Here is a 50612-nt window from a genome sequence, read left to right as displayed (position 1 = left end):
CGCCCTACCCCCTATGCCTGCTCCACCACCCCCACCACCCCCCCCCCCCCCCCCCCCCCCGGCGCGTGAACGCCACGACCGGCCGCGCCCGGCGCGTGAACGCCATGACCGGCCGCGCCCGGCGCGTGAACGCCACGATCAAAGCGACCTGGCAGCCGAGGAAGAGCAGCATGCCGACCAGGAAGGCGCCCGGCACCAGCAGCGCGATGTCGCCCGCGGTGGCGAAGCACAGCGCCACGATCACGGCGCCGCGGGTCGATCGGCCGAGCAGGAACCAGATCAGCAACGGCGCCAGCAGAGGCTTCGCGACCCATTGCAGGGGCGTCCAGCCGGCCGCGACCGCGATCAGCTCGACCGCCGCCGCGGCCGCGAACAGGATCAGCGGCCGGCGGGATCCGGTCACGCGGCCGGCTGCCAGCCCGGGCGGCCGAACAGGTAGCCGGCCCGGTGCCGCCAGCCGTGCGCCGTCCGCACATCGCGCCAGATCGCCGCGTACTCGTGGGTGGCGACCTTGATCGGATTGAAGGTTTCGATGTTCGTGGTGAGGCCGAACTTCACGCGCTCGCCCTCGGGCTCGAAGCTGCGGAACAGGCGGTCCCAGATGATGAGGATGCCGCCGTAGTTGCGGTCCAGGTAGGGGTCGTTCGAGCCGTGGTGCACGCGGTGGTGGGACGGCGTGTTGAACAACCACTCGATCGGCCGGGGCAGGCGGTCGACGCGCTCGGTGTGCAGGAAGAACTGGTACGCGAGGCTGATCGACTGCTGCAGGAAGATCATCCACGGCGGCATGCCGAGCAGCGCCAGCGGCAGCCAGAACGGCAGCGAGGTCATCGGCGTCCAGCTCTGGCGCAGCGCGGTCGAGAGGTTGAAGAACTGGCTCGAGTGGTGCACGACGTGCCCGGCCCAGAGCACGCGCACCTCGTGGTGCAGCCGGTGGAACCAGTAGTAGGCGAGGTCGTCGGCGAAGAACAGCAGCACCCAGACCCACCAGTCGCGCGGATCCAGGCGAATCGGGCTGAGCACGTAGAGGCCGGCGAACGCCACGGCGGTGAACAGCTTCCACGGCACGCCGATGACCTGACTCCCGAGGCCCATCGACAGGCTGGTGGCGGTGTCGCGGGCCTCGTACCCCCGCTCCTCGTCGTCGGGCAGGAAGCGATACGAGAACGCCTCCATGACGATCAGCAACAGGAACGCGGGCACGGCGTAGAGGACGGCGGGGATCATGAATCTCCTCCGGGGGCGACGGGAGCGGGCGGGACGGCGGTGACGAGCACGGCGAGCAGGTCACGGGCGGCGCGTTCGGCGCCGGGGGCGTCACCGGCGGCGATCAGGGCGGCGAGGTCGCGGTGGGCGGCGACATCGAGCAATTCGGCCGTACGCCGGGGAGCCGGCACACTGCCGACAGCGAGGGCGCCCGCCGTGAGGCTGTTGTAGGCCAGCAGGTACGCCACGTTGCCCGAGCCCTCGATGATCCGGCGCCACAGATCGCGGTCGGCGGCGCCCATCCGCTCGAGGTCCGGGGCCGCGGCCGCGTAGCCCTCGGCGGCGGCGACCACGGCATCGCGCCCCGGCCGGTCGGCCCGCAGCGCACAGAGGCGTGCGGCATCGGCCCCGATGCAGGCGCGCATCTCCAGCATGTCGCGAACCAGAGTGGTCACCGGCAGCACGTCACCGCCGGCCATGGCCAGATCGAGCCCCGCCGTGGCCCGCCAGTCGAGCACCCGGGTGGCGCCGCCCTGGCTGACCCGCACCAGCCCGAGCTGCTGAAGCCGCCGCAGCGCCTCGCGAACCGCATGCCGGTTGACCTCGAAGGCGCCGGCCAGGTCGCGCTCGCTGGGCAGGGGATCGCCGGCCGGGTATTGCCCGCTGACGATGGCGTCGCGAAGCCGCCCGAACACCTGATCCGAGACGGACTGCCGAGACAAGGGCTCGAAGGTCATGCCCGGCAGTGTGCCCCGGCCCACATCAACCCGTCAACTGGTTGGACCAGTGGGCTCGGGGTCGCACGCCGTTCGGCATCCTAGGAACCTAGGCCGAGTTCCTCAGCGGGACGCTCGGCTCTGCGGCGCGGAAAGCGCAGGGCGGACAGGGCGCGCGGTGCGCAAGCGAGCAAGGCGCGCGTATAGGTGAGCAGAGCAAGGCGCGCGTATAGGTGAGCAGAGCAAGGCGCGCGTATAGGTGAGCAGAGCAAGGCGCGCGTATAGGTGAGCAGAGCAAAGCGCACGTATAGGTGAGCAGAGCAAGGCGCGCGTATAGGTGAGCAGAGCAAAGCGCACGGAATGCGGGCGCCAGAGGGGGCGCCCAGCCAAGGGCGCCCCCAACGGGCTACTGCTTGCGGCCCGCTCCGAAGTCGATCGCCTCGATGATGCGGGGCCGCAGCTCCGCGGCCTTGATGACGGCGTCGACCGAGCCCATCTCCACCGCCCGCTGCACGCTGTGGACGCGGTCGAACTCGGCGGCCACCTCGCCCAGCTTTTCGGTTCGCACCGAGGTTCGCAGCTCGTCCAGCTCGGCCGCCAGCTCCCCCCGCTCGGCGCCGGTCGCGGCGGCCACGCGGGACTGCAGCTCCTTCACCCGCGGGTCGGCGGCGGTGCGGGCGTTGACGTCGGCGGTGAAGACCACGGCCGCGGCGGGAGCGCCGCCCAGCACCGAGGCGAAGGAGCCCTCGACGGCCAGGACCGTCATGTTCGGGTTCAGGCGCTTCGAGAAGACCACGAACGCGCCGCCGTGGTAGCGGGAGATCACGCAGAAGACGATCGGGCCGCGGAAGTTGACCACCGCACGGCCGATTTCCGCGCCGTACTCGAGCTGCAACTTTCGCATCGACTCCGGGGAACCGTCGAAGCCGGAGAGGTTCGCCAGGACCACCAGCGGGCGGTTGCCGCTGGCCGCGTTGATCGCCCGGGCCGCCTTCTTCGACGAGCGCGGGAACAGGGTGCCCGCCGTGTACGTGTCGGGGCCGTCGGTGGGCGGGAAGCCGCGCCGGGTCACCGACTTGGACTCGATGCCGAGCAGGCAGACCGGGATGCCGCCGAGGTGTACGTCCTGCACCACGGCGGTCTCGGCGTCGGCCATGCCGGCCCAGCGCTCCAGCACCGGGTGATCCTGGTCGGACAGGGCGCGCATCACCGTACGGATGTCGAAGGGCTTCTTGCGATCCGGATTGGCCGTCGCCGAGAAGATCTCCCCCACCGTGGTGAAGTCGCTCCCGGCGAAATCATGGGGAAAGTTCGAAATGTCCCGGTCGACCGGGTCCGCGGAAACAGCCCGGCGCGGCGCGGTCTCCCCCGGCGCGATGTACGTGTGGTCGTAGTGCGCCATGAGAACATCGCGCGCTCCGGTCAACGACGGCGCCCAATACTGCGCCTGCCCGTTCGGGCCCATCACCCGGTCGTACCCGCCGATGCCGAAGTTGTCCTCGGCCGAGACGCCGCCGGAGAAGTCGAGCGCCTGCTTACCGGTCAGGACCATGGCCGAGTCGGGGGTCATGACCAGGATGCCCTTGGTGTGCATGAGCATCGTGGCCTCGGCGTTCCAGTACGGCTGAGCGCCGACGTTGATGCCCGCGACCACGATGTTGATCTCGCCGCCGTCCTGGGTGAACTCGACGATCCGCTTGAGCGCCTCGGCGACCCAGTCCATGTTCTCGGTGCCGGACTCCATCGAGATCCGGGCGCCGGACGACAGCGCGTACCACTCCAGCGGCACCCGCATCTCGGCGGCGAGGTCGAGCGCGGCGATCACCCGGCGGCACTCGGGCTCCGACAGAGCACCCAGCGACTTGGTCGGGTCGCCGAGCAGCACGACCCGGGCGATGCCCTCGGGGTACCGCTCGGTCTTCGTCGTCACCACCCCGGCGACCATGGCCGCGGTGTTGCGTCCCTTGGGCCGGTCGACCGGCACCAATTGCCCCGAGTCAGCGAGGTCATACTCGGCAAATTCACCGAGCAGACCGGTCAGCTCGTACGGGTAGACGGCGCCCCGCCGCGAGGCCCGGAGCACCTTCTGCCGGTAGCCGTCGAGCGGCTCGATCGGCTCGTCCGACGGCGCCCCGATGATCAGCTCGGCGCCGCCGGTCACGTCGAACGCGATCCGCACCGCGACCTTGGTGAGCCGGCCGGTCGCGACGTCGCGCTGGCGGGCGATGAACAGGATCTCCTCGAGCCCGGCGCCGGTCACGGTCGGCGCGACCCGGCGGGCGATCATCTCCATCTCCTCGCGGGTGATGGAGACCGGCGGCCACACGTAGATGACGATGCGGTTGGTGCTGAACCGCTTGTCCGAGGGCCGCACCGACTCGTTGCGGCGGATCGAGTCGAGGCAGGTGGCGATCGTGTCCTCGGTCGTCGGCAGCGACACCAGCCGGCCGTCGTGCTCGCGCAACTCGGTCAGGTCGCGGACCTGGGCGAACGCGACGAGCCGGTCGTCGCCCGGGTTGTCCCGCGCGACGCAGCGGAACAGGTAGATCTCCTCGTCCGACGAGGGCAGCCGGGTGAGGTCGAACTTGCGCAGCCGCTCGAGCTGCATGCGCTGCGCGATGTGCGGGTGCAGGCCGCGGATCAGCCGCTCCTCGGTCATCCCGGTCGACGACGGGCGGAACGTGAAGTGGTGGTGCACGACGGCGCCGCTGCGGCCGGCGACGGCCAGCGTGAGCCGCTGCACCTGGCCGGGCAGCGGGTGGGCGCTGACCACCTCGTGCAGGGCGGCGGCCATCGCGTCGGAGGTGCCCGGCTGCCCCTCCCAGGAGAGGTAGATGTCGGCGTCGATCGCGGCGTCGCCGACGGCCAGCTCGGCCAGGCCGTCGAGGGCGGCCCCGAGCCGGGCGAACTTGACCGCGGCCGAGACGACCCGGGAGCCGGAGCGCTCGGCCACCACGAACGAGCAGCCGGCGGCCTCGGTGGTGCGTACGCCGGTGATGCCCTTGTTGCCGTAGTAGCGGCGGGTCAGCACCTCGAGCATGACCGCGTTGTCGAGGTTGGCGCGGACCAGGCGCTGGCCGAGCAGGCGCATCAGCGGCTCGGTGCTGCGGACCATCTCGGCGATGCGCTCGGCGCGGTCCGGCGCGTCCGGCTGCTCGTCGAGGTGGCGCAGGTGGGCGCGGATGCCGGCGTAGACGTGGGCTCGGTTGCGGCGCAGCAGCGGCTGGCCGAACCAGGAGAAGACGACGCCGCGGGCCAGGTCGGCGATCGCCGGGAAGCGGACCTGGGTGGCCGCGATCAGCCGCTCGAGCGCGAGACCGGCCGCCTCGTGCAGGGTCTCGTCCGGCGGCGGCTCGCCGAGCCAGGCCCGCAGCAGCGCCGCGACGGCGGTGGCGTCGGCGGCGGCCCGCTGCTGGGCCAGGAAGATGCGGAACACCGCGGCCTCGAGCTCGGGCGTGCGCTCGAGCTCGGTGACGCCGTAGTGGGCCAGGGCCTTGGCCAGCCGGGCCTGGAACCGCTCGGGCAGCCCGGCCCGCTCGACGTCGAGGCTCTGCAGGTAGGCGTGGAAGTACTCGCGCGGGCTGTGCACCCGGGTGTCGCTGCCGCCGTCCTCGCCGCCGGGCCGGTTGCGGCTCAGCTCGGCCAGGTCGGCGAAGACCTCGAGCAGCTGGATCTCGCCGGCCAGCGGGCGCTGGCCGGCCTCGGCCGCCGCCGTCCGGGCGGCGAGGTAGTCGTTGAGCACCCGGCGCTCGTCGTGCGGGTCGGCGTCGAAGCCGAGCACCAGGCTGCGCAGGTCTTCCTGGCCGCGGGCGGCGCGGGCCGCCGGCGGCAGCCCGCTGGGCTCGGCCGGCAGGTCGATCTCGACGTGCTCGGCGTCGGCCTCGGCCTCGGCCTCGTCGCCGCCGAGCGGCTCGAGCCGCAGCAGGGCCGCGCCGGCGTCGACCTTGGCGCCGACCGCGACCAGGCTCTCCTTGAGCCGGGCCCGGAACGGCGCGCGGAGCACGGCCTCCATCTTCATGGCCTCGAGCACGAGCACGGGCGCGCCCGACTCGACCTCGTCGCCGACCGCCAGCGGGGTGGCGACGACCAGCGCCGGCATCGGCGAGCGCAGGACGCCGCCCTCGTCGCGGGTGATCCGGTGGCTGACGCCGTCGATCTCGACCAGGTGGATGGCGCCGTGCGCGCCGGTGAGCAGCCGGTGCCGCTCGCCGTTCACCACGATCCAGCCGGTGTGCTCGTCGAAGCGCTGCAGCTCGACGTCGGCGGCCCGGAGCTCGCCGCCGGCCTCGACGCTGACCCGGAACCGGTGGGCGCCGACCTGGGCGACCCGCACCCGGTAGCTCGCGCCGCGCAGCTTGAGGTCGAGCGGGCGGCCGCTCTCGTGGCGCACCTGCGGGCGGCCGCCGAAGGCCGTCGACAGCAGCCGCTCCTCCTCGAGGCGCTCGTCGTCCTCGTACGCCTCGATGGCGGCGGCGGCCAGCGCGACCGCGGAGTGCCGGTGCGAGACCAGGCGGCCCTCGGCCCGGACCCGGTCGATCCAGCCGGTGTCGGCGCTGGCGTCGATGACCTCGGGCTGGGCCAGCAGGTCGAGGACGAAGCTCTTGTTGGTGGCGCCGCCCTCGATGATCACGGTGGTCTCGGCCATCGCCCGGCGGAGGCGGCCGAGCGCCTCGTCCCGGTCCCGGCCGTACGCGATGATCTTCGCGATCATCGAGTCGAAGTCGCCGGGGATGGTGTCGCCCTCGCCGACGCCGGTGTCGACCCGGATGCCGGGGCCGGCCGGGAAGACGAGCCGGGCGATGCGGCCGGGCGAGGGCGCGAAGTCGCGGTCGGGGTCCTCGGCGTTGAGCCGGGCCTCGATGGCGTGACCGCGCTCGGCCGGCGGCGCTCCCTCGAGCCGGCCGCCCGAGGCGACATGGAGCTGGGCGCGTACGAGATCGAAGCCCGTGGTCGACTCGGTGATCGGGTGCTCGACCTGCAACCGGGTGTTGACCTCGAGGAACGCAAGCAGGTCGTCGCCCGGGTGGTAGAGGAACTCGACGGTGGCGGCGCCGCGGTAGCCGACCGCGACGGCGAGCCGCTCGGCCGAGGCCTTGAGGTCGGCCGCCCGCTCGGGGCTGAGCACCGGCGACGCCGACTCCTCGATGACCTTCTGGTTGCGCCGCTGCACCGAGCAGTCGCGCACGCCGAGCGCCCACGCCGTGCCCTGGCCGTCGGCGATGACCTGCACCTCGACGTGCCGGGCGCCGGTGACCAGGCGCTCGAGGAAGACGATGCCGCTGCCGAAGGCGCGCGCGGCCTCCTGGCTGGTGCGCTCGTACGCGTCGGCGAGCTGCTCGGGGTCGCGGACCACCCGGATGCCCCGGCCGCCACCGCCGGCGGTCGCCTTGAGCATCAGCGGGTAGCCGATCCGCTCGGCCGCGGCGAGCGCCGCCTCCAGCGTCTCGACCGGGCCCCGGCTCCACGGCGCGATCGGGACGCCGACCTCCTCGGCGATCAGCTTGGAGCCGATCTTGTCGCCGAGCTTGCGCATCGCCTCGGGGCTCGGCCCGATGAAGGTGACCCCGATGCGCTCGCACAGCTCGGCGAAGGCCGGGTCCTCGGCGACGAAGCCCCAGCCGACCCACGCCGCGTCGGCGCCGGAGTCGAGCAGCGCGCGCTCCAGCGTCTTGAGGTCGAGGTAGGGCCGCGAGGCGGCCGGGCCCAGGTCGTACGCGATGTCGGCCTCGCGCACGAACATGGCCGTGCGGTCGACGTCGGTGTAGAGCGCGACGGTCTCGATCGGGGTGCCCGACTCGGCGACCAGGTCGCGGACCGCGTGGATGAGCCGCATCGCGGCCTCGCCGCGGTTGACGATGGCGATTCGTTTGAACACCGGACCCGACCCTGCCTTACCTCGAGAGAACTCTGAGGGGAGGCTACAGGCCGCGGTCCGGAGGGTGGGAACTGATCATGAGTAGGTCAGATCCATCGTGTCGGTATGACCCGACCACGTCAGGGTCAGCCGCCAGCAGCCCGCCCTGGGCAGATCGACGATCGAAGGACCCGGACCGCCGTTGACGTGCGCTTCGGCCTTTTCGCCCGTTCCGTCCAGGGTCGCGGCGATCTGCAGCGGGTCGCCGTCGATCGGCAGCTTCGACACCCAGAGGATCTTGTTGGCGCGTCCCTCGGCCGGCGCCGCCCGCAACGGCGCTCCGAAGATCACCCCAAGGATGGTGCCGTCGCGCCCGAAGACGTGCGGGTTCCCGCTGCCGTCGCCGCTGAACCCGGCCCGGGCCCATTCCGGCAACGCCTCCGTGCTGACCGGGGAACCGCAGGGCTTCGGCGGGGCTTGCGCGACCGGCGCGGTGGCGGCTTTCGGCGTGGAACAACCCGCCAGCACGAGTACGAGTACCAGAGCCGCCCGTCTCATCGAACCGTCCTCACCGTGACGAGTCCATCCACCTTCGCCCGCCCCCGCACGGCTCCCGTGCCCGCGTCGAGCCATCGCACCTCGTCCTTTCCTCCGCAGTACACCCTCTCCCCCTTCACCGCCAGGCCGCGCACGGCGGCCGGCATCTCCCAGCGGGCCGTCACCGTGCCGGTGTGGTCCAGCGAGCTGATCGTCGTTCCGGCGCCGGCCAGCACCCGCGAGCCGTCCGCCGTGTAGGCCAGGCTCGCCGTCGCGTCCCGGGCCACCGGCGCCGCGACCACCCCGGCGACCGCCAGCGCCTCGGTGCCGGCCCAGGCCAGCGAGCCGGACGTGGTGTCGAGCACGGCGATCTCGCGGCCGTCGGCGCTGGCCGCGATCGCGTGCCCGGCGGCCGGGCCCTCGCCGAACGGGTGCGGCAGGTCGACGCAGTACGCCCAGCGCTGGTTCAGGTGCAGCACGTGCACGAACGCGTGGGCGTTGCCGGGCCGGCCGGAGAGCAGGTCGCGGGTGTGCCGATGGCCGGGCTGGTGGGTGTAGAGCGTGTAGAGGACCTGCCCGTCCGGGGACGGCACCTGCTGCCGGCCCTCGCCGCTCATCGTCTCCTCGGCCCCCGGCGGCACCGCCGTCTTGTCCCGGGTGAGCAGCGGGCCGACCGTCCCGCCGCCGAGGTCGAGCAGCCGCACCCGGTAGCGCTCGGGGGCCGCGGCCGGCGTCCACTCGAGCACGAACAGGCCGGCGCCGTCGCCGGTGAACGCGTCCGGCTCGACGACGCCGGGCAGGTCGTACTCCCGCTGGTGGCCGCCGAAGCTGACCAACAGCGGGGTGCGGGCGCGGGCGGCCGGCCGGGCCGTGGCCGCGGTGCGGCTGAGCGCGCAGGCCGAGCCGCCGCCGGCGATGACCCGGGGCAGCCACCCGCCCCCGAGCGTGGCGCTCCGGGTGGTCACCCCGTCCGCCGGGTCGAGACGCACCAGGTCGGACCCGGCCGTCACCGCGTACACGACCCGGCCGTCGGCGCTCGCCGCGGCATTCGCGCCGAGCTTCTTTCCACCGACGACCACCAGGCCCTCCTCGGTGTCGGCCAGCACCACGTCGGGGACCGGGACCGCGGCCGGCGAGGAAGGCCGGGAACAGGCGCCGGCCACCAAACCGCCGGCCAGCACGAGAAGATTTCGCCGAGTGGTCATGCCGGGTAGACACCGCCACCCCGGAAAAGGTTCCGGGAACCTTTTCGGCTTCCGCGGTGTCCTGAGGGTGGGAGGTGGCGAGGCTGGAGAGAACCACCGCGCTGGACGACGCGACCGCGGTCGCCCGGGCCCGGCAGGGCGACCTGGAGGCGTACGAGATCCTGGTCGCCCAGTACACCGCGCCCGCGCACCGCGCCGCCGTGCTGCTCGGCGCGGGCGCCGACGCCGACGACGTGGTGCAGGAGTCGCTGGTGAAGGCCTACCGCCAGCTGTCCCGCTACCGCGGCGAGTCGGGGTTCAAGGCGTGGCTGCTGGCGATCGTGGCGAACGAGACCCGCAACCTGCACCGGTCCCGCGGCCGCCGCGACGGGCTGGTGCTGCGGGCCGCCGCGGTCGCCGCCGACGACGTCGCGCCCGACCCGGCCGAGTCGGCGATGGCGGCCGAGCGCCGGCAGCGCCTGGTCGACCAGCTGCGGCGGCTCGACGAGCGGGATCGTGAGGTGCTGGTCTGCCGGTACCTGCTGGACCTCTCCGAGGCCGAGACGGCGGTGACGCTGGGCCTGCCGAAGGGGACGGTCAAGTCGCGGACGGCGCGGGCGCTGGCCCGATTGCGGGAGCAGCTGAGCGGAGAGGAGGGTACCGATGCCTGACCACGACGACCTGATCGCGGAGCTGCGCGCGCTCGGCGACCACCTCGACGTGCCCCAGGCCGCCGATCAGCGCGCCGCCGTGCGCGCCCGGCTCGCCGGCGTCCGGCCCGCGGGCCACGGCTGGCGGGCGATCCTCGGCCGATCGGGGCGCCGCTGGCGGATCTGGCTGATCGCGGCGCTGGTCGCCGCCGCGGCCGCGGTCGGCGGCATCGCCCCGGCCCGCGCCGCCGTGGTCGAGGCCGTCGGCGGCCTGTTGCGGGTGGCCGGCGTCGAGGTGCGCACCTCCCCCACCGCGACGACGTCGCTGCCGGCGAGCCCGAGCCCGCTGCCGTCGCTGCGCACGGCCGCGCTCGACGAGGCCCGCCAGGCCGCCCTCTTCCCGATCAAGGTGCCGGCCACGCTCGGCCCGCCCGAGCAGGTCACGCTGGCCGACCCGGACCAGGCCGGCCACCCCCGGGTGGTCGGCCTGTCGTGGCGCGGCGGCACGGTGCGGCTCGACGAGTTCGACGGCGCGCTGTCCCTGGTCTACCTGAAGCAGGCCCCCGAGGCGCAGTGGGTGCAGCTCGGCGACTTCGGCCTGTGGCTGCCCACGCCGCACCCGGTCACCTACGTGGATCGCGACGGCGTCGAGCGCACCGAGACCGCCCGCCTGTCCGGCCCGTCCCTGATCTGGCAGTCGGGCACGGTCACCTACCGGCTCGAGGGCATGACCGCCCCCGACGAGGCTCTCGCGACGGCCCGCTCTATCCGGTGACGGGCGTCGTCCAGGCGGCCTTCCACGTCTCGGGCCCGATGAAGCCGTCCAGTTCGAGGTGCTTCTCCTTCTGGAACTGCTCGGCGACCTTCTTCGTGCGGTCGGTGTAGAAGCCGTCCACCTTGCCGATGCCGCGCCATTCGCGCGCCAGCATCCGGCGCTGCCAGGTCTTCAGCCCGTCGCGGTAGGAGGCCGGGCCGCCGTGCCCGTCGACCAGATGCTTGCCGGCCGACGGCGGCCCGTAGGAGAAGCCCTTCGGCAGCGGGAACGCCGGCACCGTGGGCACGATGTGCGGGCCCCCGTCGCCGGGGTATCGCGGGTAGCCGTACCCCTCGATCCGGTAGTCCTGTTTGCCCCCGCGCCGCACCACGCGGGCGACCCTGTCGCCGGAGTTGCCCTCGATGGTGACGATGCGGCCGTCGCCGAGCACCTGCTTGACGATGCCCACGTGGTTGGCCCCCTCGTGGCCTTGTCGCATGTGGAAGAACACGATCGCGCCCCGGCGCGGCGTGGCGCCCCAGCGGGCATGGGCCCGGAACCAGTCGGCGTGACGGCGGCACGCCGCGAAGCGGCCGACCTCCTTGGACAGTCCGGCCCGGTCCGCGCACCACGACACGAACATGTCGCACCACGGCTCGTGCTCGAACTTGGGGGCGTACCAGTCGCCGTACTTGGAATAGTTGTTCTTGCCTTCGTGGTAGCCGATGTTCAGTTCGTGCTCGGCCACCTCGATGAGGCGATCCACCGGGTTCATGAGTCATCCTCCCGGTCCGGATCCATCGCGGCCGATTGATCTCCGTCTTCCGGCTGCACTCCGGTGTCGGGGCGGGGCTCGTTGATGAGTTCGGACAGTTCTTCGTCGAGGTCGACGTCGTTGTCGGTCATACGGCTCAGCATGTGCTCGCGCGCCGTCACGCACTGTCGCCGTCCCGACGCGTACGGGCAGGAAGCGCTTTCTTGTTTTGATGTTTATCTAGGTCCGGAACTGGGGTCAACACATTGACAGCCTGGAATGACGTGGCGAATGTGGTGAGAGAGCGCTTCCCCGAGCGCCGTGACTCCTCCCCCAAGGAGCATCCATGTCCACCGCTACGATCCCCCGGCGACGGCTGCTGCTCATCGGCGCCGCCGCCCTCCTCCTCATCGGAACCCTGCTGGTCGCGCCCAGCGCGCACGCCGCGCTCACGCTGCTGTCACAGGGCCGGCCGACCACCGCGTCGTCCACCGAGAACGCCGGCACCCCGGCGAGCGCGGCGACCGACGGCAACGACGGCACCCGGTGGTCCTCCGCGTTCGCCGATCCCCAGTGGCTGCAGGTCGACCTCGGCGCGTCCCAGGCGATCAGCCAGGTCACGCTGCACTGGGAGACCGCCCGCGCGGCCACCTTCAAGATTCAGGTCTCGACCGACGGCAACGCCTGGACCGATGCCACGCCGGTCACCAACGGCGCGGACGGCACCCAGACGGTGACGCTGACCGCCACCGGGCGCTACGTCCGGATGGACGGGCTGACCCGGACGACGCCGTACGGCTACTCGGTCTGGGAGTTCCAGGTCTTCGGCGGCTCGGCGCCCACCGCCTGTTCGAGCGGCAACAGCGCCCTGAACCGGCCCACCACCGCCTCCTCGGCCGAGAACGCCGGGACGCCGGCCTCGTCGGCGACCGACGGCAACGACGGCACCCGGTGGGCGTCCGCGTTCGCCGACCCGCAGTGGCTTCAGGTCGATCTCGGTTCGGCGCAGCAGATCTGCGGCGCCGACCTGCACTGGGAGACCGCGCGGGCGGCCACCTTCAAGCTCCAGGTGTCGACCGACGGCGCCGGCTGGACGGACGCGACGCCCACTTTGAACGGCGCCGACGGCACCCAGACGGTGACGCTGAACGCCACCGGGCGCTACCTCCGGATGTACGGCATCACGCGGGCCACCCAGTACGGCTACTCGCTCTGGGAACTCGCCGTGCACACCGCCGGCGGGCCGGCCACGACCCCGCCGACCGGGGGAACCGGCTGTCCCTGGGTGGGCTCGACGGCGCCGGTCGCCGACCGGGTCGCGCAGGTGCTCGCCCGGATGACGATCGACCAGAAGGTGCAGATCCTGCACGGCAACAACAACGCGTCGCCGTACATCGGCAACGTCACCGGCATCCCGGCGCTGTGCATCCCGAACCTGGGCCTGCAGGACGGGCCGGCCGGCGTGGGTGACGGGCTCGACGGGGTCACCCAGATGCCGTCCGGGACGGCCACGGCGGCCACCTTCGACCCCGACTACGCGCAGGCGTACGGGTCGGCGATCGGCGCCGAGTTCGCCGGGAAGGGCGCGAACGTGGCGCTCGGCCCGACCGTGAACATCGTGCGGGACCCGCGGTGGGGCCGGGCCTTCGAGACGTACGGCGAGGACCCGTACCTCTCCGGGCAGATGGCCGCCGCCGACGTGCGCGGCCTGCAGAGTCAGGGCGTGATGGCGTCGGTGAAGCACGCCGCCGTCTACAACATCGAGCACCCGGACGGCACGGTGATCGTCGACGAGCGGACGCTCCAGGAGATCTACCTGCCGGCCTTCCAGACCGCGATCCGCGAGGGCGCCCCGGCCTCGGTGATGTGCGCGTACAGCGTGGTCAACTCGGTGCCGGCCTGCCAGAACGCGTCGCTGCTCAACGCCGGGCTCTACCAGCAGGCGGCCTTCGGCGGGTTCGTCGAGTCGGACTGGGGCGGCACCCATTCCACGGTGGAGTCGGCCAACGCCGGCCTGACGATGGAGATGCCGAACGGATACTTCTTCGCCGACTTCCTCAAGCAGGCGGTGGCGGCCGGTACGGTCACCAGCCAGACCCTGGACACGATGGTTTCCCGGGTGCTGACCCAGATGTTCGCGTTCGGCCTGTTCGACAAGGCGCCGAGCGGCTCGCTCGGGGCGACCGTGACCACGCCCGCGCACGTGCAGGTCGCGCTGCGCGGCGCGCAGGAGGGCACGGTCCTGCTCAAGAACACCGGCATCCTCCCGCTGACGACGAGCGGGCTGACCTCGATCGCGGTGATCGGGGTGGACGGCGGGGCCGGCACGCAGACCATCGGCGGCGGCTCGGCGACCGTGCGCAGCGGGGCGACCGTGTGGCCGCTCACCGGCATCCAGAACCGGGTGGCGGGCACCGGCATCACGGTCGCGTACGACGAGGGCAGCAACCAGGCCTCGGCGGTGGCGCTGGCCCAGCGCAGCAGCGTGGCGGTGGTCTTCGCGAGCGACAACTACGGCAACGAGGAACACGACTCCACGGTGATCAGCATGCCGAACAACCAGGATGCGCTGATCTCGGCGGTGGTGGCGGCCAATCCCCGTACGGTCGTGGTGCTCAACAACAACGCCGGAATCGCGATGCCCTGGCTCTCCTCGGTGCCCGCCGTGTTCGAGGGTTTCTACGACGGCCAGCAATGGGGAACCGCGATCGCCGGCCTGCTCTTCGGCGACGTCAACCCGTCCGGAAAGCTGCCGATGACGTTCCCGACGTCGCTCTCGGCGGTGCCGGCGTCCACGACCGCGCAATGGCCGGGCGTGGGCGGTCAGGTCCAGTACAGCGAGGGACTGAACGTCGGCTACCGGTGGTACGACGCCCGCAACGTGACGCCGATGTTCCCGTTCGGCTTCGGGCTGTCCTACACGTCGTTCGCCTTCAGCAATTTGCAGGTGGGCGCCTTCGCGAACGGCGTCGCGACCGTGACGGCGACCGTGCGCAACTCGGGTTCCCGGGCCGGCACCGAGGTGGCCCAGCTTTACGTCGGCAACCCGGCCGCCGACGGCGAGCCGCCGCATCAGCTCAAGGGCTTCCAGCGCATCACGCTGGCGGCGGGCGCTTCCGGGACGGTGTCATTCCCGGTGCGTACGCGCGACCTGGCCCACTGGGACACCGGTTCGCATTCCTGGCGCACCACCGCCGGCGCGTACCAGATCCTGGTCGGCGATTCGAGCCGGAGCCTGCCGCTGACCGCGACCCTCACGGCGCCGGCCTCGCTCGCGGGCGCCCCGGCCGCGGTGGCCGGCCCGCACGGCATGAGCTCGCCGGCCGGCAAGGCCGTGAACTGGTCGCTGGCGAGCGGCCACACGTACGCGGCGACCGGGCTGCCGGCCGGCATCGCCCTGTCGGCGACCGGCACGATCAGCGGCGCGGCCACCACCCGCGGCACGTCGACGGTCCGGGTCACCGTCGACGGCGTCCCCGACAGCATGACCTTCGTCTGGACGGTGGTCTGACCGGCTCAGTGCACGCGGTCGCCGAAGGCGCCGGTCTCGCGGTCGTCCTCGGCCTTGGCCGCTACCAGCTCGGTGGCGAGGGCGGTCGCGTCGATCACGCGGCCGCCCGGGGTGACCGCGTCGACCAGGTCGGGCAGCACCGACGCCAGCTGCCAGGCCACGGCCGACGCGCTGCCGGTGCCGGTGAAGACGGCCAGGTCGTCGAGGGCGCCGTCGCCGATGGTGAGGCGGACCTGCTCGACGGTCATCGGCTCGTTGTGCTGGTCGTCGTCGAGCCAGCTCCGGTACTGGGCCGGGGTCGCGGTGGTGGCCAGCCGCAGCACGACGGACCGCAGCCGGGGCGCGCCCGGGGTGGCGGACCCGCCCACGTGGGAAAGGCCGAAGAGCAGGTCGCGGATCTCGGGGTCGTCGAGCAGCGTGGAGAGCTTGGCGATGTCGGTCATCAGAATTCGCCTCCCAGGGCGTCGAACAGGCGATCGGGGGTCAGGCCGGCCTTGTAGAGCGCGGCGGTGTCGGCCGGGTTCGACAGGTCGATCCGGTCCGGCAGCTGCGGCTCCACCGACGCGGCGTGGTCCGGCCCGTAGGCGCGACGGACGACATTGAGCGCGTGGGTCTTGGTGATGACGGCCATGCCGATAAGACCGGGCGGGACCGGGAAATGTGACACGGTCCCGCCCGGCATTCCTACACCCGGTCGTGCCGCAGCGAGGATCGGGCGGTCTCGCGGGCGGCCAGCACGGCGGCGACGGTCAGCAGCGACGCGATGCCCATGTAGATGGCGACCGCCGTGAGGTTCGGGTCGTCGGTGTCGCCCAGGAGCTTGATCGCGATGATCGGTGCGGGCGCGCCGGCCAGGATCGACGCCAGCTGGTAGCCGACCGAGGCGCCGGTGTAGCGGACCGACGTGCCGAACAGCTCGGCGAAGAAGGCGGCCTGCGGGGCGTACATCAGGGCATGCAGGAGAAGGCCGACCACGACGGCCAGGGTGATCGGGCCGGCCGAGCGGGTGCCCACCAGCTTGAGGAACGGGTAGATCCAGAGCGCCACGCCGATCGCGCCGGCCAGGTAGAGGGGACGGCGGCCGACCCGGTCGGAGAGGGCGCCGATCAGCGGGATGGCGATGAACTGGATGGCCGAGCCGATCACCAGGGCGGTCAGGATCGTGCCCTTGTCGGCCTTCGTCCCGGCGTACGTGGTCAGGAAGGTGATCGAGATGACGGTGAACAGGTAGTAGGCGATGTTCTCGGCCAGCCGCATGCCCATCGCCAGCACGATCTCCCGGGGATAGCGCTTGATCACCTCGAGCAGCGGCCGATGCTCGCCGCTCATCGAGGCCCGGGCCTCGCGGAACAGCGGGGACTCCTCGACCGACAGGCGCACCCACAGGCCGACCAGCACGAGGACGGCGCTGAGCAGGAACGGGACGCGCCAGCCCCACGAGTTGAAGGCGTCGTCCGGCTGCACCAGGGCGAGCACCCACAGGACGGCGGTGGCGAGCAGGTTGCCGAGCGCGACGCCGGCCTGGGGCCACGACGTCCAGAAGCCGCGCCGGGCGTCGTCGCCGTGCTCGGCCGCCATCAGCACGGCGCCACCCCACTCGCCGCCGACCGCGAAGCCCTGCACCAGGCGACAGAGCAGGAGCAGCATCGGCGCGGCGACACCGATCGCCGCGTACGTGGGCAGGAGGCCGATGGCGATCGTCGCGAGACCCATCGTCAGAAGGGAGACCACCAGCATCTTCTTGCGGCCGACGCGGTCGCCGAAATGGCCGAAGACCACGCCGCCGAGGGGCCGGGCGACGAAGCCGAGCGCGTACGTGCCGAAGGCCAGCAGCGTGCCGGTGACCGGATCTTCCTTGGGGAAGAACTGGGAGCCGAAGACGAGCGCGGCGGCCGAGCCGTAGAGGAAGAAGTCGTACCACTCGACGGCGGTTCCGACGAGCGAGGCGAAGACGACCTTGACGATGCCGTTCCGCCGGGTCGCTTCCAGAAGTGTTGCCATGTCCATCCCTTCAGCACTGACCGTCGGCCAGGACGTAATAGTTGGTGCCGGTCTGCCGCAGCGTGTGGGTCACGGCCACGTTCCAGAGGCCCATCGCCTGGTTCGAGCCATTGGCGTACGTGTATCCGCCGCTCTGGTGGGCCCGCCCGGCGACCGTCTGCGCGTAGTTGCTCGCCGTGAAGCAGGGCTGATTGGTCGGCGGCGTGGTCGGCGGGGTTGTCGTCGGCGGCGTGGTTCCTGTCACCAGGCCCCAGAACTGGGCCAGGTAATACGAACTGCAGATCGAGGCGATGTAGTACGTGCCGGTGCTGCCGCATTGGCTTTCGTCGCTACCGGGGTCGACGGGCGTGCCGTGGGCGATGCCCTGAACCCGATATAGCTCGACTTTTCCGGCATATGACTCGCGAGTGGTGTCTTTTAACGTCGACGTCGCGGTCGGGGTCTGCGCGACGCCGAGCACATTGGTGAATTGGTCACGCAGCTCGGTCGCGTTGGCCGGCACCACGGTCGTGTCCGACGTGCCGTACCAGATGGCCACCTTCGGCCGGGCCCCCGCGTAGCCGGGATAGGCCGCGCGCACGAGGTCGCCCCACTGGGCCGGGGTCTTGGTCTGGGCCTGGTACTGGCAGACGGTCCCGCAGTTGTACGGCAGGCCCGCCACCACGCCGCCGCCGGCGAAGACGTCCGGATAGGTCGCGAGCATCACCGCCGTCATCGCGCCCCCGGCCGACAGACCGGTCACGAACACGCGGCTCGGGTCCGAGCCGTAGTGGGCGACCGCGTAGTCGACCATCTGCTTGATCGACAGGGCTTCGCCGCCGCCGCGGGCGATGTCGCCGGCCTGGAACCAGTTGAAGCAGGACAGCGAGTTGTTCGACGAGGTCTGCTCGGGGAAGACCAGGGCGGCCTGGTAGAGGTCGGCGTACTTGGGCCAGCCGGCGTGGCCGTAGTAGTCGGAGGCGCTCTGCGTGCAGCCGTGCAGGGCCACCACGAGGGGCCGCCCGGACGGCAGCCCCGAGGGCACGTAGGAGAACATCCGCAGCGCGCCGGGATTGCTCCCGAAGCCGGTCACCTGGGTGAGCGTGGCGGCGGCGCGGGCGGGGGTCACCAGCGCGGCCGCGGCCAGCAGGGCCGCGACCAGAGAGATCCACATCCGTCGCTTCATGTCGGCGAACGTAAGCCGCGTCACACTCCCGTTCCCATGGACGGCCGAGCCACATTGCGGGCCGCGGGTGTGTCGGTGAGCTACGCCCCGCCCCCAATCTCGACCGCGACGCCCGCACTCGGCTCGGCCCGGCTCAGCTCGGCTCGGCCCGGCTCAGCTCGGCTCGGCTCGGCTCGGCCCGGGGGCTGCGGCCCGCCACCGCCACCGCCACCGCCACCGCCACCGCCACCGCCACCGCCACCGCCACCGCCACCGCCACCGCCACCGCCACCGCCACCGCCACCGCCACCGACGGCAAACGAACGCCGACAGCCCGCGGCCCGGGGCATCACGGCCCGAGCGACGTGCCTCTATGTGTCGCCGGACCATGCCGCTCGGGGCTCACGTGGCGGCCGCACACGTGGTTCGGCGCCGGAGGGCCGCCCTAGCGTGAGCCCACGCGAAACATCGATGTAACGAGAGGCGACGATGAGTGGATCAGCGACATCCCGGCTGTGGACGGCCGCGGAAAAGTGTCGTAGTGCTCGCCTAGAGTTGCCCCACCCAGTAACGGGGTGGGGACTGATTACCCGAGGGCGAGCGACCCGGGCCCGCCCGACGGCGCGGGGACGAGAGCGGCGCGCCGGTGCGGCGGCGATCCTGACCGCCACGGCCCTGATCGCGGCCGGCTGCGGCAGCCCCGAGCAGGCAGCTTCCGGCGACGCCGGCGGCACCCTCAAGGTGGGCATCGTCTACTCGCAGACGGGTCCGCTCGCGAGCTACGGCCAGCAGTACGCCGACGGCTTCAAGGCCGGCCTCGCGTACGCCACCCAGAACACCGGCAAGATCGGCGACCGCGCGGTCGAGGTCACTTACGCCGACGACGCCGGGGACCCGGCCAAGGCCGTCGCCGCCGCCAAGGACCTGATCGGCAAGGGCTACAAGGTGCTCGGCGGCTCGACCGCGTCCGGCGTGGCCGCCCAGGTCGCTCCCCTGGCGGCCAGCAACAAGGTTCTGTTCGTATCGGGGCCGGCCGCGACCGACGCGCTCACCGGGCTCAACAAATACACGTTCCGCTCGGGACGGCAGTCCTACCAGGACGTGCAGACGGCCAAGGCCTACCTCGGCACCGGCAAGAAGGTGCTGGTCTTCGCGCCCGACTCGGCGTTCGGCAAATCCAACGTCGCCGCCGTGCAGGCCGTGATCGGGGGCGCCGGGGCGACCGTCACCAGCATCGCCGTGCCGGCCACCGCGACCGACTTCACGCCGTTCGCCCGCCAGGCCAAGGCCGCCGCCCCCGACCTGGTCTTCGTGGCCTGGGCCGGCAGCACCGCCAGCGCCATGTGGCAGTCGCTCGACCAGCAGGGCGTGCTCGGCTCGACGACCGTCGTGACCGGGCTCGACATCCGCGCGACCTGGCCGGTCTTCGGCAAGGCCGGCTCGCAGCTGCACCTGCTCGCGCACTACTTCGACGGCGCCACCGACAACCCGGCCGAGCAGGCGCTCGCGAAGGCGGCGCCGGGCGGCAAGACCGACCTGTTCCAGCCGGACGGGTTCGCGGCGGCCCAGATGATCGTGCAGGCGCTCACCAAGGGCGGGGACGACGTCGACACGATGGTGACGGCGCTCGAGGGCTACAGCTTCGATTCGGTCAAGGGCAAGCTGACCGTACGCGCGGAGGACCATGCCCTGCTGCAGCCCATGTTCCAGGCGAAGCTCGACGGAGACAACGCCGTCCTCACCGCGACCATCACGCCCGAGGACGCCGCCCCACCGGTCGCGGCCATGAAGGGCTGAAGGTGTCCTCAGCACTGACCGTCGACCAGGTCTCCTGGCATGCCGGCGCCGTCAAGATCCTCGACGAGGTGACGCTGACCGTCGCACCGGGCGAGTTCGTCGCGCTCATCGGGCCCAACGGCGCCGGCAAGACCTCGCTGTTTAACCTGGTCAGCGGCCTCTACCGGCCCAGCCACGGCCGGGTGCTGCTCGGCGGTACGGACGTGACCCGCCTCGCGCCGTACCGCCGAGCGCAACGAGGTCTCGGCCGCACGTTCCAGACGTCGGCCGTCTTCGCCTCGCTCAGCGTGGCCGAGAACGTCGCGCTCGCCGTGCAGGCGAACCGCGGCGGCAGCATGCGGCCGTGGCGCCGGCGGAGCGACCACCGGATCGCCGCGGAAAGCAAGGAGATCCTGGAGCGCGTCCTGCTCGGCACCAGGGAACAAGTGAAGGCCGGCGATCTCTCGCACGGCGAGAAGCGAAAGCTGGAGATCGCCCTGTTACTGGCCGTAGATCCGGCGGTGCTGCTGCTGGACGAACCGATGGCGGGGGTCAGCGCCGAGGACGTGCCGGCGCTGGCCGAGGTGATCCGCGGGCTCACCGCCGGCGACCGGGGCGTGCTCATGGTCGAGCACCACATGGAGGTCGTGCTCGACCTGGCCGACCGGGTCGCCGTCCTGCACCACGGCGCGCTGCTGGCCTGCGACTCCCCGTCCTCGGTCATGGCCGACGCGACGGTGCAGCGGGCGTACCTCGGGGAGGAGCTTTGATTCTCCAGGTCAGTGACCTCTCGGTCCGGCTGGGCGGGTCGCACGTCCTCCAGGGCGTCACCTTCGACGTACCGCCGACCGGGATCACGGCGCTGCTCGGCCGCAACGGCGTCGGCAAGACCACCACCCTGCGGGCCATCCTCGGCGAGGTGCCGGCCGCGGGCGCGGTGGAGTTCGGCGGCGAGCCGGCTCTGGGCCGCCCGACCCACAAGCTGGTGCGCGCCGGTCTCGGCTACGTGCCCGAGGACCGATGCGTCTTCGCGGGCCTCACGGTGGCGGAGAACCTGCGCTTGGCGGTCCGCGTCCAGGACCCCGATTTCCGTACGGTGTATGAACTGTTCCCCGAGCTGCGCGAGCGCGGCGGCCAGCGGGCAGGCACCCTCTCCGGCGGTCAGCAGCAGATGCTGGCGCTGGCCCGGGTGCTGCTCAACCCGCAGCGCCTGCTGCTGATCGACGAGCCGACCAAGGGCCTCGCCCCGGCCGTCGTCTCCGCGGTCGCCGCCGCCCTGGCCCGGATCGCCGAGCGGGTGCCGATGCTGCTGGTCGAGCAGAACCTCGCCGTCGTCCGCCGGCTGGCCACGGACGCGGTGGTGCTCGCCGCCGGCCGGGTCGCCTGGCGCGGCGAGGCGCCGGAGCTGCTCGGCGACCCCGCCCTCACCCGAGACCTGCTGGGCGTCGGCTCGGCCGCGAGGATGCCCTGATGTCCACCGTGGTCCTGCTGACGCTGACCGGCCTCGGGCTGGCCGCGCTCTACTTCCTGATCGCCTCCGGGCTGTCGCTCGTGTTCGGGCTGGCCGGGGTGCTCAACTTCGCGCACGGGCTGTTCCTGTCGGTCGGCGCGTACGCCGCCTGGTGGCTGGCGCCGCACCTGGGCCTCGCCGCCGCCGTGCCGCTGGGCATCGCCGCCGGCGCGGCCACCGGGGCGCTGGTCGAGCTGGTCGTGATCCGGCCGCTCTACCGGCGCCCCACCGAGCAGGTCCTCGCGACCGTCGGGCTGTCGCTGGCCGGGGTGGCGCTGCTGCAGTCGATCTGGGGCGCCGACCCGCGCACCTATCCCCGGCCGGAATGGGCCGCGCACACCACGAGCATTCTCGGCGCCGAGGTGCCCGACGACCGGTTCCTGCTGATCGCCGTGGCCGCGCTGGTGCTGGCCGCGCTGCTGGCCTTCCTGCGCTGGACCCGGTACGGGTTGATCATCCGGGCCGGGGTGGAGAACCGGGCCATGGTCAGCGCCCTCGGCATCGACGTGCGCGCGGCCTTCACGCTGGTGTTCACGCTCGGCGGGGCGCTGGCCGGAACCGCCGGCATCCTCGGCGGCATGTACTTCGGGTCGGTCTCCCCCGGCCAGGGCGCGAGCCTGCTGATCTTCGCGTTCATCGTGGTGGTCATCGGCGGCCTCGGCTCGGTCACCGGCTCGGCGGTGGCGGCGGTCGCGGTCGGCCTGCTCCAGCAGTTCGTCAACTACTTCGGCACGTCCGGCGCCGGCGACGTGAGCGTGGTGGCGCTGCTGGCCATCGTGCTGCTGCTGCGCCCGGGCGGCCTGACCGGAAGGGTCGCCACATGAGAGCGGCACGCTTTGCTCCCCTCGCCGTCCTCCTCCTCGCGGTGGCGCTGCCCTGGTCGACCCTGACCATCCCGGTGCTGTTCGACGGGCCGCTCAACTCGCCCGGGACGCTGCAACTGCTCGGCGTCTGCCTGGTCTTCGGCGGCCTGGCGCTCGGCTACGACCTGCTGTTCGGGCACGCCGGCATCCTGTCGTTCGGGCACGCGCTGTACATCGCGCTCGGCGGGTACGGGACCGCGATCCTGGTCGGCCACGCCCACTGGCCACTGTGGATCGCGGGGGTGGTGGCGATGGCCGGCACGGCGGTGGTGGCGGCGCTGCTCGGCGCCGTCGCGCTGCGGGTGGCCGGGATCGCGCTGACCATGGTGACGCTGGCGTTCGCCCAGGTCGGCTGGATCGTGGTGAACCGCGACCCGGGCGGGCTGACCGGCGGCGAGGAGGGCCTGCCGCTCGACTCCGCGGCGCTGCCCCCGGGTCTGGTCGGCGTCACCAACACGGTGAACCTGTACTGGCTGGCACTGGCGTTCGTGGTGCTGGTCGTCCTGGTCGTGCACGGCATCCGGCGGGCGCCGCTGGGCCGGGTGCTGACCGGGCTGCGCGACGACGAGCGCCGGATCGCGGTGCTGGGCCTGTCGCCGTACCGGGTCAAGCTCGGCACCTTCGTGCTGTCCGCCGCCCTGGCCGGGCTGGGCGGGGCGGTCTACGTGCTGGTGGTCGGCGGCGCCACGCCGTACCTGGCCTCGACCGACCTGACCCTGTCGCTGATCGTGATGGCGGTGCTGGGCGGGGCCGGCACCCGGTGGGGCGCGGTGCTCGGCGGCGTCCTGTACGCGTACCTGGACCAGCGGCTGACCCACGTCGGCGGGGCGCTGCCCGGACCGCTGGGCCAGCCGCTGTTCGTGCTGGGAACCCTCTTCGTCCTGGCCGTGGCGTTCGTGCCGGGCGGCCTGGCGGGCCTGAGGTTCCCGGCCCGGCTCAGAACGACAGCATCCCGCTGACGAGCGCCTGCCAGGTCATCGGGCCGACGATCCCGTCGACGGCCATCGACGGGACGTCGGCGTGAATCGCCGACTGGAAGCCGCGTACGGCCGCATCGGTCTTGGGTCCGAAGATGCCGTCGACCGCGAGACCCTTCGACGGATCGCCGGAGAGGTTGCGGAACTGGAACTCCTCCTGCACGCCGCGCACGGCGTCGCCCTGCGCGCCCTGCTTGACCTCGATGACCAGCGCGCGCCAGGTGTTCGGGCCGACGATGCCGTCGACCGCGAGCCCCTTGTCGTGCTGGAAGGCGCGCACCGCGCCGTCGGTCTGCGGCCCGAAGATGCCGTCGACCGTCACCGTCTTGCCGCGCGCCCGCAGCAGGTATTGCAGTGTCGGAACCGGGTGTTCCTTCGCGCCCTGGCTGATCTGGGGCCACGGGCTCAGTGTGCCTGCCATCCGAATCGCCTCCTTCCGCCTCTGCATACCGTCCGGCGGCGCCCGCGTCGCTGTTACTGTCCTTGATCTGTGGGGACGGCTCTGACCATCGGCGCGGCGCGGCGGATCTGGTTGCACGCGCAACTGCTGGATTCGCCCTTCGAGGGCCCGGTGCTCGCGGCGATCGCGCACCTCGGCTACGTCCAGATCGACACGATCAACGTGATCGAGCGGGCGCACCACCACATCCTGTACAGCCGGATCCCCTCCTACCGGCGCGCCGGCCTGCACCGGTCGCAGACGGTCGACAAGACGGTCTTCGAGACCTGGACCCATGCGTTGTCGTACGCGCCGAGCGCCGACATCCGGTACTTCCTGCCGGCCATGCGCGAGCGCCGCACCGGCCCGTGGCCGTCCTGGCAACAGGGCATCACCGCCGAGGACGTGCGCCGCGTCGTGAAGCGGGTCCGGGACACCGGGCCGCTGATGATCCGCGACATCAAGGACGACGTGCTGGTCGACAAGGACTGGGCGTGGGCCAGCCGCAAGCCGTCCAAGCGGGCCCTGGACATCGCCGTGACCTGGGGACTGGTCACGGTCAGCGAACGCACGGGCATCCTGAAGACGTACGAGGTGACCGATCGTCACTTCGGCTGGGACCGGGCACCTCGTCCGGCCACGGAACGGCAGCTCACCGCGTACCGGCTGGATCGCGCTCTTCGTTCGCAGGGCCTGGTGAGCATCGCCTCGGCCTGCCACCACGCGCCGAAGGCGAAGGCGCCCGTGCGCGCGCTGATCGAGGAGCGGGTGCGCCGCCAGCAGCTCGTGCCGGTGACCGTGGAAGGCGTCGAGCATTGGGCGACGCCGTCCACACTGGATTTCATCCCGGCCGAAGTCCCGCCGCTCGTGCACATCCTGTCGCCGTTCGACCCCCTGATCATCCAGCGCGACCGCCTGAAACTGTTCTTCGGCTACACGCACGTCTTCGAGGCCTACGTTCCCAAGCCCCAGCGGGTGTACGGCTATTTCGCCCTCCCGGTCCTGGTCGGCGACGAGGTGGTGGCCGTCGTCGACCTGAAGACCGACCGCGCCGCCGGGGCTCTGCTCATCCAGCAATGGACGTGGATCGGCGCGCCCCGCCACCGCGCGCTGATCGACGAGGCCCTGGGCCGCTTCGAGCGGTTCCAGCTAGCGGTTGAACCAGCCGCCCCGTAGCGCTACCCCGTGCAGCGACTGGTGGGCCTCGGCCCGCTGCACCTCGTCCGGCCGCTGGTCGTCCGTCGCCACCTTCAGGGACTCGTAGACCTGGCGGATCTCGGCCTGCAGGCTCGCGTCGTCGCCGTCCGGGAAGCGGCCCAGCGCCTCGGCCAGCGTCTTGCCCCGGGCGATCTCGCTGAGCGCCCAGACCGAGGCAGCGGCCCGGTCGACGTCGGCCGGCGGCGGCTCGGGCGCGAGCCGGGCCGGCAGCACCGGGCTGACGCCGTCGGTCGAGTCGGTGAGCAGGTCCTGGAAGGCGGAGACGGTCTTGATGAAGTCGCTGTAGTTGTCCACGCTCAGCGTCTCGAACGTGGGCAGCTTCAGCGGTCCCTTGTAGCCGCGGATCTGCAGGCTGGTCTGCGCCTGCGCGCGCCCGAGCTGGGCGCGGTACGGCAGGTCGTCGGCGCCCGGGATCGTCGGGGCCGCGGCCAGGCCCTGGAGGCCGGGCGTGGCGGCGCCCCCGAAGTCGTAGTTGACCGGCATCCAGCGCACGGCTTCCTCCTACCGGGGATAGGCGGGCGACGGGTCGTGGTGCTCGTAGGGCAGCCGGAAGAAGCCGCGGACCGTGCCGGGGGCCTCGTCGTTGGCGGTGCCGGTGGTGCGGAACGCGGCGGCGCCCACGTCGATCACCACGTCGTCGCGGCCGGGGCGGTTGCAGTCGTACGTGTGCAGGGTCAGGATCGCGCCGTGGCGTTCGTAGCCCCAGATCAGCTCGACGTGGTTCTCGAAGACCGCCCACGGCTTGATCGACTCGGTCATGACCACGCCGACCGGGCACAGCTTGCCGGCGTCGATGTCGCCGAGGATGCCCGGCAGCTCGGCCATCGTCCGGCTCCGCAGCTTGGGGTCGTTCTCGGCGGTCACCGCGAGCCAGCGCTTCACGATCGGGGCGCCGCCGAAGCTGTCGAGCAGCCGGTCGAGGATGTGCTGCGCCACCGGCCGCGGGATCCGGCTCGGGTCGCGGTCGCGCAGCTGCGGGGTGCCGCTCTCGAAGATGTCCCGGGTCAGGAACGACATGCCGCCGCACAGCCCCATCTTGGTGGCGTCCAGCTTGATCTTCGGCAGGCCGAGCACGGAGATCTCCAGGCGGGTGCCCGGAGGCCAGGGCCCGTTGCCGAACAGCGGCGCGTTCTCCGAGGGCCGGAAGCCCGGGACGAAGCGCGGACCGAACCACTGCACCGTGTGGGTCGCCCAGAGCGCGACGTTGCCCGGACCGTAGATCACCAGGTTGCCGTCGTCCTGCAGGACGGCCTCGGCGCCCGGGTGCCCGTGCGTGCCCGACGCCCAGAAGGGACGATCATCGGCCGAGTAGGCCACCAGGTTTCCGTCACCCTGCATGATCCCGTACGCCACCGGCCGCCCCGCCGTGTTCGAGGCCCACAGCGCCACGCCGTCGTCGGTGCGGTAGAGCACGAGGTTGCCGTCGGTCTGCAGGACGAGCCGCACCCGCCCGTTCGCGGAGCGCAGCTCATCACCGGGCTTGAGGCTCTGCCCCTCCAGTAATCGCTCCATGACGGCCACGCTACGGTCGCCGGAGGCGGCCGGATCCGAACTGTCGGCGACCGGTCTGGATTCGGCGGCGGGACGAGCGGGGGAGAACGGGATGAGCGTGATCGGGGATCGGATCGCGGAGCTCGGGCTGGTGCTGCCGGCCCCGGTGTCGGCGCCGGGCGGGGTCCGGCTGCCGTTCCGGCAGGTGCGCGTCGTGGGGACGGTGGCCTACGTCGCCGGGCACGGTCCGCTCGCCGCCGACGGCACGCTCGCGCCGCCGCTGGGCAAGGTGGGCGCCGAGGTCACCCTCGAGCAGGCGTACGCGTCGGCCCGCCGCACCGGCCTGGCCATCCTCGCGAGCCTGACCCGCGAGCTGGGCGACCTCGACCGCGTCGCCGCGTGGGGCCGCGTCTTCGGCATGGTCAACGTGGCGCCGGCGTTCGACCGCCTGCCCGAGGTCGTCAACGGCTTCTCCGACCTGATCCTCGAGCTCTTCGGCGACGAGGTGGGCGCGCACGCCCGCAGCGCGGTGGGCCAGGCCGCCCTCCCGTTCGGCATTCCGGTCGAGATCGAGGCCACAGTGCACCTGCGCGGTTGAGGACGGCGGCTAACGTACCGATGTGCGGGTCCGGTTGCTCGGCGGCTTCGCGGTGGACCGGGACGGTACGGCCGTCCAGGCCCGCGAGTGGCGCCTGCGCAAGGCCCGCACGCTGGTGAAGCTCCTGGCCCTGGCGCCGGGCGGGCGGATGCACCGGGACGAGCTGCTGCACCTGCTGTGGCCCGATCGGGATCCGGCCTCGGCCGTGAACAACCTGCACCAGGCGATGCACGTGGCCCGGCGGGCGCTCGGCGACGACGACCTGCTGCGGCTGCAGGACGACATCGTCGTGCTGCGCGACGCCGGCGTCGACGTGCGCGACTTCGAACGGCTCGCCGCCGCCGCCCGCGACCTCGCCGGCCTGCGGGCCGCGATCGCCGCCTACACCGGCGACCTGCTGCCCGAGGACCGGTTCGAGGAGTGGGCGATCCCGCGGCGGGAGGCGCTGCGGGCCACCCTCTGCGAGCTGCTGGTCGACCTGGCCGAGGGGGCCGGCGAGGCGGAAGCGGTCGCGGCCGCGCAGCGGGCGCTCGCCATCGACCCCCGGCACGAGCGGGCGGTCCGCGCGCTGGTCCGCCGGCTCGCCGCGGCCGGCCGCCGGTCCGAGGCCCTCGCCCGCTACGAGCGGCTGCGCGACGACCTGCTCGCCGACTACGGCACCGACCCCGACCCGGAGAGCCGCCGGCTGTACCGCGAGCTGCTGGCCGAGCAGACGCCGGCGACCACGCCCGGGCACAACCTCGGCTCGCCGCTGACCAGCTTCGTCGGGCGGGACCGGGAGATCGCCGAGGTGCACCGGCTGCTCGCGCCGGGCGGGCTGGTCACGCTGACCGGGGTCGGCGGGGCCGGCAAGACCCGGCTGGCCGAGGAGGCGGCGCGGCGGTTGATCAGCGACTACCCGGACGGGGTCTGGTTCGCCGACCTGGCCGGGGTCAGCGACCCGCGGCTGGTCGCGGACACGGTCGGCGCCGCCGTCGGCCTCGACCCGGCGGCCGGGGCCGACCCGGTGAAGACGCTGGTCGGGCGGCTCGCGGCCCGGTCGCTGCTGCTGATCCTGGACAACTGCGAGCACCTGCTGTCCACCTGCGCGGCGCTGGCCGCGGCCGTGCGGCGGGGCTGCCCGGCGGTGACGCTGCTGGCCACCAGCCGGGAGCCGCTGCGGGTGCCGGGCGAGGTGACGTTCCGGGTGCCGTCGCTGGAGGTGCCGGGCGCCGAGGACCGCGACGACCCGGACCGGCTGGCGGCGCTGCCCTCGGTGCGGCTGTTCCTCGACCGGGCCCGGGACGTGCGGCCCGGCTTCGCGCTCGATGACGCCAACGCGGCGTACGTGATCGAGATCTGCCGCCGCCTCGACGGCATCCCGCTGGCGCTGGAGCTCGCCGCCGCGCGCATGTCCCACCTGGAGAGTGCCGAGATCGCCGAGCGGCTGACCGGCGCGCTGTCGCTGCTCGGCCGGCGCGGCGAGCTCACCCGGCACGCCACGCTGCGGGCCGCCCTCGAGTGGAGTCACGCGCTGCTGGCCGCCGACGAGCAGATCCTGCTGCGCCGGCTCGCCGTCTTCGCCGGCAGCTTCCCGCTCGCCGCCGCCGAATCGGTCTGCGCGTCGCACCCGCCGGACGCCGACCCGGCCGGCGCCGATCCAGCCGGCGCCGATCCAGCCGGCGCCGATCCGGCCGGCGCCGACCTCGACCGGGCGGACGTGCTCGACTGCCTCGGCCGGCTCGTCGACAAGTCGCTCGTGCAGATCGAGCGGGCCGGCGACCGCTCCCGCTACCGGCTGCTCGAGACGATCCGGCAGCTCGCCCGGGAGCGGCTGGTCGCGGCCGGGGAGGCGGAGGAGTTCGAGGCCGCGCACTGCCGGTATTTCACCCGGCTCGCCGTCGACAGCGACCCCGACCGGGCGCCCGGCATCGTGCTGGAACGGCCGCAGCTGCTCGACATCGACCACGACAACCTGCGTGCCGCCCTCGCCTGGGCGCAGCGCCACGACCCCGACCGGGCGCTGCTGCTCGCCGTCAGCCTGTGGCGCTACTGGCTGGCCCGCGGCCACTTCGTCGAGGGCGCCGACCGGCTCGAACGCGTCCTCGAGGTGGCGCCCGCGCCGTCGCCGCTGCGGGCCCGCGCCCTGTTCGCGCTGGCCGTCCTGCACGGCCGGCGCGGCACCGGCGAGCGGCTGCGCGGGCTCGGCGACGCCGGGGTGGCCGACGCCGAGCGGTCCGGCGCCCCGGTCGACGTGGCCCGGGCCCGGCTCATGCGCGGCCTGCTGCTGCTCGGGGTGGCCGGCCTCGACGAGGTGGAACGGATCGCGACGGCCGCGACGCCGCCCGATCCGGCGCTGACGGCCACCGCGCACTGGCTGGCGGCGCAGGCGGCGCTGTTCCGCGAGGACGCCGAGGCGGCCCGGCTGCGGACCGCCACCTGCCTGGCCGCGCTGGGCGAGGTCGACCCGGTCGCGGCGCCGTTCCTGCCGGTCGTGTCGATGTGCATCCCGCTGGTGCCGGTCGGCGGCGCCACGGTTCCGGTCTTCGAGGAGTCGTGGCTGCTCGGCCGGCGGGTGGGGGCGGTGCAGGGTCACGCGTACGCCCTCTCCGCCATGGGTTATGCCCACCGGCTCACCGGAGATCTCACCGGCGCGCTCGACGCGGTGGGCCGCTCGGTCGAGGCGTTCGCCCGCATCGACGACGCCGCCGGGCTGGCCCACGCGCTCAACCACCTCGGCTGCGTCGAGCGGGACGCCCGCCGGTTCGACGCCGCCGGCAAGCACCTGCACGAGGCGCTGCGGCTGCGCGAGCAGCTCGGCGACCGGCGGGCCGAGAACCTGAGCCTGGCCGGCCTCGGCCTGCTCGCGGCGGCCGCCGGCGACGTCGCCGAGGGCCGCCGGACCGTCCGGCTCGCCCTCGACCGCGGCGAGGCCGTCGACGACGGGCCGGGGGTCGGCGGCAGCCTGCTCAACCTCGCGATCGTCGAGCTCTACGCGGGCGAGCGCGACCGGGCCCGCGCCCTGGTCGAGCAGGCGGTGACCCGGTTCGCGCCGCAGGGCTTCCTCCGGCTCGAGGCGTGGACCCGGCTGCTGGCGGCCGAGCTGGCCGGCGACCCGTCCGGGGCCCGCGACGCCCGCGACCTGTTCCGCCGGCTCGGCTGCCGGATCGGGCTGCCCCGCGCTGAGCGGCTGTTAAGCGGCGCTAAGTGACTGCGAAGGCCGCCCTCCTAGCGTCGGTCGCATGAACAACATTGGCGAAGCCACGCTCGGTGAGCTGGCGCAGGCCCTGCGGGGCGACCTGATCCGTCCCGGCGACGCGGGCTACGACGAGGCCCGGTCCATCTGGAACGCCGCCCACGACAAGAGGCCGGCCCTGATCGTCCGCTGTCACGGGGTGTCCGACGTACTCAAGACCGTCGAGTTCGCGCGCAGTGAGGGCCTGCCGCTAGCGGTCCGGGGCGGCGGCCACAGCATCCCGGGCTTCTCGACCGTGGACGACGGCATCGTGCTCGACCTCGGCCCGATGAAGGGCATCCGGGTCGACCCCGGCAAGCGCACGGTCGTCGCCCAGGCCGGCTGCCTGTGGAGCGACGTCGACACCGAGACGCAGGCGTTCGGGCTGGCGGTCACCGGCGGTCTCGTCTCGACCACCGGCATCTCCGGGTTCGCGCTCGGCGGCGGCATCGGCTGGCTGGTCCGCCGCTGCGGCCTGACCGCCGACAGCCTCATCGCCGCCGACATCGTCACCGCCGACGGCCAGTACCTGCACGTCAGCGAGGACGAGCACGCCGACCTGCTGTGGGCGCTGCGCGGCGGCGGCGGCAACTTCGGGGTGGTCACCTCGCTCGAGTTCCGCCTGTACGAGGTGGGCCCGACCGTGTTCTCCGGGCTGGTGTTCTACGCCGGTGAGCACGCCGAGCGGGTGCTGCGCGGATTCCGTACGGTCACCGCGAACGCGCCGGACGAGCTGACCGCGCTGGTCAACATGACGACCGCTCCCCCGGCGCCGTTCCTGCCCGCGGAGATCCACGGCAAGCCGATCGTGGGCGTCGGCGCCATGTGGTCGGGCCGGGCCGAGGACGGCGACGCCGCCACCCGGCCGCTGCGCGAGCTGGCGCCGGTGGTGGCCGACCTGTTCGGCCCGATGCCGTACACCGCGATGCAGGGCCTGCTCGATCCGCTCTACCCGCGGGGCCTGTGGAACTACTTCCGGTCGGCGTTCTTCTCCGACCTCGACGAGGCGACGAGCGGCCTGGTCCGCGAGTTCAACGGGGTGCCGAACCCGCTCACCGAGATCCACGTCCACCACCTCGGCGGCGCGATGGGCCGGGTCCCGGCCGACGCCACCGCCTTCGGCACCCGCGACCAGGAGTACATCCTGAACATCGTGGCCCGCTCCACCGACGCCGACGGCTACCCGCCGGTCGTCGCCTGGGCCCGCGCCGCGACCGACGTGCTCGGCCCCGACTCCCCCGCGTACGTGAACTTCACCGGCGAGGGTGGCGCCGACCGCGTGCAGGCGTCGTACCCCAAGGACACGTACGAGCGCCTGGTCTCGATCAAGGACCGCTACGACCCGGCCAACCTGTTCCGGCTCAACCAGAACATCCCGCCTTCTACGCTCCGGGCGTAACCCCGGCGGCTACTGCGGATCCCGTCGCGTCGGTACGGTGATCTCATGGAGTTCCCCGGGGCCGACCGACAGCGCCCCCGGCCACTGCTTCGCACGGTGGTCGGGGAGGTGCTGCGCCGCCGCCGGCAGGAGCAGCGCCGCACGCTCGCCGAGGTGGCACGGGACGCTTGCGTCTCGGTGCCCTATTTGTCCGAGGTCGAGCGCGGCCGCAAGGAGCCCAGCTCCGAGATCCTGGCCGCGGTCTGCGACTCGCTCCGCCTCGACCTGGCCGATCTGCTGGCCGAGGTCCGGCTCGAGCTCACCGGCTACCGCGCTCCGGTCATCCGGCTCGGCGGCGCCCGGCTCGAGGTGGCCCGGTCCCCGCACGCCTCGCCGCCGAACTACGGCCAGACGATGCTGCTCGCGGCCTGACCGCATGACCGTCCGCTGGGGCATGGTCTCGACCGCCTCGATCGGCCGCGTGGTCGCGGACGCGATCCAGGACTCGGCCACGGCGGAATTCGTCGCCGTCGCCGGGCGCGACGCCGACAAGGCCGCCGGCTACGCGGCCGAGCTGGGCATCCCGCGCAGCTACGGCTCGTACGACGAGCTGCTCACCGACGACGAGGTCGACGCCGTCTACCTCCCGCTGCCGGTCGCCCTGCACACCGAGTGGACCATCCGGGCGCTCCGGGCCGGCAAGCACGTGCTGTGCGAGAAGCCGTTCGCGCTCACCGCCGCCGACGCGGCCGCCTGCTTCGACGCGGCCGAGGCGGCCGGCCGGCTCTGCCTCGAGGGCCTGATGTGGCGGCACCACCCGCAGACCCGGCTCGCCCGGTCGCTGCTGGCCGACGGCGCGATCGGCGAGCTCGCGCTGATCCGGGCCGCGCTCACCGTCGACGTGCCGCCCGGCGACATCCGCCGCACCGGCGCGATGGGCGGCGGCGCCGTGCTCGATCTCGGCTGCTACTGCATCAGCGCGATCCGGTTGTTCGGCGGGCGGCCGCTGCGGGCCTCGGCCGAGCAGGTTGTCGACACCACCGCCGGCGCGGGCGGCGTCGACCTGCGCCTGGCCGCCACGCTGGCGCTGCCCGGCGACGTGCTGGCCCAGTTCGACGTGGCGCTCGACTTCCCCCGCCGCGACGAGCTCGAGCTGATCGGCACCGGCGGGCGGATCACGGTCCGCGACCCGTGGCTGTGCCGGTACGGCATCGTCGAGGTCGAGCGGGAGGGGACGGTCAACCGGCTGTCGGCCGCTCCGCCCGATCCCGACGAGAACGACGCGTACCGGATCGAGATCGAGGCCGCCTCGCACGCGATCGCCACCGGCGCCGAGCCGCCGTTCGGCCGGGCCGACGCGATCGAGCAGGCCGAGGTGATCGAGGCCGTCCGGCTCGCCGCGGCCACCGGAAGAAGGATCGACCTGCCCACCGCGTAACCCCGGGAACGGCTCGCTCGTTAACGGGGTACCCCCACCCCTCCGCCGTACCCCTGGATGACACCGATGGCAGTCCGCCGGATGGCGATCGCGACCGCCGCCACGGCCGCGCTGGTCGCCGCGCTTGCCCTGCTCCCGGCCGCGGCCGCGGCCGGCCTGATCGCCGCCTGCTCGGGCGTGGTCGCCGTGGCGATGGCCCGCGCCCGGCCGGCCGGGCCGCGCTCGCGTGCCCTGGCACTGGCCGGCGGCCTCATGATCACCGCCCTGGCCGGCGCGGCCAGCGGCGTCGCCGTGCTCGCGGCGCCCGGAGCGACCGTCGCCGGCGTGCCGCTGCCGGCCGAGATCCCGCTGGTCAGCCTGTTCTTCGTGGCCGGCTTCTCCCTGCCCGCGGTGCTGCGCCCGCACCAGCGCCGTGACGCGCTGGGCCGGCTGCGGTTCGGGCTCGACACGCTCGGCGTGACCGCCTGCCTGATCTTCCCGCCCTGGCTGCTGCTGTTCGACGACGACCTGCGGCGCGGCGGCGCGATCACGGCGCTCGTCTTCGGCGGCGGGGCGGCGGCGACCGTCGCGGTGGCCGGCGTGCACGCCGTCCGGCACCGGGCCGCCCTCCAGTGGTGCGCGCCCGGCGCGGCGCTGGCGCTGGTCGGGCTGACCGCGCTGGTCATCGGCAACGACTTCCCGTGGGTGCCGAACGCGGCGATCGGCTCGGTCGCGGCCGCCCTCGCGATCAACGCGGCGGCCGTGATGATGTGGCACGGCGCGGTCCGGATCCGGCCCGACGCGCGGCCGATCCCGCCCGCCGGCAGCGAGCCGTCGGCCGGGTTCCCGCTGCTCACGCTGCCGATGCTGGGCTCCGCGCTGGTCGCCGTCTACCACCTGATCAACGGCGGGCGGATGGGCACGGCGTCGATCGTCCTCGGCGTGACCGCGATCCTGGCCGTGGCCGCCCGCGAGTGGGTCTCGGCGATCGTCCTGCGCCGGCACGCCGACCACCTCACCGACCAGGGCAACCGGCTGCGCAGCCTGGTCTTCGGCTCGGCCGACGTGGCGATGATCTTGGACGCCGACCTCGGGGTGCGCTGGCAGTCGCCGGCCGCGGCCCGCCAGTTCGGGCTCTCCGATCAGGACGTGCTGGGCCGGACCGCGACCGCGCTGGTCCATCCGAGCCAGGCCGACGCCGTGCACGCGTACCTGACCGACCGGATGGCCGACGTCCCGCCGCCCGGCCCGGGCAGCCTGCCGGTGCGACTGCGCGACGGCTTCGGCCACTGGCGCGAGACCGAGTGGACCACCAGCGGCGGCGACCCGGCCGAGCCCGGCCGGACGCTGGTGGTGCACGTCCGCGACGTCAGCAACGAGCGCGACCTCGAGCGGGCGCTGCGCCAGGCCACCCACGTCGACCGGCAGACCGGCCTGGCCAACCGGCCGGGCCTGCGCCGGGCCGGCGAGCTGACCCCCGACGCCGGCGCGATGATCGTGATCCAGCTGGGCGGCCTGACCGCGGTCGGCGACGTGCACGGCGCGGACGTGGCCGAGGCGGTGCTGGCCGAGGCCGCGCGGCGGCTGCGGACCGGGGTGTCCGACGCCGACGTGCCGGCCCGGGTCGGCGAGACGCGGCTCGCGGTGCTCACCCGTTCCGGCGCGGTGCGGGCCCACCTGCTCGCGAGCCGGCTGCTGACCACGCTGACGGCGCCGTACGAGGCGGCCGGCACCGTGGCGCACCTGTCGGCGTGGGCCGGGCTCACCGACCTGGCGCCGGAGGCCGACGTGGACGAGGCGATCCGCCGTGCGGTGCTGGCCGTGCGGTCGGTGCGCTCGGGCCCGCCCGGCGCCGTCGAGTGGTACGACGAGAAGATGGAGGCCCGCCTCCTGCGTCGCTCCACGCTGGAGCAGGACCTGCCCGGCGCCGTCGACCGGGGCGAGCTCGAGCTGTCCTACCAGCCGATCGTCGAGCTGGAGAGCCGGCGCCCGGTCGGCGTCGAGGCCCTGCCGTCCTGGCGGCACCCGTCGCTGGGCCCGGTGCCGGCCGCCGAGCTGCTGCCGCTGGCCGAGGACCTGGGTCTGCTCGGCCACGTCGCGCACTGGACGCTGCACCAGTCCTGCCGCCTGCTGTCCGGCTGGCGGCGGCAGAGCGACGCCCTCTGGCTGGCGATCAACGTCCGGCCCCGGGCGCTGGCCGACGCCGCCTTCCAGGCGAGCCTGCAGACCGCCGTCGAGCTGTACCAGCTTCCCCCGTCGTCCCTGGTACTGGAGATCTCCGAGCAAGACCTTCTGGACGTACGGGATGGGCAGCCCCCCACCGACCTGGCCACCCACCTCGGCCGTCTTCGCGCCGAGGGCATGCGCACCGCGCTGGACGACTTCGGCGCGGGCCCGACCTCGCTCAGCCGGCTGCGCATCCTGCCCATCGACCAGCTGAAGATCGACCTTTCCGGCTGCCCCGCCGACGCGGTCATCGAGGTCACCGTGGCGCTCGGCCGCCGCCTGGGCCTCGAGGTGATCGCCCACGGCCTGGGCTCCGACGAGGACCTGGAGACCGTACGCGCCGCCGGGTGCCGCCTCGGCCAGGGCGACCTGCTCGGGCGCCCGATGCCGGCCGAGCACCTGGAAGCCCTGCTCGAACGTCATCAAACCGGGCGCCTCGGGTAGCTTGCGCGCGGCGCGGGTATGCGACATCCATGGCCGTGAGCGAGCAGCAGCACGAGAAGACCTTCTTCGGGCAGCCGCGGCCGCTCGCCAACCTGTTCGGGGTCGAGCTGTGGGAACGGTTCTCGTTCTACGGCATGCAGGGCATCCTGCTGATCTACCTGTACTACGAGGCCTCCCGCGGCGGCCTCGGCATCGACCAGGACACGGCGACCAGCATCGTCGGCGCGTACGGCGGCTCGGTCTACCTGGCCACCGTCGTCGGCGCCTGGCTGGCCGACCGGGTCTTCGGCCCCGAGCGGGTGCTGTTCGGCAGCGCGGTCCTGGTCATGTGCGGCCACCTCGGCCTCGCGTTCATCCCCGGCATCGGCGGCGTGACCACCGGCCTGATCCTCATCGCGCTCGGCAGCGGCGGTGTCAAGGCGACCGCCACCACGATCGTCGGCACCCTCTACTCCGCCGAGGACCCGCGCCGCGACGCCGGCTTCTCGCTCTTCTACCTCGGCATCAACCTGGGCGCGCTGCTCGGCCCGCTGCTCACCGGCCTGCTCCAGAAGGACCTCGGCTTCCACTGGGGCTTTGCGGCGGCGGCCGTCGGCATGGCGATCGGCCTCATCCAGTACGCGCTGACCCGCCGCAACCTGCCGGCCGCCGCCCGGGAGATCGCCAACCCGCTCCCCGGCCGCCGGCGCCCACTGGTCGCCCTCCTCGCGGCGGCTGTGGTCGTACTCGTAGCGGTGTTCGCCCTCACCGGCCTGCTGCCCGCCGCCCACCTCTCCACCATCGTGGTGATCCTCAGCATCGTGGTGGCGGTGGCGTACTTCGCCGTGATCCTGTCCAGCCACCGCATCGACACCACCGAGCGCCGCCGGGTGATCGCCTTCATCCCGATGTTCATCGCGAGCGCCGCCTTCTGGTCGCTCTACCAGCAGCAGTTCACGGTCGTCACGATCTACTCGGACGAGCGCCTGAACCGCAACCTCTTCGGCTGGACGATGCCGGTCTCCTGGGTCCAGTCCATCAACCCCGTAATGATCATCATCCTGTCCGGCGTCTTCGCCGCCCTGTGGCAGCGCCTCGGCGACCGCCAGCCGACCACGCCGGTGAAGTTCGCCGCCGGCACCGCCGTCATGGGCGTCGCGTTCTTGCTGTTCCTGCCGTTCGCCGGCAGCGGCCCGCACAGCGTCCCGCTGATCGGCCTGGCCGGCATCATCCTGGTCTTCACCATCGCCGAGCTGCTGCTGTCCCCGGTCGGCCTGTCCCTGTCGACCAAGCTGGCGCCGTCCGCGTTCAAGACCCAGATGGTCGCCCTGTTCTTCTTGTCGGTGGCGTTGGGGACGGCCATGTCCGGCACCCTGGCCACCTATTACGACGAGAGTCACGAGGTCGCGTACTTCGGCATCCTGGGGTTGATCGCCATCGTGCTGGGCGGTTTGCTGTGGCTGATCCGCAAGCCGATCCTGCGTTTGATGGGCGGCATCCGCTGAGGCCTCGGCGGCCCGGCACGGCGTAGTTTCGGACGTGGCTCGCGTCTCGCGGCCCGGCCCGCCACCTCTGACCGCAAGCGGAGGAAGGCCGATGACCGAGCGTTTCGCGGCGAACCTCGACAGGGCACCCGGCGCCGGTGCGCGGCGGCGGTCACATTCCAGCCGCTTGCCGACGAGGACACCGAGGCCGAGTTGGAGGGGATCGAGCTCGCCCGGCGCGTCACCGGGAATACGTCGGCACGCTCGTCGAGGCCCGCAGGACGCTCGCGCAGCAGCAGCGGCTGCTGGTGATCGGCGGGTGGTTCGCGCTGCTGCGCGACTTCCGGCGCACACTCCACCTGTCCCGGCATGCCCAGGCGATCGCTCCGGCCGGCGGCTCGGCGTTGATCCAGGCGACCGCGCAGGAAGGCCGCGCGTGGGCGCGGCAGGCGACGATGAGCCGGAAGTTCTTGGGGACTTTGTCGTCGAACAGGCGGGGTTGTCGGTGGCCCGGGCATGGCGACGGACATGCCCTCGTAGGCGGTGCGGCTCATGACGCGACCGGCTTGTGCGTGCTCAGAGCCCGGTCGGGATTTCCCGCTGATGAAGCGCCACGGGCCGGCCGGGTTGCCGTATCCGGCGGTCGGGATGCAGGGCGCGCCGCCCTCGGCGATCGGCTTGCCCAGCAGGCCGACCAAACACAGAGAACGGCCCGGGTCCCGTACGAGACCCGGGCCGCCCTCACTATCGGATCAGTGCGAGCCGACCGGGATCAGCTGCGCCTCGGTCCGGCTGGTGTTGTCGTGGCTGATGACCATGAAGCCGCGGGCCGGGGTCTTGGCGAACTCGGCCTTGTCCAGCTTCACCGTCTCGGTGGCGTACCCGTTCGGAGCCACCTCGTCGGCGACACCGGTCGTCAGCGACGGGGTGAACGGGTTGAACGACGCCTTGCCGTCGATCGTGTCGTCGTTGCCGTCGATCGTGCCGATGCTCTCGGCGTGGTACGTCATCCGGGGGCTGTCCGCCGACAGGCACGGCGAGCCCTCGGCGCACAACTGGGAGAGCAGCACCGGCATGACCAGCGTGCTGCTGTCGGTCGGGGCGTCGGCGAAGAACTCCAGCGTGCCGTCGCCGGTGCGGATGTCGAAGACCGCCGTGACCAGCTCGCCGGTGAGATCGCCGGTGGTGAGCAGGCCGTAGTCGACGCCGACGACGTCGTAGTCGTCCGAGCCGTCGCCGTTCACGTCGACGTAGATGTCGAACTCGTTGCGGGCGGCGTTGGACAACCGGTTGTGGGTGTTGACGGCGAACGCGATCGCGTTGTCGGCGGGCAGGCTCTGCACGCCGACGGCCCGCAGGTCCGCGGCGCCCGGCTCGGCGTCGCGTCCGTCGTAGAGGCCCCAGGCGTACCAGTCCGCGGTGCCGGTGACGACGCCGTGCCGGTTGCTGGTCACCGCGGTGGCCGAGCCCTTCCAGCGCAGCGCGCCGGTGTCGACCCGGGTCTCGATGTTCGACACCGACTGCGGAACCAGGTAGTACGGCACCCGCAGCGCGACGCCGCCGTTGCTCTTGCCGACCGGCGTGAAGGTCACGAGGCCGGACACGTCCTGGAACTGCGCCGAGTTCCCGGCGGTCGCGGCCGGCACCTCGAGGGTCACCGGCACCGTGGTCTCGCCGCGGCCGGGCACGGTCACCCGCGTACGGGAAAGCTTGGCCTTGTGCGGGCTGCCCGCGGCCTGACCGATCGCGACCGAGAACGTCTGCGCCGTACGGCCGAGATTCTTGATCTTGATCGTCTTCGTCGTGGCGTAGTCGCGGCCGAGCTCGGCGAACCCGTAGTTGAGCGTCGCCGTCCCGGCGTCACCGAGGGCGATGACCTGGGTGTCGACCGCGCCCGGCGCCTGGATCAGGCCGGCGCCGTCGAGCCGCGTGCGGTAACCGGCCACCCCGCCCGGGCTGGCGGTGTTGACGATCGCCGCCTTCCAGTACGAGACCTTCCGCCAGTCCTTGTGCGCCTGCTTGACCAGGGCGGCCTCGCCGGCGGTGTGCGGCGCGGCCATCGACGTGCCGGACTCCACGGCCGCGCCGGTGCCGGTGCCCACGCCGACCGAGGAGATGCTGACGCCGGGCGCGGTGACGTCCGGCTTGAGCCAGCTGTCCCCGACCCGGGCGCCGCCGGACGAGAAGCTCGCGGTGGCGGTGTAGCTCGGGTTGGTCAGCGGGCTGTTGGTCAGCGTCGTGGTCTGGCCGTCGGCCGCGATCAGGGCCGCCGCCGCGGTGTTCGGCACGCCCAGGAACGGGATCGTGACGTTCGCGGCCTCGCCGGTGTCCGGGTTGCTGGTGATCGCGCCCTCGAACGGCGGGTACGAGCCGTCGGAGTTGACCATGAGGACCGCCGCGGCGCCGGCCGCCTGGCCGAAGATCGCCTTCGCGACCCGGGCGCAGGTGCCGCGGGCGACCACGGCGATCTTGCCGGTCACGCCGGCCGCCTGGAACTCCGCGGAGCTGCAGCCGAGCGCGATGCCCCCGGCGCCGTTGCCGACCACCTTGATCGGCAGCGACGTGCCGTCGGCGAAGGCGGCGCCGTTGGCGTTGACGGCGTCGAGCCCGATCGACAGGTGCGCGCCCGGGAACGACGGGGTGGGGTCGTTGGCGGCGACGCTGATCGTGCTGGTCGCGGTCGAGGGACTGCCCACGATGTACGGCGCGGCGCCCGAGTTGCCGGCCGAAGCGACGACGATGACGCCGTCCTTGGCCGCGTTGTCGGCCGCGACCGACTCGGGGGCGTCGGCGGTGCCGAACGGCGAGCCGAGCGACATGTTGATGACGTCCATGTCGTGGGCGACGGCCCACTCGATCGCGTCCACGGTCATGTCGGTCGAGCCCTCGCAGCCGAACACCCGCACGGCGTAGAGGTCGGCCTTGGGGGCGACGCCCGGGCCCACGAGCCAGGAGTTGGCGGCGACGGTGCTCTTGTCGTACGCACCCTTGAAGGTCTTGCCGTTGGAGAGGACGCCGAAGCCGCCGATCGTGCCGCCCACGTGCGAGCCGTGACCGTTGCAGTCGAGCGGGTTCGAGTCGGGGTGCGGGACGGGCTGGTAGTCGGCGCTCGCCGGGTCGGCGTTGTAGCTGTCGCCGACCAGGTCGACGCCGCCCTTGACCTTGGCCGACTTCGGGCCGAACAGCTTGGGGTCGGCGTTTCCGGCCTCGTTCGCGTGTGCGGCTTCGTAGGCGGCGGTGGTGCCGGGCCCGCCGAAGTCGGCGTGCGTGTAGTCGATGCCGGTGTCGATGACGGCGACCTTGATGCCCTCGCCGCGGTACTTGTCCGGCGCGTTCCACACGGTCGGGGCGCCGATCATCGGCACGCCCTTGGTGTTGTCCGGCTTCACGGTCTGCAACGGGTGCACGCTCACCACGCCCGGGGCGGCGGCGAGCGACGCGAGCTCCTTGGCGTTCACGCGCACCTTGATGCCGTTGTAGGCGTGCTGGTACGTGCCGAGCACCGTGCCGCCGAGCTGGCGGGCCTTCTTCTCGACCGGCGCCTGCTGTTGCCGGATCTTGTCGGTGCGCTGCCGCTTCTGGGTGTCGGTCAGCGGCGTCGCGGCCGCGGCGTCGGCCGCCGCCACCGGCTGCTCGCCGAGCTGCACCATCACGGTCACCGGCTTGTTGGTCAGGCCGGCCGGCAGCTTGGTGATCTTCGATCCGGCCGGGACCGGCTTGAACGCCTGCTTGACCCCGGGCGCCGCGACGGCGCTCGACGAGGCGCTGACCACGCCCATCGCCGTCACAAGAATGCCTATTCCGGCCAAAGCCGTGAATCGCTTGTTGAGTCTGTCTTTGCCCACCAGGGCTGCCTCCCCTCAGGAAAAGACCGGACCTGACAGAAATCGCCAAGGTCCGATCTTGGATGGGGAGTTAACACCGGTTTTGTTTCCAGCACCATCCCTCGGAGCTATCGACTTAGCTCGCCGTCCAGCGCCAACACGTTGAGGTAGGCGGCGCCGTCCGTGGCCTGGACTTCGACCTTGACGGTGATGCTCAGTTCATCGACGTCGCGCAACGGGATCTCCACGCTCCGTAGCACCTCGCGGTCGGCGTTCGTGCCGAAGTCGGTCGTCCACGAGCTGCCGTTGACCTTGAGCGTGAGCTTGGCGGTGGCGTCGCCCTGGGTCAGGACGTAACCGCTGACGTGCAGGATGAGGGTCTTGTCGGCGGTGTCGCCGGTGACCGGGACGGCCGCCTTCTGGCTGCGGCCGGGGCGGTCGATGTCGGTGCCCGACTCGAGTGAGCTGAAGACGATGGTGAAGACCTGGCCGTCGCCGGAGCCGTGGTAGGTGGCGTCGCCGGGGACGGTTCCGGGGCCGAGTTCGGCGGGCCCTTCGGCCGGCGGTGGGGCGGTCTTCGTGCCGCTGCTCTTGGTCGGCCCGGGGGCGCTGGTTCGGGTGCTCGGCTTGGTCTTCGTGCCGGGCTCGGCTTTGTGGCCGGGGTTCCTGCTCGGCTCGGCTTTGTGGCCCGGTTTCGGCGCCGAGGGCTCGACGACGGACGGCCCGGGAGCGTCCGCGTGGGCATCGGGCCCGCGCCCCATCACCAGCATGAAGAGGATCCCCACCAGGACGGCGATGCTCGCGACGATGACGGTGGTGAACGAATGACGAGTGCGCACGGCATCTCCTCGTACGAAGAACTTCGATGTCGCCTCGTACGTGAGCGGTGCGGCGCTCGAAATACGTCGCCTTCCCGACCCGGCCGGTTCCGGCGCCGGAGCGGCGGCTCGGCGGTCGCGCTTCGCCGATGGTTGGGGGCGATCCTCGCGGGCACACCGAGGTCATGAGTGATGACGAGCTGCGCGCCAAGGTGACCCGGCTTATCCGGGACGGGCGGATCTGCATGTTGACCACGATGACCGCCGACGGGCGGCACCTCAGCCGGCCGATGGGGCTTCAGGAGGCGGAGTTCGACGGGGATCTGTGGTTCTTCGCCTTCGAGGACAGCGCCAAGGTGGGGCAGATCCGGGGCAATCCTCAGGTCAACGTGGCGTTCAGCACCGAGAAGAACAACTCCTGGGTGTCGGTCAGCGGGATCGCCGAGATCGTCCACGACCGGGCCAAGGCGGCCGACCTCTGGAATCCGTTTCTCAAGGCCTGGTTCCCGGACGGGCTCGACACCCCGAATCTGACGCTCATCAAGGTGCGGGCCGAATCGGCGGAATACTGGGACTCGCCGCACGGCCGGGTGGTCACGCTCATTCAGTACGGGACGGCGGCTCTCCTGCACCGGCAACCGCCCACGGGAGACAACCAGTCGGTCGAGTTCCCGTAGGCGGCCACCTCAACAAAACTCAGGTGCCGAAGACGCCGAATTCCCACAGCGAGTAGCCGTATTGGGTCGCGCGCTGCGTCCCGTACATCCGGATGTATCTCCCGGAGCCGGACACGTTCAGCGTCTGATTGCCGCCGGTGCCCGCCGTTGTCGAATAGATGGTCGTCCAGCTCGTGCCGTTCGTGGACGTCTGGATCTGGAAGGCCCGCGCGTAAGCCGCCTCCCAGTTCAGGTTCACCCTCGAGATGGTGTGCGTGGCGCCGAGGTCGACCCGCAGCCATTGCGGGTCGCTGAAGGCGCTCGACCAGCGCGTGCCGGTATTGCCGTCGGTCGCTGCCGAAGCGGGCGTGCCGGCGTTCTCGGTCGACGACGCGGTGGTCGCCTTGCCCTGCGCGAGATTGCCGCCGCCGCTCGACGGCCCCTTGTTGTAGACGGCGACCCAGTCGATCGTCATCTGGGCGCCGGAAACGGTCGCGGCATTGGGGCCGCCGCCGAACGCGTCCGGGAAGCCGCCGCCCATGGCCAGGTCATAGATGATGAAGAACGGGTGGTCGACCGCATTGGCCCACGTCGTTGCGTCGACCCGGTTGGCCGGCAGCGTGAAGTAGTTGGTGCCGTCCAGATACCAGCGAATCTCCTCGGGCGACTTCGACCGGTCGATCTCCACCGCGTAGTTGTGGAAACCGGTCTGGCAGCCCGGGCAGGCGCGCTCGCCGCTGCCGAGCCCGGTCGACTCGTTGCACGGTCCGCCCGGGTTCGTCCCGCAATGGAGGGTGCCGAACACCGAGCTGCGCCCGTTGATGTCCTCGAGGATGTCGACCTCGCCGCTGGTCGGCCAGGAGACTCCGGACCGCAGCGGCGCGCCGAGCATCCAGAACGCCGGCCAATACCCAGCGCCATTCGCCGTGGTCACGTTGGGTTGCTGGATGCGGGACTCCATCCGGACCACGCCACCGGGCGCGGCGCCGAACGTGGCGGCTTGGGTCTCGATGCGGCCGGAGGTCCATCCCGTACGGGGACTGGTTCCGCTGTGCAGCGCACGCAGGACCAGGTGGCCGGCGCCGTCCTGGAAGACGTTCGCGGTGCTGTTGGTCATGGTCTCGATCTCGCCGGTGCCGAAGCTGCTGCCCGGCCCGGTGTCGTACTTCCAGGTGCCGGTGTTCACGCCGGTGCCGGACGCGCCGGTGAAGTCGTCACTCCACGTGAGCGTGAAGCCGGCCGGGGGCGCACCGACCGTGGCCTCGGCCGGGCCGGCGACGGCGGTCACCGCGACCAGGGCGGCGACGGTGATCAGGGCACGCCGATGTCGTTTGTGCATGGCTCTCCCTTGCGACGGGGATACACCGGGCCGGCGGGGAACCGGCCGGGTGCGTCACGAGGATGGGGTGAAGAGAGCGCTCTCCCCAGCAGCTAACAACGCGGTCCGGCGGGCGTCAAGCATCCACCTCCGACAATTTGTGGGACACGCGGGAGCGAAAGGCGGCTAGGCCGGCGCCGGCGTCGGGTCGGGCGGCGGTGGCGGCTTGTCGTCGTCGAGCGGCGAGTCCACCTCGGCCGGCTTGGTGCCCGGCGGCTCCCGGTCCGGGGTCGGCTCGCCCTCCGGGTGGTGGGCCAGGTAGCGGATCGCCGTGTTCAGCACCGCCAGGATCGGCACCGCCACCAGGCCGCCGACGATGCCCGCGATCACCACGCCGGAGGCGATCGACAAAATCACCGCGAGCGGGTGCAGCGCCACCGCGCGGCCCATGATCAGGGGCTGGAGGACGTGGCCCTCCAGCTGCTGGACGGCGATCACGACGCCGAGCACGATCAGCGCCTTCACGAAGCCGACCGTCACCAGGGCGACCAGCACCGCCACCGCCCCGGTCAGGGTCGCGCCGACGACCGGGATGAACGCGCCCAGGAAGACCAGCGCGGCCAGTGGCAGGGCGAGCGGCACCTGCAGGATGAACAGCCCGGCCCCGATGCCGATCGCGTCGACGAAGGCGACAAGAACCGTCGCATGCACGTACGACACCAGCGTGTGCCACGAGTAGTGACCGGCCCGCGCGGTGGGCACCCGGGCGTCCCGCGGCAGCAGCCGGCACAGGAAGCGCCAGATCTGCGCGCCGTCACGCAGGAAGAAGAACAGCGTGAACAGGGTGAGGAAGAACCCGGCGGCGAGCTCGCCCACGGTCGTCGCCGTGCTCAGCGCGCCGCTGGTGAGCGCCGCCCGGTTGCCGGTCACCGACTCGCGCAGCTGGGTGATGCCGTCGCTCAGCTGCTGCTGGGAGATGTGCAGCGGGCCCTTGGCGAGCCAGTTCTGCACCTCCTGGAGGCCGTCGCCGACCTGCGAGCTGAGCGTGTCGAGCTGCCCCACGAAGGTGTTGATGATCAGGCCGAGACCGCCGAACACGATGATCAGCGAGCCGACCTCGACCAGTGCCGAGGCCAGCGACTTGTTCATGCCGTGCCGGCGCAGCCAGGCCGTGACCGGCTGGAAGAGCGCCGCGAGCAGCAGGGCCACCGCCACCGGGATGACGACCACCCGCAGCAGCGAGACGAGCCGCAGCAGCACGTAGACGGCGGCGACGAACAGGATGATCCGCCACGACCAGGCGCCGGCCACCCGGACCGCCCGCGGGATGCCGTCGTCGATCTTGGGGGATGCGTCGACCATGACCACCGGTTCGGCGTCGGCCACGAACGGCGGCGTCCGTTCGTCCCGCGACGCCTGATCGAGGCGCGCCCGCAGTTCGTCGATCCAGGCCATGCAGGGCTCCTCCGGCCGAAACAGAGATTGGCCTGCTCCTACCCCGCGGGAAACCCGGTTAACCGCGTGAGTCGGAATTGTCCGATCTGACCCGGCGACGCCGGCGTGGCAGGCGCTTGCCCAGCACGAGGTAGACCGCGTAGCCGGCGGCCGGAACCGCCACGAGGAGGCCGCGCCAGCCGTCGTGGATGACCAGCGGCGGCCCGGCCGAGACCAGGGCGAGCGCGAGGATCATCCGGGAACCGGTGAGCCGTTGGGGACCAGAGGACATCGTGTCCCACACCGTACCCAGCGGCCGAACCGCGCCGGGCTCAGGCCTCGCCCATCACCAGGCCCTCGATGGTGTGCTTCTGGGTGATCGGGGTGAGCCGGTCCACCACCGGGCAGCGCAGGTGATCCCGTACCGCCGCCGGAAGCGACTCCCAGTAGGGCCGGGTGACCGCCATGTCGTGCCTGTCGCCGTTGGTGGCGTCCGGCGCGTCGACGCCGAGCACCAGCACCGGCCGCGACTGCTCGGAGTGGTTGGCGGTGCCGCGGTGGATGGTCAGCGCCGAGCGGGCCGAGATGTCGCCGCGCCGCGGGTACTTGCGCACGGCCCGCTCGTTGTAGCGCTCGTAGTGCGTCTTCGGCGGGAACATGCCGTGCCCGAACGCCGGGTCGTCGTCGAACTGGGTGCCCGGGGCGATCTCGAACGGGCCCATGTCGTCGGTGGTGTCGACGCCGGTCAGGTTGAAGGCCAGCGAGTCGAGGCGGCCCTCGGCCCGGGTCGCCTCGGGCATCGGGAAGTCGCGGTGCCACGGCTGGTTGACGGCGCCGGCGAACGGGATGTCAAAGCCAAGTTCCACGATTTCGTACGCCGGACCCAGCACCGCGGCGCAGACGGCGGTCACCCACGGGTGCGTCACCAGATCGACGAAGCCGCGCAGCTGCTCGGGATGGATCTCCACGTAGTACCGCCGCGGTCCCCGGCCGACGGCGCCGCCGGGACGGTCGACGGCCTCGGCGAACGCGGCCTCGATGTCCTCCCGCATGGCGTCGGCCCACTCGACGCTGAAGGCGCCGCGCAGGGCGGTGATGCCGTCGGTGTAGAGGGCTTCCCGTTCCGAAGTCGTCATGCAATCCATGTTGCAACGTGGCATGCAACGTTGCAAGTCGGCTAGCATGACCCGATGGGCGCCAATCTCAAGCAGGTCGCCGAGCGCGCCGGCGTCTCGGTCCGCACGGTGTCCAACGTGGTGTCCGGCTTCGCGCTGGTCGCGCCGGAGACCCGCGAGCGCGTCCAGCGGGTGCTCGACGAGCTGCAGTACCGGCCGAACGCGGCCGCCCGGCACCTGCGCGGCGGGCGGTCCGGCCTGGTCGCGCTGGTCGTGCCCGAGATCGCCTCGCCCTACTTCGGCGAGCTCGCCGGTCACCTCGCCGACCGCGCCGAGGCACACGCGTGGACCCTGCTGGTGCAGCAGACCGGCGGCGATCCGGCGCGGGAACGAGAGCTTCTCGATGGCGTACGCGGCCAGACCGTCGACGGTTTGATCATGAGCCCGTGGGCCCTGTCGCCGGCCGACCTGACCCGCCGCCCGGACAGCGCTCCCCTGGTGCTGCTGGGCGAGCAGGACGCCGGCGGCCTGCTCGACCATGTCGCGATCGACAACGTGGCCGCGGCCGCCGCCCTCACCCGCCACCTGATCGAGGCCGGCCGCACCCGGATCGCCGCCGTCGGCCTGCAACCGCACCTGGCCAACGGCACCGCGGCCCGGCGCGCCGAGGGCTACCGGCAGGCGCTGGCCGCGGCCGGCCTGCCGCACGATCCGGCGCTCGAGATCGCCGTCGAGCGGCTGCACCGGTCCGACGGCGCCGCGGCGATGCGCCGGCTGCTCGACGCCGGCACGCCGGTCGACGCCGTGTTCGGCTTCAGCGACCAGCTGGCCCTGGGCGCGATGCACGCGGCCCGGGAGCGTGGCCTGCGGGTGCCGGCCGACCTGGCGGTGGCCGGCTTCGACGACATCGAGGACGGGCGCTACGCCGATCCGCCCCTGACCACCGTCGCGCCCGACAAGGCGGCCATCGCCGAGGCGGCGCTCACCTGCCTGGACGATCGAATCGGCGGCTCGGCCGACCCGCCCGCGGCCCGCAGGATTGTCGTGGCCCACCGCGTGGAGATCCGCGCGAGTTCCGGAACCGTTCCGGAACCGCATCCATCTTCCCCGATGGGATGAGCGCCGGTGATGCTGAGGACATCCCCGATCCCCCGGAGTCCCCTGTGTCACGAAAAATCGGTTTTATCGCCGCGTTAGCGGTGAGCGCGGTCCTCGCCGCGACCGTGAGCGCCACCCCCGCCCTGGCCGCCGACCAGCCGTGGATGAACACGGCCCTCTCCCCCGCCGACCGCGCCAACGCCCTGCTCGCCGCCATGACCCAGGCCGAGAAGCTGACCATGCTGCACGGCGGGGGCGGTTGCGGCTACGCCGGCTGCATCCCGGCCAACACCCGTCTCGGCATTCCCGCCCTGCGCCTGCAGGACGGTCCGGTCGGGGTCGGCGACGGCGCCACCGGGGTCACCCAGCTGCCGGCCCCGGTCGCCGGCGCGGCCTCCTGGGACGCCGCGCTCATGCGGCAGTACGGCGAGACCCTCGGCGCCGAGCAGTGGGGCAAGGGCACCAACGTGGTCCTCGCGCCGACCATCAACATCGTCCGCGACCCGCGCTGGGGCCGGGCGTTCGAGTCGCTCGGCGAGGACCCCTACCTGGCCGGTCAGATGGCCGCCGCCGACATCCAGGGCGTCCAGAGCCAGGGCCCGATGGCGCAGGTCAAGCACTACGCCGTCTACAACCAGGAGACCCGCCGCAATACGCTCGCCGACAACGCGATCGTCAGTGACCGGGCCGAGCGCGAGATCTACCTGCCCGCGTTCGAGACCTCGGTGAAGAGCGCCGACTCGGTGATGTGCTCCTACTCGGCGATCAACGGCGCGTTCGGCTGCGAGAACGGCCCGCTGCAGAACCAGATCCTCAAGTCCGAGTGGGGCTTCGACGGCTTCATCACCTCGGACTGGGGCGCCACCCACTCGACCGTGGCCTCGGCCAACAACGGCCTCGACATGGAGATGCCGGGCGCCGACTACTACGGGACGGCGCTGACCAACGCGATCAACGCGGGGCAGGTCACGCCGGCGACCATCGATGATCACGTACGCCGGGTGCTGGTTCCGATGTTCCGGCGGGGTTTGTTCGATCGCACCCAGACCGGCTCGATGTCCGCCACCGTCACCTCGGCCGGGCACACGAGCGTGGCCCGGCAGGTCGCCGCGGCCGGAAGCGTGCTGCTCAAGAACGCAAGCAACGTGCTGCCCGTCCCCGCCACCGCGAAGAACATCGCCGTGATCGGCACGCCCATGTATCAGGGCGGGGGAAGCGCCGCCGTCAATGCCAGCAACACCGTCTCGCCCTTGCAGGGCATCACCCAGCGGGCCGGCGCCGGCGTCACGGTGACCTATTCGCCGGGCACGGCATCGGCCGGCATCACCGGGCTCGGCGGCAAGTGCATCGATGTGGCGGCCGCCAACCCCGCCAACAACACCACCATTCAGCTGTACGACTGCAACGGCACCAACGCGCAGACCTGGACCCAGAATGCGGACGGCACCTTCCGCGCGCTCGGCAAATGCATGACGGCCCAGGGTGCGGCCGCCGGCGCGAAAGTGCAGCTGTACGACTGCAACGGCGGCGCCGGGCAGAAATGGACCGCCACCAATGGCACGCTGGTGAATCAGGGCCTGTGCCTCGACGCGACCGGCCAGAGCTCGGCCAACGGCACCCCGCTTCAGGTGTGGACGTGCACCGGCGCCGCGAACCAGAAATGGACGCTGCCGAGCGGCGGCGGCCACGACGCGGCCGTGAACGCGGCGCGCGCGGCCGACATCGCCGTGGTCTTCGTCAGCAAGTTCGAATCGGAAGGCTCCGACCTCGCCGACATCAGCCTGCCCGCCGACCAGAACCAGTTGGTCACCGACGTCGCCGCCGCCAATCCGAACACCGTGGTCGTCGTCAACAGCGGCTCGGCCGTGACCATGCCGTGGGCCGGTTCCGTGCGCGGCATCGTCGAGGCCTGGTACCCCGGTCAGGAATACGGCAACGCGATCGCCTCGCTGCTTTTCGGCGACGTCAACCCGTCCGGGAAACTGCCGGTCAGCTTCCCCGCCGCGCTCACCGACGTGCCGGCCCGCACCACCGCGCAATGGCCGGGCCAGAACAACACCGTGCAGTATTCCGAGGGCGTCGACGTCGGCTACCGCTGGTACGACCGGCAGGGCCTGGCCCCGCTCTTCCCGTTCGGCTTCGGCCTTTCCTACACCACATTCGCGTACGCCAATCTGGCCGTCGCCGCCCCCGACGGCGCGGGCAATGTCGCCGTTTCCTTCGACGTCACCAACTCCGGCTCGCGCGCCGGCGCCGAGGTGCCGCAGGTCTATGTCGGCCAGCCCGCCTCGACCGGCGAGCCCCCGCGGAACCTGCGCGGATTCACCAAGGTCACGCTGAACCCGGGCCAGACCCAGCGGGTCACGATCACGCTCGACGCCCGCAGTTTCCAGTACTACGACGGCGGCTGGCGCACCGCGTCCGGGGCACACCAGATCATGGTCGGCGCCGGATCACGCGACATCCGGCTGACCGGAGCCGTCACGCCGGGCGGCTCCACGGGCGGGGCTCTATCCCGTACGGGATGGATCGCCGCCGCCGCACCGACCAGCGCGACCGACGTCCCCGCCCGCATGCTCGACGGCAACAGCGCCACCCGCTGGAGCTCCGGCACGCCGATGACCAACGGCAACACGGTGACGCTCGACCTCGGCGCCGCCCGCACGTTCGCCCGGCTCACGATGGACTCGGCCGGCAGCACGCTCGACTACGCCCGCGGCTACACGGTGGCCGTCTCCACCGACAACGCCACCTGGCGCAACGTGGCCACCGGAACCGGCACGGCGGCGCTGATCTCGGTGCCGCTGGGCACGCAGACCGCCCGCTACGTGCGCATCACCCAGACCGGCTCGGCCAGCTCGTGGTGGTCGATCGCCGAGCTCAACCTGTACTCGTAGTCCGCACCCCGGGGTCGGGGGGGGGGGGGGGGGGGGGGGGGGGGGGAGGGGGGGGGGGGGGGGGGGGGGGGGGTGGGGGGGGGGGGGGTGGGGCGGCGCGGAAAACCAAGCGAAGAGGGGGAAGGGG

Annotated in this window: 41 protein-coding genes; 19 read left to right on the top strand and 22 right to left on the bottom strand. The window is 72.4% G+C overall.

Translation table 11 applies throughout. The annotated features are described in order from the left end of the window. Positions 1–4: 4 nt before the first annotated feature. The 6 genes from ACZ6TB_RS31570 to ACZ6TB_RS31545 form a co-directional block, all read right to left on the bottom strand. Entirely contained in the window at positions 5–403 is a 399-nt protein-coding gene (locus tag ACZ6TB_RS31570; protein ID WP_465560309.1) for a lysoplasmalogenase family protein, read from the bottom strand. Then, positions 400–1227: a sterol desaturase family protein gene (locus tag ACZ6TB_RS31565; RefSeq protein ID WP_465560306.1), complete on the bottom strand. Its 828-nt coding sequence runs from the start codon at positions 1225–1227 to the stop codon at positions 400–402. The genes ACZ6TB_RS31570 and ACZ6TB_RS31565 overlap by 4 nt, the downstream gene beginning before the upstream one ends. Further along, positions 1224–1943 carry a FadR/GntR family transcriptional regulator gene (locus tag ACZ6TB_RS31560; RefSeq protein ID WP_465560303.1) on the bottom strand — a complete coding sequence of 240 codons (720 nt, stop codon included), beginning with the start codon at positions 1941–1943 and terminating at the stop codon, positions 1224–1226. Before ACZ6TB_RS31560 ends, ACZ6TB_RS31565 begins: the two co-directional genes overlap by 4 nt. Before the next feature lie 385 nt (positions 1944–2328). Continuing rightward, a complete protein-coding gene (locus ACZ6TB_RS31555; RefSeq protein ID WP_465560300.1) occupies positions 2329–7797 on the bottom strand; it encodes an ATP-binding protein in 5469 nt (1822 codons plus the stop codon). Between the two features lie 75 nt (positions 7798–7872). Then, positions 7873–8334 carry a hypothetical protein gene (locus ACZ6TB_RS31550; RefSeq protein ID WP_465560298.1) on the bottom strand — a complete coding sequence of 154 codons (462 nt, stop codon included), beginning with the start codon at positions 8332–8334 and terminating at the stop codon, positions 7873–7875. Beyond that, entirely contained in the window at positions 8331–9518 is a 1188-nt protein-coding gene (locus ACZ6TB_RS31545) for a YncE family protein (RefSeq protein ID WP_465560296.1), read from the bottom strand. The genes ACZ6TB_RS31550 and ACZ6TB_RS31545 overlap by 4 nt, the downstream gene beginning before the upstream one ends. A 74-nt stretch (positions 9519–9592) precedes the next feature. Between ACZ6TB_RS31545 and ACZ6TB_RS31540 the strand changes: the two genes are divergently transcribed. Together ACZ6TB_RS31540 and ACZ6TB_RS31535 are read left to right on the top strand one after the other, a co-directional pair. Beyond that, positions 9593–10168, top strand: coding sequence for an RNA polymerase sigma factor (locus tag ACZ6TB_RS31540; RefSeq protein ID WP_465560293.1), 576 nt, complete (start codon positions 9593–9595; stop codon positions 10166–10168). After that, a complete protein-coding gene (locus ACZ6TB_RS31535; RefSeq protein WP_465560290.1) occupies positions 10161–10922 on the top strand; it encodes a hypothetical protein in 762 nt (253 codons plus the stop codon). The genes ACZ6TB_RS31540 and ACZ6TB_RS31535 overlap by 8 nt, the downstream gene beginning before the upstream one ends. Here ACZ6TB_RS31535 and ACZ6TB_RS31530 read toward each other — a convergent pair. Continuing rightward, positions 10912–11676 carry a CHAP domain-containing protein gene (locus tag ACZ6TB_RS31530; protein ID WP_465560288.1) on the bottom strand — a complete coding sequence of 255 codons (765 nt, stop codon included), beginning with the start codon at positions 11674–11676 and terminating at the stop codon, positions 10912–10914. The genes ACZ6TB_RS31535 and ACZ6TB_RS31530 overlap by 11 nt on opposite strands. Beyond that, positions 11673–11807, bottom strand: a complete 135-nt coding sequence (locus ACZ6TB_RS31525) for a hypothetical protein (protein WP_465560286.1) — start codon at positions 11805–11807, stop codon at positions 11673–11675. The genes ACZ6TB_RS31530 and ACZ6TB_RS31525 overlap by 4 nt, the downstream gene beginning before the upstream one ends. Before the next feature lie 194 nt (positions 11808–12001). Between ACZ6TB_RS31525 and ACZ6TB_RS31520 the strand changes: the two genes are divergently transcribed. Then, positions 12002–15166, top strand: a complete 3165-nt coding sequence (locus ACZ6TB_RS31520; RefSeq protein ID WP_465560284.1) for a glycoside hydrolase family 3 C-terminal domain-containing protein — start codon at positions 12002–12004, stop codon at positions 15164–15166. A gap of 5 nt (positions 15167–15171) precedes the next feature. On the opposite strand, the gene ACZ6TB_RS31515 is transcribed toward ACZ6TB_RS31520, so the two are convergent. The 5 genes from ACZ6TB_RS31515 to ACZ6TB_RS31495 all read right to left on the bottom strand — a co-directional run bounded on the left by ACZ6TB_RS31515 (position 15172) and on the right by ACZ6TB_RS31495 (position 18621). Continuing rightward, positions 15172–15609 (bottom strand): YidB family protein, encoded by a 438-nt coding sequence (locus ACZ6TB_RS31515; protein ID WP_465560282.1) that lies wholly within the window; start codon positions 15607–15609, stop codon positions 15172–15174. Beyond that, a complete protein-coding gene (locus ACZ6TB_RS31510; protein WP_465560280.1) occupies positions 15609–15797 on the bottom strand; it encodes a hypothetical protein in 189 nt (62 codons plus the stop codon). Before ACZ6TB_RS31510 ends, ACZ6TB_RS31515 begins: the two co-directional genes overlap by 1 nt. Before the next feature lie 53 nt (positions 15798–15850). After that, a complete protein-coding gene (locus ACZ6TB_RS31505) occupies positions 15851–17167 on the bottom strand; it encodes an MFS transporter (protein WP_465560277.1) in 1317 nt (438 codons plus the stop codon). Between the two features lie 10 nt (positions 17168–17177). Next, positions 17178–18332, bottom strand: coding sequence for an extracellular catalytic domain type 1 short-chain-length polyhydroxyalkanoate depolymerase (locus tag ACZ6TB_RS31500; protein WP_465560274.1), 1155 nt, complete (start codon positions 18330–18332; stop codon positions 17178–17180). Positions 18333–18465: 133 nt separating this feature from the next. Further along, a complete protein-coding gene (locus ACZ6TB_RS31495) occupies positions 18466–18621 on the bottom strand; it encodes a hypothetical protein (RefSeq protein WP_465560271.1) in 156 nt (51 codons plus the stop codon). 347 nt (positions 18622–18968) lie between these two features. Here ACZ6TB_RS31495 and ACZ6TB_RS31490 point away from each other — a divergent pair, with 347 nt between their 5' ends. The 5 genes from ACZ6TB_RS31490 to ACZ6TB_RS31470 are packed head-to-tail and all read left to right on the top strand — an operon-like array spanning position 18969 to position 23419. Next, a complete protein-coding gene (locus ACZ6TB_RS31490; RefSeq protein WP_465560793.1) occupies positions 18969–20108 on the top strand; it encodes a substrate-binding domain-containing protein in 1140 nt (379 codons plus the stop codon). Between the two features lie 2 nt (positions 20109–20110). Beyond that, complete coding sequence (locus tag ACZ6TB_RS31485; RefSeq protein ID WP_465560269.1) at positions 20111–20857, top strand: ABC transporter ATP-binding protein; 747 nt, start codon at positions 20111–20113, stop codon at positions 20855–20857. Then, positions 20854–21558, top strand: coding sequence for an ABC transporter ATP-binding protein (locus ACZ6TB_RS31480; protein ID WP_465560267.1), 705 nt, complete (start codon positions 20854–20856; stop codon positions 21556–21558). The genes ACZ6TB_RS31485 and ACZ6TB_RS31480 overlap by 4 nt, the downstream gene beginning before the upstream one ends. Continuing rightward, a complete protein-coding gene (locus ACZ6TB_RS31475) occupies positions 21558–22421 on the top strand; it encodes a branched-chain amino acid ABC transporter permease (RefSeq protein WP_465560265.1) in 864 nt (287 codons plus the stop codon). The genes ACZ6TB_RS31480 and ACZ6TB_RS31475 overlap by 1 nt, the downstream gene beginning before the upstream one ends. Continuing rightward, on the top strand, positions 22418–23419 hold the full coding sequence (locus tag ACZ6TB_RS31470; protein ID WP_465560262.1) for a branched-chain amino acid ABC transporter permease: 1002 nt from the start codon (positions 22418–22420) through the stop codon (positions 23417–23419). Before ACZ6TB_RS31475 ends, ACZ6TB_RS31470 begins: the two co-directional genes overlap by 4 nt. Here ACZ6TB_RS31470 and ACZ6TB_RS31465 read toward each other — a convergent pair. Further along, on the bottom strand, positions 23397–23858 hold the full coding sequence (locus tag ACZ6TB_RS31465; RefSeq protein ID WP_465560259.1) for a peptidoglycan-binding domain-containing protein: 462 nt from the start codon (positions 23856–23858) through the stop codon (positions 23397–23399). The genes ACZ6TB_RS31470 and ACZ6TB_RS31465 overlap by 23 nt on opposite strands. Positions 23859–23927: 69 nt before the next feature. Between ACZ6TB_RS31465 and ACZ6TB_RS31460 the strand changes: the two genes are divergently transcribed. After that, positions 23928–25052, top strand: a complete 1125-nt coding sequence (locus tag ACZ6TB_RS31460) for a DNA glycosylase AlkZ-like family protein (protein ID WP_465560256.1) — start codon at positions 23928–23930, stop codon at positions 25050–25052. Here the strand turns inward: ACZ6TB_RS31460 and ACZ6TB_RS31455 are convergent. Together ACZ6TB_RS31455 and ACZ6TB_RS31450 are read right to left on the bottom strand one after the other, a co-directional pair. Next, positions 25026–25586 (bottom strand): hypothetical protein, encoded by a 561-nt coding sequence (locus ACZ6TB_RS31455; protein WP_465560253.1) that lies wholly within the window; start codon positions 25584–25586, stop codon positions 25026–25028. The genes ACZ6TB_RS31460 and ACZ6TB_RS31455 overlap by 27 nt on opposite strands. 9 nt (positions 25587–25595) lie before the next feature. Then, the gene (locus ACZ6TB_RS31450) at positions 25596–26606 is read right to left on the bottom strand and encodes a hypothetical protein (RefSeq protein WP_465560250.1); all 1011 of its coding nucleotides are present in this window, start codon (positions 26604–26606) and stop codon (positions 25596–25598) included. Positions 26607–26697: 91 nt separating this feature from the next. Between ACZ6TB_RS31450 and ACZ6TB_RS31445 the strand changes: the two genes are divergently transcribed. The 7 genes from ACZ6TB_RS31445 (at position 26698) to ACZ6TB_RS31415 (ending at position 37346) form a co-directional block, all read left to right on the top strand. After that, positions 26698–27183: a RidA family protein gene (locus tag ACZ6TB_RS31445; protein ID WP_465560247.1), complete on the top strand. Its 486-nt coding sequence runs from the start codon at positions 26698–26700 to the stop codon at positions 27181–27183. A 22-nt stretch (positions 27184–27205) separates the two neighbouring features. Beyond that, entirely contained in the window at positions 27206–30373 is a 3168-nt protein-coding gene (locus tag ACZ6TB_RS31440; RefSeq protein ID WP_465560244.1) for a BTAD domain-containing putative transcriptional regulator, read from the top strand. A gap of 31 nt (positions 30374–30404) precedes the next feature. Continuing rightward, entirely contained in the window at positions 30405–31796 is a 1392-nt protein-coding gene (locus ACZ6TB_RS31435; protein ID WP_465560241.1) for an FAD-binding oxidoreductase, read from the top strand. 45 nt (positions 31797–31841) lie between these two features. Further along, positions 31842–32207 carry a helix-turn-helix domain-containing protein gene (locus ACZ6TB_RS31430; RefSeq protein WP_465560239.1) on the top strand — a complete coding sequence of 122 codons (366 nt, stop codon included), beginning with the start codon at positions 31842–31844 and terminating at the stop codon, positions 32205–32207. A gap of 4 nt (positions 32208–32211) precedes the next feature. Next, entirely contained in the window at positions 32212–33213 is a 1002-nt protein-coding gene (locus ACZ6TB_RS31425; protein WP_465560236.1) for a Gfo/Idh/MocA family protein, read from the top strand. Between the two features lie 66 nt (positions 33214–33279). Then, a complete protein-coding gene (locus tag ACZ6TB_RS31420) occupies positions 33280–35862 on the top strand; it encodes an EAL domain-containing protein (protein ID WP_465560233.1) in 2583 nt (860 codons plus the stop codon). Positions 35863–35891: 29 nt separating this feature from the next. Next, entirely contained in the window at positions 35892–37346 is a 1455-nt protein-coding gene (locus ACZ6TB_RS31415; RefSeq protein WP_465560230.1) for a peptide MFS transporter, read from the top strand. Positions 37347–38077: 731 nt separating this feature from the next. Here the strand turns inward: ACZ6TB_RS31415 and ACZ6TB_RS31410 are convergent. Both ACZ6TB_RS31410 and ACZ6TB_RS31405 read right to left on the bottom strand, forming a co-directional pair. Next, entirely contained in the window at positions 38078–41170 is a 3093-nt protein-coding gene (locus tag ACZ6TB_RS31410) for a S8 family serine peptidase (RefSeq protein ID WP_465560227.1), read from the bottom strand. 107 nt (positions 41171–41277) lie between these two features. Further along, entirely contained in the window at positions 41278–41988 is a 711-nt protein-coding gene (locus tag ACZ6TB_RS31405) for a hypothetical protein (RefSeq protein WP_465560224.1), read from the bottom strand. A gap of 164 nt (positions 41989–42152) precedes the next feature. Here ACZ6TB_RS31405 and ACZ6TB_RS31400 point away from each other — a divergent pair, with 164 nt between their 5' ends. Next, the gene (locus ACZ6TB_RS31400) at positions 42153–42644 is read left to right on the top strand and encodes a pyridoxamine 5'-phosphate oxidase family protein (protein WP_465560222.1); all 492 of its coding nucleotides are present in this window, start codon (positions 42153–42155) and stop codon (positions 42642–42644) included. A gap of 19 nt (positions 42645–42663) precedes the next feature. Here the strand turns inward: ACZ6TB_RS31400 and ACZ6TB_RS31395 are convergent, their stop codons facing one another. The 4 genes from ACZ6TB_RS31395 to ACZ6TB_RS31380 form a co-directional block, all read right to left on the bottom strand. After that, positions 42664–43962 (bottom strand): discoidin domain-containing protein, encoded by a 1299-nt coding sequence (locus ACZ6TB_RS31395; RefSeq protein WP_465560219.1) that lies wholly within the window; start codon positions 43960–43962, stop codon positions 42664–42666. Positions 43963–44127: 165 nt separating this feature from the next. Further along, positions 44128–45396 (bottom strand): AI-2E family transporter, encoded by a 1269-nt coding sequence (locus ACZ6TB_RS31390; RefSeq protein ID WP_465560216.1) that lies wholly within the window; start codon positions 45394–45396, stop codon positions 44128–44130. 58 nt (positions 45397–45454) lie between these two features. Next, on the bottom strand, positions 45455–45667 hold the full coding sequence (locus ACZ6TB_RS31385; protein ID WP_465560214.1) for a hypothetical protein: 213 nt from the start codon (positions 45665–45667) through the stop codon (positions 45455–45457). Between the two features lie 40 nt (positions 45668–45707). Further along, on the bottom strand, positions 45708–46511 hold the full coding sequence (locus ACZ6TB_RS31380; protein ID WP_465560212.1) for a phytanoyl-CoA dioxygenase family protein: 804 nt from the start codon (positions 46509–46511) through the stop codon (positions 45708–45710). Between the two features lie 54 nt (positions 46512–46565). Here ACZ6TB_RS31380 and ACZ6TB_RS31375 point away from each other — a divergent pair, with 54 nt between their 5' ends. Both ACZ6TB_RS31375 and ACZ6TB_RS31370 read left to right on the top strand, forming a co-directional pair. Further along, on the top strand, positions 46566–47609 hold the full coding sequence (locus ACZ6TB_RS31375; protein ID WP_465560209.1) for a LacI family DNA-binding transcriptional regulator: 1044 nt from the start codon (positions 46566–46568) through the stop codon (positions 47607–47609). An 80-nt stretch (positions 47610–47689) separates the two neighbouring features. Then, positions 47690–50485: a glycoside hydrolase family 3 C-terminal domain-containing protein gene (locus ACZ6TB_RS31370; RefSeq protein WP_465560207.1), complete on the top strand. Its 2796-nt coding sequence runs from the start codon at positions 47690–47692 to the stop codon at positions 50483–50485. Positions 50486–50612: the final 127 nt, after the last annotated feature.

It is taken from the genome of Actinoplanes sp. NPDC051537, from assembly GCF_055586105.1.
This window is presented reverse-complemented; position numbering and strand designations above follow the sequence as displayed.

Excerpts from the sequence above, each read along its gene's own strand:
- ACZ6TB_RS31565 (WP_465560306.1), bottom strand. The coding sequence starts at position 1,227 with ATGATCCCCGCCGTCCTCTACGCCGTGCCCGCGTTCCTGTTGCTGATC.
- ACZ6TB_RS31560 (WP_465560303.1), bottom strand. The coding sequence starts at position 1,943 with ATGACCTTCGAGCCCTTGTCTCGGCAGTCCGTCTCGGATCAGGTGTTC.
- ACZ6TB_RS31550 (WP_465560298.1), bottom strand. The coding sequence starts at position 8,334 with ATGAGACGGGCGGCTCTGGTACTCGTACTCGTGCTGGCGGGTTGTTCC.
- ACZ6TB_RS31545 (WP_465560296.1), bottom strand. The coding sequence starts at position 9,518 with ATGACCACTCGGCGAAATCTTCTCGTGCTGGCCGGCGGTTTGGTGGCC.
- ACZ6TB_RS31535 (WP_465560290.1), top strand. The coding sequence starts at position 10,161 with ATGCCTGACCACGACGACCTGATCGCGGAGCTGCGCGCGCTCGGCGAC.
- ACZ6TB_RS31530 (WP_465560288.1), bottom strand. The coding sequence starts at position 11,676 with ATGAACCCGGTGGATCGCCTCATCGAGGTGGCCGAGCACGAACTGAAC.
- ACZ6TB_RS31525 (WP_465560286.1), bottom strand. The coding sequence starts at position 11,807 with ATGACCGACAACGACGTCGACCTCGACGAAGAACTGTCCGAACTCATC.
- ACZ6TB_RS31520 (WP_465560284.1), top strand. The coding sequence starts at position 12,002 with ATGTCCACCGCTACGATCCCCCGGCGACGGCTGCTGCTCATCGGCGCC.
- ACZ6TB_RS31515 (WP_465560282.1), bottom strand. The coding sequence starts at position 15,609 with ATGACCGACATCGCCAAGCTCTCCACGCTGCTCGACGACCCCGAGATC.
- ACZ6TB_RS31510 (WP_465560280.1), bottom strand. The coding sequence starts at position 15,797 with ATGGCCGTCATCACCAAGACCCACGCGCTCAATGTCGTCCGTCGCGCC.
- ACZ6TB_RS31505 (WP_465560277.1), bottom strand. The coding sequence starts at position 17,167 with ATGGCAACACTTCTGGAAGCGACCCGGCGGAACGGCATCGTCAAGGTC.
- ACZ6TB_RS31500 (WP_465560274.1), bottom strand. The coding sequence starts at position 18,332 with ATGAAGCGACGGATGTGGATCTCTCTGGTCGCGGCCCTGCTGGCCGCG.
- ACZ6TB_RS31475 (WP_465560265.1), top strand. The coding sequence starts at position 21,558 with ATGTCCACCGTGGTCCTGCTGACGCTGACCGGCCTCGGGCTGGCCGCG.
- ACZ6TB_RS31470 (WP_465560262.1), top strand. The coding sequence starts at position 22,418 with ATGAGAGCGGCACGCTTTGCTCCCCTCGCCGTCCTCCTCCTCGCGGTG.
- ACZ6TB_RS31465 (WP_465560259.1), bottom strand. The coding sequence starts at position 23,858 with ATGGCAGGCACACTGAGCCCGTGGCCCCAGATCAGCCAGGGCGCGAAG.
- ACZ6TB_RS31450 (WP_465560250.1), bottom strand. The coding sequence starts at position 26,606 with ATGGAGCGATTACTGGAGGGGCAGAGCCTCAAGCCCGGTGATGAGCTG.
- ACZ6TB_RS31445 (WP_465560247.1), top strand. The coding sequence starts at position 26,698 with ATGAGCGTGATCGGGGATCGGATCGCGGAGCTCGGGCTGGTGCTGCCG.
- ACZ6TB_RS31435 (WP_465560241.1), top strand. The coding sequence starts at position 30,405 with ATGAACAACATTGGCGAAGCCACGCTCGGTGAGCTGGCGCAGGCCCTG.
- ACZ6TB_RS31430 (WP_465560239.1), top strand. The coding sequence starts at position 31,842 with ATGGAGTTCCCCGGGGCCGACCGACAGCGCCCCCGGCCACTGCTTCGC.
- ACZ6TB_RS31425 (WP_465560236.1), top strand. The coding sequence starts at position 32,212 with ATGACCGTCCGCTGGGGCATGGTCTCGACCGCCTCGATCGGCCGCGTG.
- ACZ6TB_RS31420 (WP_465560233.1), top strand. The coding sequence starts at position 33,280 with ATGGCAGTCCGCCGGATGGCGATCGCGACCGCCGCCACGGCCGCGCTG.
- ACZ6TB_RS31415 (WP_465560230.1), top strand. The coding sequence starts at position 35,892 with ATGGCCGTGAGCGAGCAGCAGCACGAGAAGACCTTCTTCGGGCAGCCG.
- ACZ6TB_RS31400 (WP_465560222.1), top strand. The coding sequence starts at position 42,153 with ATGAGTGATGACGAGCTGCGCGCCAAGGTGACCCGGCTTATCCGGGAC.
- ACZ6TB_RS31395 (WP_465560219.1), bottom strand. The coding sequence starts at position 43,962 with ATGCACAAACGACATCGGCGTGCCCTGATCACCGTCGCCGCCCTGGTC.
- ACZ6TB_RS31390 (WP_465560216.1), bottom strand. The coding sequence starts at position 45,396 with ATGGCCTGGATCGACGAACTGCGGGCGCGCCTCGATCAGGCGTCGCGG.
- ACZ6TB_RS31385 (WP_465560214.1), bottom strand. The coding sequence starts at position 45,667 with ATGTCCTCTGGTCCCCAACGGCTCACCGGTTCCCGGATGATCCTCGCG.
- ACZ6TB_RS31380 (WP_465560212.1), bottom strand. The coding sequence starts at position 46,511 with ATGACGACTTCGGAACGGGAAGCCCTCTACACCGACGGCATCACCGCC.
- ACZ6TB_RS31375 (WP_465560209.1), top strand. The coding sequence starts at position 46,566 with ATGGGCGCCAATCTCAAGCAGGTCGCCGAGCGCGCCGGCGTCTCGGTC.